44 protein-coding genes and 3 tRNA genes (1 of these 47 running past the window's edge) are annotated in these 57671 nt (G+C 32.8%); 30 read left to right on the forward strand and 17 right to left on the reverse strand.

Going from position 1 to position 57671, the window contains the following annotated elements:
• Positions 1 to 691 precede the first annotated feature (691 nt).
• Positions 692 to 859: a hypothetical protein gene (locus V1T75_RS15800; protein ID WP_330489463.1), complete on the forward strand. Its 168-nt coding sequence runs from the start codon at positions 692 to 694 to the stop codon at positions 857 to 859.
• Between the two features lie 49 nt (positions 860 to 908).
• On the opposite strand, the gene V1T75_RS15805 is transcribed toward V1T75_RS15800, so the two are convergent.
• The 11 genes from V1T75_RS15805 to V1T75_RS15855 all read right to left on the reverse strand — a co-directional run bounded on the left by V1T75_RS15805 (position 909) and on the right by V1T75_RS15855 (position 18437).
• Positions 909 to 1832: a PorP/SprF family type IX secretion system membrane protein gene (locus V1T75_RS15805; protein ID WP_330489464.1), complete on the reverse strand. Its 924-nt coding sequence runs from the start codon at positions 1830 to 1832 to the stop codon at positions 909 to 911.
• A gap of 4 nt (positions 1833 to 1836) precedes the next feature.
• On the reverse strand, positions 1837 to 3066 hold the full coding sequence (locus V1T75_RS15810; RefSeq protein WP_330489465.1) for a gliding motility-associated C-terminal domain-containing protein: 1230 nt from the start codon (positions 3064 to 3066) through the stop codon (positions 1837 to 1839).
• A gap of 30 nt (positions 3067 to 3096) precedes the next feature.
• Positions 3097 to 7365 (reverse strand): beta strand repeat-containing protein, encoded by a 4269-nt coding sequence (locus V1T75_RS15815; protein ID WP_330489466.1) that lies wholly within the window; start codon positions 7363 to 7365, stop codon positions 3097 to 3099.
• A 395-nt stretch (positions 7366 to 7760) separates the two neighbouring features.
• The gene (locus V1T75_RS15820) at positions 7761 to 8318 is read right to left on the reverse strand and encodes a hypothetical protein (protein WP_330489467.1); all 558 of its coding nucleotides are present in this window, start codon (positions 8316 to 8318) and stop codon (positions 7761 to 7763) included.
• 19 nt (positions 8319 to 8337) lie between these two features.
• A complete protein-coding gene (locus V1T75_RS15825; RefSeq protein ID WP_330489468.1) occupies positions 8338 to 14301 on the reverse strand; it encodes a hypothetical protein in 5964 nt (1987 codons plus the stop codon).
• Positions 14291 to 14917 carry a hypothetical protein gene (locus tag V1T75_RS15830; protein WP_330489469.1) on the reverse strand — a complete coding sequence of 209 codons (627 nt, stop codon included), beginning with the start codon at positions 14915 to 14917 and terminating at the stop codon, positions 14291 to 14293. The genes V1T75_RS15825 and V1T75_RS15830 overlap by 11 nt, the downstream gene beginning before the upstream one ends.
• Before the next feature lies 1 nt (position 14918).
• Positions 14919 to 15563 carry a hypothetical protein gene (locus tag V1T75_RS15835; protein WP_330489470.1) on the reverse strand — a complete coding sequence of 215 codons (645 nt, stop codon included), beginning with the start codon at positions 15561 to 15563 and terminating at the stop codon, positions 14919 to 14921.
• Positions 15564 to 15565: 2 nt separating this feature from the next.
• Complete coding sequence (locus V1T75_RS15840; RefSeq protein ID WP_330489471.1) at positions 15566 to 16693, reverse strand: hypothetical protein; 1128 nt, start codon at positions 16691 to 16693, stop codon at positions 15566 to 15568.
• A gap of 84 nt (positions 16694 to 16777) precedes the next feature.
• Entirely contained in the window at positions 16778 to 16993 is a 216-nt protein-coding gene (locus V1T75_RS15845) for a phage integrase SAM-like domain-containing protein (RefSeq protein WP_330489472.1), read from the reverse strand.
• Between the two features lie 54 nt (positions 16994 to 17047).
• Positions 17048 to 17386 (reverse strand): Arm DNA-binding domain-containing protein, encoded by a 339-nt coding sequence (locus V1T75_RS15850; protein ID WP_330489473.1) that lies wholly within the window; start codon positions 17384 to 17386, stop codon positions 17048 to 17050.
• 52 nt (positions 17387 to 17438) lie between these two features.
• Positions 17439 to 18437: a hypothetical protein gene (locus V1T75_RS15855; protein ID WP_330489474.1), complete on the reverse strand. Its 999-nt coding sequence runs from the start codon at positions 18435 to 18437 to the stop codon at positions 17439 to 17441.
• Positions 18438 to 19008: 571 nt separating this feature from the next.
• On the opposite strand from V1T75_RS15855, the gene V1T75_RS15860 reads away from it, so the two are divergent.
• The gene (locus V1T75_RS15860) at positions 19009 to 21708 is read left to right on the forward strand and encodes a COR domain-containing protein (RefSeq protein ID WP_330489475.1); all 2700 of its coding nucleotides are present in this window, start codon (positions 19009 to 19011) and stop codon (positions 21706 to 21708) included.
• Between the two features lie 785 nt (positions 21709 to 22493).
• On the opposite strand, the gene V1T75_RS15865 is transcribed toward V1T75_RS15860, so the two are convergent.
• The 4 genes from V1T75_RS15865 to V1T75_RS15880 form a co-directional block, all read right to left on the reverse strand.
• Positions 22494 to 22567: transfer RNA gene (locus V1T75_RS15865), tRNA-Arg, on the reverse strand.
• Between the two features lie 6 nt (positions 22568 to 22573).
• Positions 22574 to 22648 (reverse strand) — tRNA-Pro (locus V1T75_RS15870).
• Between the two features lie 25 nt (positions 22649 to 22673).
• A tRNA-Ser gene (locus V1T75_RS15875) sits at positions 22674 to 22755 on the reverse strand.
• Between the two features lie 91 nt (positions 22756 to 22846).
• Positions 22847 to 24889, reverse strand: coding sequence for an HD family phosphohydrolase (locus V1T75_RS15880; RefSeq protein ID WP_330489476.1), 2043 nt, complete (start codon positions 24887 to 24889; stop codon positions 22847 to 22849).
• A gap of 206 nt (positions 24890 to 25095) precedes the next feature.
• On the opposite strand from V1T75_RS15880, the gene V1T75_RS15885 reads away from it, so the two are divergent.
• Positions 25096 to 26271, forward strand: coding sequence for an acetyl-CoA C-acyltransferase (locus V1T75_RS15885; protein ID WP_330489477.1), 1176 nt, complete (start codon positions 25096 to 25098; stop codon positions 26269 to 26271).
• A gap of 25 nt (positions 26272 to 26296) precedes the next feature.
• Entirely contained in the window at positions 26297 to 27070 is a 774-nt protein-coding gene (locus tag V1T75_RS15890) for a C40 family peptidase (RefSeq protein ID WP_330489478.1), read from the forward strand.
• 76 nt (positions 27071 to 27146) lie between these two features.
• Here the strand turns inward: V1T75_RS15890 and V1T75_RS15895 are convergent, their stop codons facing one another.
• Positions 27147 to 28385 (reverse strand): tetratricopeptide repeat protein, encoded by a 1239-nt coding sequence (locus V1T75_RS15895; RefSeq protein WP_330489479.1) that lies wholly within the window; start codon positions 28383 to 28385, stop codon positions 27147 to 27149.
• A 16-nt stretch (positions 28386 to 28401) separates the two neighbouring features.
• Positions 28402 to 30903: a DNA gyrase subunit A gene (gyrA, locus tag V1T75_RS15900; RefSeq protein WP_330489480.1), complete on the reverse strand. Its 2502-nt coding sequence runs from the start codon at positions 30901 to 30903 to the stop codon at positions 28402 to 28404.
• Between the two features lie 309 nt (positions 30904 to 31212).
• Here gyrA and V1T75_RS15905 point away from each other — a divergent pair, with 309 nt between their 5' ends.
• From V1T75_RS15905 to V1T75_RS16030, 26 genes are all read left to right on the forward strand, one after another.
• Positions 31213 to 33774, forward strand: a complete 2562-nt coding sequence (locus V1T75_RS15905; RefSeq protein WP_330489481.1) for an ATP-dependent Clp protease ATP-binding subunit — start codon at positions 31213 to 31215, stop codon at positions 33772 to 33774.
• Positions 33775 to 33915: 141 nt separating this feature from the next.
• Complete coding sequence (locus V1T75_RS15910; protein ID WP_330489482.1) at positions 33916 to 34872, forward strand: MBL fold metallo-hydrolase; 957 nt, start codon at positions 33916 to 33918, stop codon at positions 34870 to 34872.
• Positions 34873 to 34924: 52 nt separating this feature from the next.
• Positions 34925 to 35485 carry a helix-turn-helix domain-containing protein gene (locus V1T75_RS15915; RefSeq protein WP_330489483.1) on the forward strand — a complete coding sequence of 187 codons (561 nt, stop codon included), beginning with the start codon at positions 34925 to 34927 and terminating at the stop codon, positions 35483 to 35485.
• Positions 35486 to 35571: 86 nt separating this feature from the next.
• A complete protein-coding gene (locus tag V1T75_RS15920; protein WP_330489484.1) occupies positions 35572 to 37989 on the forward strand; it encodes a heavy metal translocating P-type ATPase in 2418 nt (805 codons plus the stop codon).
• A gap of 156 nt (positions 37990 to 38145) precedes the next feature.
• On the forward strand, positions 38146 to 38367 hold the full coding sequence (locus V1T75_RS15925) for a heavy-metal-associated domain-containing protein (protein WP_330489485.1): 222 nt from the start codon (positions 38146 to 38148) through the stop codon (positions 38365 to 38367).
• A gap of 398 nt (positions 38368 to 38765) precedes the next feature.
• Complete coding sequence (locus V1T75_RS15930; RefSeq protein ID WP_330489486.1) at positions 38766 to 39098, forward strand: hypothetical protein; 333 nt, start codon at positions 38766 to 38768, stop codon at positions 39096 to 39098.
• 122 nt (positions 39099 to 39220) lie between these two features.
• Positions 39221 to 39661, forward strand: a complete 441-nt coding sequence (locus V1T75_RS15935) for a hypothetical protein (protein WP_330489487.1) — start codon at positions 39221 to 39223, stop codon at positions 39659 to 39661.
• A gap of 165 nt (positions 39662 to 39826) precedes the next feature.
• On the forward strand, positions 39827 to 40534 hold the full coding sequence (locus V1T75_RS15940) for a DUF3667 domain-containing protein (protein ID WP_330489488.1): 708 nt from the start codon (positions 39827 to 39829) through the stop codon (positions 40532 to 40534).
• 16 nt (positions 40535 to 40550) lie between these two features.
• Positions 40551 to 40901 (forward strand): hypothetical protein, encoded by a 351-nt coding sequence (locus tag V1T75_RS15945; RefSeq protein WP_330489489.1) that lies wholly within the window; start codon positions 40551 to 40553, stop codon positions 40899 to 40901.
• Positions 40902 to 40979: 78 nt separating this feature from the next.
• Positions 40980 to 41912 (forward strand): hypothetical protein, encoded by a 933-nt coding sequence (locus V1T75_RS15950; protein ID WP_330489490.1) that lies wholly within the window; start codon positions 40980 to 40982, stop codon positions 41910 to 41912.
• A 135-nt stretch (positions 41913 to 42047) separates the two neighbouring features.
• Complete coding sequence (locus V1T75_RS15955; RefSeq protein WP_330489491.1) at positions 42048 to 42632, forward strand: hypothetical protein; 585 nt, start codon at positions 42048 to 42050, stop codon at positions 42630 to 42632.
• A gap of 239 nt (positions 42633 to 42871) precedes the next feature.
• The gene (locus V1T75_RS15960) at positions 42872 to 43033 is read left to right on the forward strand and encodes a hypothetical protein (protein ID WP_330489492.1); all 162 of its coding nucleotides are present in this window, start codon (positions 42872 to 42874) and stop codon (positions 43031 to 43033) included.
• A 248-nt stretch (positions 43034 to 43281) separates the two neighbouring features.
• Positions 43282 to 43656, forward strand: coding sequence for a nuclear transport factor 2 family protein (locus tag V1T75_RS15965; protein WP_330489493.1), 375 nt, complete (start codon positions 43282 to 43284; stop codon positions 43654 to 43656).
• Positions 43657 to 43926: 270 nt separating this feature from the next.
• Positions 43927 to 46257 carry a discoidin domain-containing protein gene (locus V1T75_RS15970; protein WP_330489494.1) on the forward strand — a complete coding sequence of 777 codons (2331 nt, stop codon included), beginning with the start codon at positions 43927 to 43929 and terminating at the stop codon, positions 46255 to 46257.
• A 392-nt stretch (positions 46258 to 46649) separates the two neighbouring features.
• On the forward strand, positions 46650 to 48008 hold the full coding sequence (locus tag V1T75_RS15975; RefSeq protein ID WP_330489495.1) for a DNA cytosine methyltransferase: 1359 nt from the start codon (positions 46650 to 46652) through the stop codon (positions 48006 to 48008).
• On the forward strand, positions 47992 to 49554 hold the full coding sequence (locus V1T75_RS15980) for an ATP-binding protein (protein WP_330489496.1): 1563 nt from the start codon (positions 47992 to 47994) through the stop codon (positions 49552 to 49554). The genes V1T75_RS15975 and V1T75_RS15980 overlap by 17 nt, the downstream gene beginning before the upstream one ends.
• 3 nt (positions 49555 to 49557) lie before the next feature.
• Entirely contained in the window at positions 49558 to 51798 is a 2241-nt protein-coding gene (locus V1T75_RS15985; RefSeq protein ID WP_330489497.1) for a Z1 domain-containing protein, read from the forward strand.
• Positions 51791 to 52780 carry a PD-(D/E)XK motif protein gene (locus V1T75_RS15990; RefSeq protein ID WP_330489498.1) on the forward strand — a complete coding sequence of 330 codons (990 nt, stop codon included), beginning with the start codon at positions 51791 to 51793 and terminating at the stop codon, positions 52778 to 52780. The genes V1T75_RS15985 and V1T75_RS15990 overlap by 8 nt, the downstream gene beginning before the upstream one ends.
• 316 nt (positions 52781 to 53096) lie before the next feature.
• The gene (locus tag V1T75_RS15995; protein ID WP_330489499.1) at positions 53097 to 53489 is read left to right on the forward strand and encodes a hypothetical protein; all 393 of its coding nucleotides are present in this window, start codon (positions 53097 to 53099) and stop codon (positions 53487 to 53489) included.
• 19 nt (positions 53490 to 53508) lie between these two features.
• Positions 53509 to 54201 carry a hypothetical protein gene (locus V1T75_RS16000; protein ID WP_330489500.1) on the forward strand — a complete coding sequence of 231 codons (693 nt, stop codon included), beginning with the start codon at positions 53509 to 53511 and terminating at the stop codon, positions 54199 to 54201.
• A gap of 119 nt (positions 54202 to 54320) precedes the next feature.
• Positions 54321 to 54767 carry a MarR family winged helix-turn-helix transcriptional regulator gene (locus V1T75_RS16005; protein WP_330489501.1) on the forward strand — a complete coding sequence of 149 codons (447 nt, stop codon included), beginning with the start codon at positions 54321 to 54323 and terminating at the stop codon, positions 54765 to 54767.
• A complete protein-coding gene (locus V1T75_RS16010; protein ID WP_330489502.1) occupies positions 54751 to 55173 on the forward strand; it encodes an organic hydroperoxide resistance protein in 423 nt (140 codons plus the stop codon). The genes V1T75_RS16005 and V1T75_RS16010 overlap by 17 nt, the downstream gene beginning before the upstream one ends.
• 11 nt (positions 55174 to 55184) lie before the next feature.
• Positions 55185 to 55820: a nitroreductase family protein gene (locus tag V1T75_RS16015; RefSeq protein ID WP_330489503.1), complete on the forward strand. Its 636-nt coding sequence runs from the start codon at positions 55185 to 55187 to the stop codon at positions 55818 to 55820.
• A gap of 185 nt (positions 55821 to 56005) precedes the next feature.
• Positions 56006 to 56476, forward strand: coding sequence for a DinB family protein (locus V1T75_RS16020; RefSeq protein ID WP_330489504.1), 471 nt, complete (start codon positions 56006 to 56008; stop codon positions 56474 to 56476).
• Complete coding sequence (locus V1T75_RS16025) at positions 56467 to 57186, forward strand: ArsR/SmtB family transcription factor (protein ID WP_330489505.1); 720 nt, start codon at positions 56467 to 56469, stop codon at positions 57184 to 57186. Before V1T75_RS16020 ends, V1T75_RS16025 begins: the two co-directional genes overlap by 10 nt.
• Before the next feature lie 14 nt (positions 57187 to 57200).
• Positions 57201 to 57671: the 5' portion of an SGNH/GDSL hydrolase family protein gene (locus V1T75_RS16030; RefSeq protein WP_330489506.1), read on the forward strand. It continues 207 nt past the right edge of the window; only the first 471 of its 678 coding nucleotides appear in the window; it begins with the start codon at positions 57201 to 57203; its stop codon lies off the right edge, out of view.

The raw sequence follows: 57671 nt of genomic DNA on the forward strand, positions 1-57671 counted from the left end.
GTATCGAGAAGTATTTGGTAGTAACAAGGTTCTCGATACTATTTTGTTCCACTTGATTACACAAAATCACTCGAACTAACATCTCAACGTCATTATGAATTGAACACAGTATGGTGACGTAATCTCATAAATGGATATTAGTTACTCATAACCTTGAATTCTGGCAATATAAAAATAGGTCGGCGTTTATCCGTACTTTTCTCTACTCTCATCACAATAACGATGATAAAACGTCCTTAGAAAACAAGCTTAAAATTAACAACAAACTGTCACTTCGAGTGAAATTCTTGAAACATAGTGAAAGGAATTTTGTATCGAGAAGTATTTGGTAGTAACAAGGTTCTCGATACTATTTTGTTCCACTACGTTGCACAAAATCACTCGAACTGACATCTCAACGTCATTATGTCTACCTCCTCGCCAAGACGAAAACCAACAAATAACAACGTTATTACGAACTGAACAGTAACGAAGTGTGAGAAACCGTAAGGTTCAGCGGAGCTAAATCTCTTGAATAAGAATTCCTATAACTTTGAGACCTCTCATATCCATTCGAGGTAACAGTAGTCTAGAAACAGATTGCTCTCACCCACTCTTTTAATAAAGGTATGAGAACACCTTACTTTTTTTACGGTTATTTAAACAGTTTTCTATTAAGAACTTTTTATTTTTAAATTCTAAAACTAAAGTTATGATTAAAAACATTTTGAACTTAGGTTCTACCTTAAACAAAAATGAACAACAATTTATTAATGGAGGTGGTGATGATCCTGTTACAGGTTTATGCATTCCTGCTCCTAGAGAAGCTACTACTTGTCTTATGCCTATTAGTGGTGAATGTTGTGGCTTATGGGATTAAAACTAAAAAACATAAAAGCTGTTTTTAAACAGCTTTTATGTTTTTTAGTTTAGAAAAACCTCGGTTGTTTATAAGTACTTTCTCCTGTTTTAAAATCAAACAATAACAAGAACTCGTGCGATCCTGAACTAAATTCTCCTAAATTCGACACTGTGTGATCATAAGCGTAACCTATTTGTAGGTTTTTCTTTATTTTAAAATTAATTATTCCACTCCAGGAATCATCTAACCTATGAGATATTCCAAATTCCACCTTATTATTCCATAGTAAATTCAATGATAAATCTAAAGACAAAGGTGCTGAGTCTGCATATTTAACGAATGTTGATGGTTTTAACTGAAAATTATGTTTTAAATTCATCACATATCCTGCTGCCAGAAACCCATGTATTTTTTCAGATGCTTTGGTTATTTTTCCGTTCGACCTTTCAAAATGTAGTGTTTCTAATAAATTAGGAACAGAAATTCCCGCATAAAATTTTTCTTGATAATAAAATACGCCAACACCAAAATTGGGATATGTTTTATTGGTATTCTGGCTAAATTTAGGGTCATTTGACTCTACTTGATTTAAGATTAACAATCCAATTTGTTGAAAAGTTGCTCCTGCTTTTAATCCAAAAGCTAATTTCCCTCTTTCTGAAGTGTTAATCGTAAAAGAAAAATCGGCATAAGCATGTGTTTCACTTACAGGTCCTATTTTATCATGAATTAAAGAGCCCCCCAACCCTACTTTTCTACTTACTGAACTATGTATAAATCCACTAAAGGTTTTTGGAGCTCCACGAACACCTACCCATTGCAATCGCGACAATAGACCTAAATTTATTCCTTCTTTACTACCAGCATAAGCAGGATTAACAACTGCCATATTATAAATATATTGAGTGTACTGGGGATCTTGTTGAGCGAATCCTCTACTACTTATTTTCACTAATAAAAACAGTAGTATTACATATGTTTTCTTTTTCATATAACTACTTGTTTAAATACAACCAACCTTGATATGGTTTTGTCTTTCCGTCATTAAAATCTACTACATACCAATAAGTCGTTGCTGGCATTACTTTTGTCTTTCCTGTTAATGTTAACCTTCCGTCTGATTTACCATCCCACCAAATTGGATTCAACTGATTGTTATTACTGTACTTATATACTATATTTCCATACCTGTTATATATTTTTATTTTAAATGTAGGGTATGCTTCAGCCAAACCTGGTATTACAAATTCATCATTGATACCATCACCATCTGGGGAGAAAGAATTTGAAACAGAGAAGTCTATAACAGGATCAATTGTCCCTCTTTTCTTTTCACATGCTAATGTAAAAATACCATAACCAGAAACGTTTGCGGTTATGCTTTTACGAGAACTATCTATTTTAACTCCTTCTCTTTCTTTAATCCATTTTTCTCCATTCCACCGAACAATTATTATTTTACTTGGATCTGAATAAATATCTTCTGGAGTAGTTAGGTTACTCCATGTTAAAGTCAATGTAATCAACTCATCGTTTGATTTGTTTTGGACATCCCAAAACTCGTTCATATCTATTAAACCGATATCTTCTTCCTTCGTACTGAAGTCTATATTTGCCTTTTCCCAGTTAAAGCAGACATAAAAATTTGTGGTTGGATCTGAAGGGGCAGAAATAGTCACCGCTCTTGGTACAAATGTTTTTGAATGATAGTCTCCTACAGGAAAAACAAACCTTTCATTTCCTCTTTTTTGTACTTTGTTATTTACATAACTTTTATTGCTAACCCCTATATTAGTTGCTCCATTAAAATAAGTAACGATTCCTTGTTCACCAGCTTTTAAAATCCCTTTTTCAAAAAATGTAGTTCCTGCAATTTCTATTTCTTTATCTAAATTAAAAGCTAAGTCTGCGGACTGATTATCAAATTCTACAAGCATAAAGCTGGAAGTTCCTCTTCCTGAAATAGTTTGACTGTCACTCCCTACAAAACTGGTAAGTCCGGTTATTTTATCATTTGTAAACTTAAACTTTCCATCGTTAGTAAAGTTTTTAAACAGGTATAAATCACCATCATTTACAATTGCTCCATAATCTTTTATTAATATATCTTCATGAACACTTATCAATGTATTTTCAGAAATATAAAAAGACCCAATGTTTGTCATTTGAGCTTTTACAACTATAACAAAACACGTTATTACTAATAAGAATATCTTTTCTTTCATAATTATAAATTTTTAAAATAGTATTGATAATTATAAAGAAGTACTATCGATCTGATACCAATAGTAATTTGTTCCATCAAAACCGCATTGTATTGTTATAGAAGAGTTGATTCCTAACAAAGATAATCCTGTAATCAATCCTGATCCTTTTATAGTACTTCCCCCTGTAACATTCAAATTTAACGCTACGGAAAGGCCTATTAAAAGTCCATTGCCTGCTCTGTTTACAATTACTATCTTATTCCCTAAATTACTACTATTGGGCGTTGGTATAGTTATATCTGCTCCCAATCCAAGACTTATTAGTCCTGTTTGCTCTATTATTACAGTTCCATCTGTATTGTCTATGATTGTAGTTGTAGTTGGGTTTTTAACAACTCTTATATTATTTAACCTCGCTAAAGAAGTGTTGATGGTTGAAATATCAGTCTGGTTAGTTGTTGCTAAAACATTATTTCCAGCCACATTTCCAGCTAAGGAGGAAGCTCCTATATCCACAGCCCCCCCGTTAACTAAACTAATAGTATTACCACTCAAACTTAAATCTTGTGTATCTGAATCAACCGCAATCCACGTTGTTCCATCACTCGTGGAATATAATATCCCTGAAGCTGTATCTGTATAAACTTGACCTGCAATCCCCGTCACTACTCCATTAGGATTTCCTGTTCCTGATAAAGTAGCATCTTGACCTGCTGCTCCAGTATCTCCTTTTAAGGAGGTGATAAAGTCAGCCTCGGTTCCACTGTTTCCAGCATCTAACCAGACTTGGTAGGCAGATTTTCCATCTACTCCATCGGTTCCGTTAGTTCCTGCTGCTCCGGTATTTCCTTTTAAGGAAGTGATAAAATCGGCTTCGGTTCCACTATTTCCAGCATCTAACCAGACTTGATAAGCAGATTTTCCATCCACTCCATCGGTTCCGTTGGTTCCTGTTGCTCCGGTATTTCCTTTTAAGGAGGTGATAAAGTCAGCTTCGGTTCCACTGTTTCCAGCATCTAACCAGATTTGGTAGGCAGATTTTCCATCCGTTCCATTGGCTCCTGCTGCTCCGGTATTTCCTTTTAAGGAAGTGATAAAATCGGCTTCGGTTCCACTATTTCCAGCATCCAACCAAACTTGATAGGCAGATTTCCCATCCACTCCATCCGTTCCGTTGGTTCCCGTTGCTCCAGTAACTCCTTTTAAGGAGGTGATGAAGTCAGCCTCGGTTCCACTATTTCCAGCATCTAACCAGACTTGATAAGCAGATTTTCCATCCACTCCATCGGTTCCGTTGGTTCCTGTTGCTCCGGTATTTCCTTTTAAGGAGGTGATAAAGTCAGCTTCGGTTCCACTGTTTCCAGCATCTAACCAGATTTGGTAGGCAGATTTTCCATCCGTTCCATTGGCTCCTGCTGCTCCGGTATTTCCTTTTAAGGAAGTGATAAAATCGGCTTCGGTTCCACTATTTCCAGCATCCAACCAAACTTGATAGGCAGATTTTCCATCTACTCCATCGGTTCCGTTGGTTCCGTTGGTTCCCGTTACTCCGGTATCTCCTTTTAAGGAAGTGATAAAGTCAGCCTCGGTTCCACTATTTCCAGCATCCAACCAAACTTGATAGGCAGATTTCCCATCCGTCCCATTGGCACCTGCTGCTCCCGTATCTCCTTTTAAGGAAGTGATAAAGTCAGCTTCGGTTCCACTGTTTCCAGCATCCAACCAAACTTGATACGCAGATTTTCCATCGGCTCCATCCGTTCCATTGGTTCCCGTTGCTCCAGTATCTCCTTTTAAGGAGGTGATAAAGTCAGCTTCGGTTCCACTATTTCCAGCATCCAACCAAACTTGATAGGCAGATTTTCCGTCAGTTCCATCGGTTCCGTTGGTTCCTGTTGCTCCCGTATCTCCTTTTAAGGAGGTGATAAAGTCAGCTTCGGTTCCGCTGTTTCCAGCATCCAACCAGACTTGGTAGGCGGATTTTCCATCCACTCCATCCGTTCCGTTAGCTCCTATTGCTCCGGTATCTCCTTTTAAGGAGGTGATAAAATCAGCTTCGGTTCCACTGTTTCCAGCATCCAACCAGATTTGATAGGCAGATTTCCCATCCACTCCATCCGTTCCGTTAGTTCCTGCTGCTCCCGTATCTCCTTTTAAGGAAGTGATAAAATCAGCTTCGGTTCCACTATTTCCAGCATCTAACCAGACTTGATAAGCAGATTTTCCATCCACTCCATCGGTTCCGTTGGTTCCTGTTACTCCGGTATCTCCCTTTAGGGAAATGATAAAGTCAGCTTCGGTTCCACTGTTTCCAGCATCCAACCAAACTTGATAGGCAGATTTTCCATCTACTCCATCGGTTCCGTTAGTTCCCGTTGCTCCGGTATTTCCTTTTAAGGAAATGATAAAATCAGCTTCGGTTCCGCTGTTTCCAGCATCTAACCAGATTTGGTAGGCAGATTTTCCATCCGTTCCATTGGCTCCTGCTGCTCCGGTATTTCCTTTTAAGGAAGTGATAAAATCGGCTTCGGTTCCACTGTTTCCAGCATCCAACCAGACTTGGTAGGCGGATTTTCCATCCACTCCATCCGTTCCGTTAGCTCCTATTGCTCCGGTATCTCCTTTTAAGGAGGTGATAAAATCAGCTTCGGTTCCACTGTTTCCAGCATCCAACCAAACTTGATACGCAGATTTCCCATCCACTCCATCCGTTCCGTTAGTTCCTGCTGCTCCCGTATCTCCTTTTAGGGAAGTGATAAAATCAGCTTCGGTTCCACTGTTTCCAGCATCCAACCAAACTTGATAGGCAGGTTTTCCATCCGTTCCATTGGCACCTGCTGCTCCGGTATTTCCTTTTAAGGAGGTGATAAAATCAGCTTCGGTTCCACTATTTCCAGCATCCAACCAAACTTGATAGGCAGATTTTCCATCTACTCCATCGGTTCCGTTGGTTCCTGTTGCTCCCGTATCTCCTTTTAAGGAGGTGATAAAGTCAGCTTCGGTTCCACTGTTTCCAGCATCCAACCAAACTTGATAGACAGATTTTCCATCTACTCCATCGGTTCCGTTGGCACCTGCTGCTCCGGTATTTCCTTTTAAGGAAGTGATAAAGTCAGCTTCGGTTCCGCTGTTTCCAGCATCCAACCAGACTTGATAGGCGGATTTTCCATCCGTTCCGTTGGCTCCCGTTGCTCCCGTATCTCCTTTTAAGGAAGTGATAAAGTCAGCTTCGGTTCCACTGTTTCCAGCATCTAACCAGATTTGATAGGCAGATTTTCCATCTACTCCATCGGTTCCGTTGGTTCCTGTTGCTCCCGTATCTCCTTTTAAGGAAGTGATAAAGTCAGCTTCGGTTCCACTGTTTCCAGCATCCAACCAAACTTGATAGGCGGATTTCCCATCCACTCCATCCGTTCCGTTGGTTCCCGTTGCTCCAGTATCTCCTTTTAAGGAGGTGATGAAGTCAGCCTCGGTTCCACTGTTTCCAGCATCCAACCAAACTTGATAGGCAGATTTTCCATCGGCTCCATCCGTTCCATTGGCTCCCGTTGCTCCCGTATCTCCTTTTAAGGAAGTGATAAAATCAGCTTCGGTTCCACTATTTCCAGCATCTAACCAGATTTGGTAGGCGGATTTTCCATCCGTTCCATTGGTTCCCGTTGCTCCTGTATTTCCTTTTAAGGAAGTGATAAAGTCAGCTTCGGTTCCACTGTTTCCAGCATCTAACCAGATTTGGTAGGCGGATTTTCCATCGGCTCCAGACGACACAACTGAACTCCATAATCTACCATCTGAGCTATACACTTCTCCAGAATTGGTGTCTACATATAAAACTCCTCCTAAAGGATCTATAGAGTTGCTTATTGGTGATCCCTCACCTGTTAGTAATTCATTCTTTCCTAAAAGAGATGATAAATCAACTGATTTAGAGCTTGCATTCTCCAACTCTAGAGTAAGAATATTAGAGCTACTTAAGTAAAAATTTTTTATTTGTTGATCGTCTGCTTGTGAAGCAACAAGGTTTGAAACTGTTGTTATATCCGTTAACTTTTCCCATAACGATCCATTCCAATAATAAAATCCTTTTCCTGAAGTTTTATTGGTATTATAAACTAATAGACTTTCGTTAATCGTACTGCTACTTACTGGTGAAGCAGTTCTTAAATTGTCAATATTTAATCTGGGTATTAATAAGCCTTTGGTATTAGACTTAATATCTAACTGAGCAGATACATTAGGTGTTAAGGTTCCTATACCTACTTGTGCGGTAGTAATTACACTTAAAAATAAGAGTACGAGGGTAGCTAATTTTTTCATTATTCGCTTTGTTTGGGTGGGACTTCGTGGTAATCATGTGTTACATTTAATTAAATTTTATTAATAAATTTTGATGTTCTTTCGAGTAAGTAAAGGCGTTATATCAGCATTGTCTTCATAGCTTAAAGGCGATAATTTTGAAGAAACACCTAAACAAACTGATTTACAACATACTAACCAAATACAATTTACTAAAAAAAAATGATTTTTACGAATTCTTATTTTATTCCCTCAATAACACTTTCCTCTAAGCATCAATTTATATGTGTAAAATAATACATAAAATAGCCTTGAAAAAACACAAGATCCCAATAAACTTAATTATTTCGGTTTAGGTTTATTGGGATTTTGACAGTATGCGAACTGTTATATTTTAAAAGTTCACCTTCTTATTGCTAATAATTTCTTCCATACAGTAACACCTTGTCTTTATCATTAGACGAAAAAGCAAAAGACATTTTTTTACTAATGTATGACTTATCGGGTTTGTATATAAAAAATGAAGCTGAGTTGGGTACTTTTAAATTCCAACTAGACGATTGTGACAAGGTCCCTGGTAGTATTAAGGCAATGTGTCCATGTACGTTTCCTTTATAAACGGCTACAACTGCTTTTTTTATATTGGCATATCCTTGCGCACTGTTTAATGCGTTTTGGTCATTTGCTTTTCCCAACAACGTCCATTTTGAACTGCTTTTTAAATACTTGTAAATTTCATTTGCTACCATATGTCTGTTCTTCTCTGTGCTATAAAAGTCGTTAACGCCATATGCGGATTTTAATGCTTCTGAAACAAACTTATTACATGGCGATATATCGTCTATAGGCTCTTTACACTGAAGAAATTGATATAATATATTGGTTAAATCACTTTTCCAGTTAGTATTTAACTCCTGTGCTGCAACTGTATAAGTTGTTAGCAATAATACCAGTAATGTGTACATAGTTTTCATATCGTTATTTTTATGGTTGTTATTTTAATAGGCTTAATGAGTGTACAAAGTCGTTGTCTTTAGCAAACCAATCTTTCGTTGGCTCGTACCCTTTTTTAATAAATGTAAGAAGTTCTTGTAAGGTATACGATTTTGCTTGTATAGAGTTTACTAATTTTAATTCGGCTTTTGTATTATTTGCTCTTTTTAAAGCAGTATCTAAGTTGGTACGTCGTATCTTTTTACTTTTAATTTCAGTACTATCATACGGCGCTTCCCATATAATGTGGAAGTCTATTTCGTCTAAAATGTATGCAATTAACTGTGATTCATATGCTTCTACAACAAGTTGAATATCTTTCCCTGAGCTTACAATTGAAAATAGTGTATTGAAAAATGCTGCGTGTTTTTTAACGGTTTGTGGCTTGGTAAAAAGACTTCCGGTTTGTGCTTGATTATTTTCTTTAGTAAGTGTATGAATATTGACTGCTGTTTTGAGAGTCCATAACGAGTCTTTCGATTGGATTTTTAACTGGTTATCACTTTGAAAAAATAGATTATCTTGATTTTTCCCTAAATAGATATCATCGTTAAATATCTTTCCGTCAATAATATTTACAAAAGTGTTTGAAACCAATGCGTTATTTTTAAAAACATTTTCAAAACCTGTTGCAGTCGTATTTTCTATTCCTAAATCTTTGGTAAGGTCGTTATTAGTTATTCTTAAAATTGGTGGTTTATAATTAAAAAAAATCATGTTTTTACTAGGAGTTAAGTCTACCAAAGTTTTGTTTTTATCATTGTTGTTTGTTGTTAAAAGATACTCTTTAGTTCCTAATGGAATTACCCTTGTATTCGGAACAGTGTTTTCTTCTATTAAACTTTGTACTAACGCCTCAAAGCTCCTGTAGGCTTTTGTTTTTATAGTACCTTGATAGGTATTTGAATGCAATGTTTCTAAATTTTGATGGAATTTTTTAGCGCTATTAAACCAAGGCTCTTGTCCAAAAACAGCATTGATAGCACTCTGAGGAATTTCTATCCAAACATTTCCTAAGGTAGTAGCTGTTTTTTCTAGTTCTTTTTTAATTTCATCATCTTTCTTTATTTTAAAGGCAGTAACTTCACTCAGATTGTCCTGTTTTATTATTAATAAATCTCGTCCAGATATTACAATTGCTTTAATAGCGTCAAAAGAGGGGTACTGCCTTTTCAATTTTCGTAAGGTAGAAGCTTTGATAAGATTGGTACTTGTGATATTTTTTTCTGCTGAGTTCAAAAATTTATTTCTCTTTTTAAAGAACACATTATTGTATGGGGTAAATATGATTGAGTTTCCAAAGTTTATATACCCTCTATGTTTTATTAGAGGTATATTCTGTACAATAAATGTGTTGTCTTCATTAACAATTAATTGTTCTCTATTGGTAAGTTTACATCTTAAGAAATCATAATTAGCACTCCTTTCTTCTTTTAATTCGGGAAGTTTATATTCATTGGTTTGGAATGTGTTTATGTAAGGTTGTGACAAATAAATATAGGCTTTGTTATTCTTATCAAAACAAACATTCCAACATATTAATGGACGTTCTGAATATTTAAAAAGTTTTTTATTGAACTTATAAAACAGGGTGTCATTTTTTACCTTTAAAGGAGGTAACCTTTCCGTCATTATCCAATAATTGAAGTCTGGTTGTATATGCGAAACTGTTTCATTGGCTATATAATTAATCTTTGATTGTGCATTATTACCTGTGTTTACTAAAGCCAATGCTTTATTTATATTCTCTGGAAATCGCGTTTCTTGCCCTCTAGGAAAGTTTGCAATGCTTTGTAAGGGTAATAGTTTTACTTCAGCGCTATTACTTTTAAAAACTCCTGATTCTATATGCATGCCTTCACCATTATCTACCAATGTTACTGACGATTCATTTGAGGCTCCTACTTTTTTAGTAGGACTTCCTCCATTGGTAAATCTTCCTCCATCTTGTGTACCTCTTCCTTCATTTTTACCTCTTTTACTATCGTTGCCAATACCCATAGGAGCTATTTTAAATGAAATTTTTGTTGGGTCTTTTAAAATTTCTAAAATCATTTCTGGATCAAAATCTAACAGACTTAGTATTTTTTCTAAAATCATTTCTTCAGAAAAATCACCTATGGTAGGCACTTCAATTCCTAGGTTTACTCCCAGCACATTAAAATCTAAATAAGCATTGTTATAATTTGCTTCTAAACTTAGTCCTGATAATTTAAAACGATCAATTTTAACATTACCAGCTAAAGAAACGGTGGCATTTTTTGCAAGACTGGTTAAATCTCCTATTTCAAGTTTAGAAGCAACTGCTCCATGTAAATAGGCTGTTTCTAAAAAGTTATAATTGATTTCACCTGCTAGTTTGATTGCTGAGTTTGATGGTGTTTTTTGGGCACTCATATCAGAATCCACCTTAATTCCAAGTGTATTGATAGTCATTTGACTTCTAAATAAGTTATCATCACAATTAACTGTTACTTGATTGTCAAATTGTAGTATTTTACGTAATTGACCTTTGGTATTAGATGCCATTTTAAAGCAGCCTTTTGTGGTTTGCAACACTCCTTTTCCTTCCAACACATTCAATACCGTAATTAAATACAAATTGGCTTCTAAAGCTACGTTACCAAACTTACCATTTGCATAATAGGCACCTAAACTACCTTTTAAATTAATTAATCGGCTACTGGCTTCGGTATCTGCTGGTGTGCCTACGGTAATATTCGTATCAAAAGAAACACGTTTCTCTTCTAAGTCTAACGATACATAGGTCCCGTATAATGTAAGTGGCGGAGAGACAGAAAGTAAATAAGCACCTGGTAAAGGAAACGATAACGAAGGATGGAATCGAATGTTATTTTTAGTTACTTCAAACCTCATAGATGGAAAGGTTAAATTGTTTAGTTCAAGCTGTAAAAAACCTTCTATTCTAACTGGATTTATGTGAATCGTTATTTTTTCAATCCGTGCATGTAATCCTGGAACAATCTCTGTACCTAAATCGTTCATTAGGCTAGTATTTGCTAGTAATCCGTTAAGAATAGCTGTACTTGGTAAATCGATACGAATTGCCTTTAAAAGGTCTTCTTCAGAGAGGTTAATGGTAATTTTAAACCCTGGAACCACAATCCCTTTTAAATGAGCTTCAGCTTTAAATACTAGCTTTCTATCTAAACCAAATAGCTTCACTTCTTCAACATCTGTTATTGATAAACCATCGGCTTCTTTAGAAAATTCAAGGGTTAATTTTTTATCTTTTATACGTTTTTTTATTTTTTCTTTTACGTGGTTATTCAGCTTATTTTCAAAGGCTGTTTTTAAATCAAATCCGTTAAATTTGGCCTCTACAATGTTTTTTGTATCTGGAGCTATTTCAAAAGTTCCTGCTTGCTCATACAAACCAATGGCTTCTATTTGAACAAAGGCATCAATTTTTAAAACTCCTTTCTCAAATCGTGGATTTTTTACTTTTAAGTATTTAAAATCTGTATATTGAGTAAGGTTTTCTTGTATTTTAGCTATAATTTCTCGTTCAATGACAGGAGCGGCTAGCTCTACTATTGTAAGGTTTCCGGAAGTATTAAATGTAACCTTAGCAAAGTTTGCTGGATCTTTTTTATATACTGCTTTAAAAGAAGCGTTTGAGTTTTGAAGACTGCAATCTATGTCTTCAAATTTAAAATCGAAGGTAAATAGCGAAATTTCTTTGTTTGCTAACAGGTCATTACACTTTTTTTGAATGGTTCGTTCAAATTGAGATACCACATAGGTTTCGAATGTTGATTTGATAATTTCTTTAAATACCTCTTCTATATTTTCAACTCGCAATCCTCTTTTCGTAATAGATACTAACATTTTTTTATCGGCGAAACCTTTAACCCACATCTCTCCTGTTATTTCTCTATTGTTATAATTTAATGTAAACTTAGAAAACTGTACTTCTTGAGAAAGGTTTAACATTAAGTTTCCTATTTCTGACGTACTTAGTGTTCTGCTTACAGCTTGTAATAATGCCTCTTTCGTTGTAGTTAAATATTTTTTTACATAGGTTCTTATGATTCCTTCATAGGGCAAAAAGGTATTTGAAATGGTTATCGCAGATTTCCCGTTTTTTAAAGATGTTTTAAAAAGGATATCAACCGCAGCTGTTTGCTTGAACTTTTTATTTAACGCAGTAAACCCAATAGGCACATAGCTAATATTTCCTACAATTTGATCTTGGTTATACGCCACTTTAGTTTGAATAATACTGTCTGCCAATATTAAGTTTTGTATGCGTTTTTTGTTTTCTTTTTTATCCAGTATTTCTTGGAGTCTTGCCGTAATTTTTTTTCCAAACAATTCTCTTAACTTACTGGAAATAAACTCATTTTCTTTTTGAATTTCACTTAAAGTAAACTCAAAAGAATTGGTTTCTTTTTTAATATTAAGAAGGTCTCGAACAATACTACCAGACCCTACGTGAAATGAAAAAGTAGCGTCAAAGTTGTTAGGGTTTAGGGTTATATGGTTTAATTGTAATCCTAATTCTTTACTTATTTGAAGCCTATTAAATACTTCTTTTTGGTCTTTGAGTATTGTTTTAAAGTTTGTCCATGGACTGTCTTTTGGAATGGTAATTTGTAGGTTATTAACGGTTTCGTTTTTTCCATCGTAACCAGTGCAGGTCACTAAAGTATTTTGGGGGCTTTTTTTCGCTATTGCTAGGTTTGATATTTTAATTCCTAAGGGAATTTCTGAAACGATTTTTTTTAACGATGCTTTTAACGAATCTATTTGCACAGGGTTTAAATTTACACCTGGTATAAATGACTTGCCTTTTAATGATGTTTTATCATCAAATACTTTTGTTTTATACACTAAATAGAGGCTTCCGGTAATTCCTTTAATTTCTTTGTGCTCTTTTATATATTCTATTGAATTTTCTGGTAGTTTTAATCGCAACCAGCAATTGGGTTTCTTTTCTAAATAGTTAGGAATAATATCTATATAGTTTTTAGCTCCTATAACTTCGTTCAACTCTTGCTGTGCTTTAACAATTGTTTTTGTCGCTTTTTTATTAAGTAATGTTTGAAGTGATTCATATTCTTTGAGAAGGGCTTTTTCAAAATTTAGAATTTTGTTTGCTGCTTGGGTAATTTTTGCTTCTGTGCGTGCGTATTCTTCTAAGAGATAAGCATGCTTTTTCAACGTTTGTTCTTTTAATTGTATTTTGAGTTGTGCTGCAGATGCTCCTTCTTGATAGTTTTTTAAAATTTCTAAATTAGGGTTGACAATAGCTTCATACTTTGCAATTTCTGTTTGTATTTCTGAAATTTCTTTCATTGGTATTATTTCACCTAACAGTTCTTTTGGAACTTCTTTGAAAATATTTTTTATGATGGTTATTTTAAGTTTAGAAATTTTTGCTTCATAAAAGGCTGTAAGAAATTCTTCTTTTGTAATCTCTTTTTCCTGTGTTAATAGTTTTTTTAACTTGGGTAATAATTCATTAAATACATATATGTAGTTGTATGCTGTTGATGTAAGAACTACTTTAGTATTGGTGGAAGTAATTTTTTCTTTTGCTCCTTCAAAGTCTTCTTTTAAGTGTTTTGGTAACAGTACTATTGTTCCTTCAGAAATTACGGTTTCTAATAGCTCTGGGGTATTTTGTGTTCTTAGTGAATCTAGGTGTTTAATAAGGTCATTTAGTAATTGTTTTGTTTCGTCTAGTTCTAAATTTTCGCTAGAAAAAACACCTCCAAAACCACGAATACTATTCAACACTAGTTCTGGTTTGCTTTGGTTTTTTAATTGATCTATAAACTGAAAAAGACTCAAAATATCTGCGACGTCATGATTTTCAATTGCCTTTTTATTCGCTATAGAGAGTAAACGTTCATTAGAATTATTATCTACCACATACCCCACTAATACAAATACTGAAAGTATAATTAGCGATAGTTTTATTGTTTTAGTTTTCATTGTTTATTTCTATATTAAATAGTTGGGTTTCTCCTATGTTAAGTGATATTTTCTTCTCTACTACAGCGGTGCTGTTTTTATTTCTAACACGATAAGTCAAATGAATTTTAGGTAGTTTTTGGGTACTTATTATTTTATCGGGAGAAGCTGCCCCAGAATTCCAATCGAGTTGTATATCTGAAATATACGATGCACTAAATTCCCAGTTGGATTCGTTCTTCCCTTGTACTCCATAAATTCCAAAATAGCTTTTATCGGTACGATAACTATCTCTATCCTTCTTATAAAATGGTCCCCAAGCATAGTAACTATCTGTTTTATTTAGGGTATTATTGGTAAGGTTAATAAAACCATTATGGTATTTTATTTGTGCTTTTTTGCTTAGCTGTAGCCTTCTCCACACCCCTCCTTTGGGTCTTACTTGAAAGATTATATAGGCTTGGGGTTGTTGTAATTCAACTTCGCAATACATAAAATCTTTAGGAGCTCCTATACTTATTGTTTTTGCTGCATCTTCTTTAGACTTGGCAAAAACTAACATCAATAAAATAGAGGCTCCTAAGGCACATGCCAATAAATCAATAAAGCTAATAAGTGTTCTTGCTTTTTTAAACATCTTAGTAATTTTTTATTTCTATGAGCTTCTTAATATGCATCGTATCTTTCAACGCTCTTTGTTTAAATTCTACCGTTAGGTTTTTAAATCCTATTTCGGTTCCATAAACTTTAGGTACTGTTTCATAAAACCCTGAAAAAACCTTCTCTGAATTTAACTCTGAGGCTCCTTCGATTAGTTTTGCTTTTACGTTTACGCTTCTTGTTGCCATGGTTGGATTTTTTGCAAGAATTTGTTTGTTAAGCGTAAATTTTATCTGCTTCTTAATAAGGGTATCTGATAGAATGCCATACACAACCATTTGTTCTTCTGGAAGAAAATAAACTTGTTCATCAACACGTTTTAAGGCTTTTAATGCTTGGTCATAGCTCCAAACACCTACGTTCATGTTTTTCTTAAATAGTTTGAAGTCTTGAGTTGACTGAAACCTAAGAGCTACTTGTCTTATAAAAACCATTCTTCCTTGCGACATATCATCAGAAAACAACGAAAGTGAAGTACCGTTAAATTTATTGCCAGATTGTGTTCCATTTCCTGAACTGTTTCCAACATTAACTACAAAAACCAACATTAATACAATACAGGCTCCTAAGGCACATGCCAACATATCGACACTGCTTAAACTAACTCCTTTATTCTGAGCCATTGCTAGTCTAAATTTAATTTATTAGTAGGATCAATAAACAACTTTAACAAACCTAACAGTAGAGTTAGTATGAGTGCTATTAATGTAGTTGAAAATGCAACACCAAGCACTTGAGTAATGGATGAAATAGAAATCGCTTGGTCTAAACCAGCCCCTGATCTAAAAATAATATCAGCATCTGAAAGCGCATTACTCAATCCTCTTATAGTTCCTATAAACCCTATAGCTGTAAGCGATGAAAAAATCCAATTATAGTAGTTGTAGTAGCGCTGTGATATTTCATTATTTTTTTCATTTTCTTTAGAAATTTTACGTTTTACGACAAGAATTAACAGCGCTACAAAAAACAAACACATCATAACCAATTGTTCTGGTCCTTTGATCCACTCTTTTCTTTGCGTTGTATATTTTACTGCCTTATCGTCAGAAATGGAAAGTAATATTTGAAAACACAAATCTTTAATTTGTTTATATTCTTCTTGTGCTTCTAAGTTTGAATTGGGAATGCTATTTGGTACATCTGTAAACACTTGTTCTACTCTGTAATGGTAAAAAAGTCTGTTTAATACTGCATGAATTTCATCTGTAGAGGAACCCTCTATTTTTTTATATGTGTCTTGAGAAGTATTTTGAAGTAAAAATTCATCATAGGCATCTATTGCTCCTTTTTTTTCAGATAAACTTTGAACAATATGCTTTTTTATTTCACTTCTAGCTTGGGGTTCTGAACCGTTTTGACTTTTTCCGATAGACTGAAGTAAGTCTATCAACACATCTAAAGATGTTTTTGTTCTTAAATCGTTTGTGCTTGTAATTTCCCTTTGAAAGAACGTGGATAGAATGGTACTGACATTCGAAATTTGAAGATCGTTATTTATAACATTGGCGGCATTTAATATGCGCCAAGTCAATACAGGATTATCACCTCCTTTCATTGTTGATAATCGTTCTTCTGATTGTAGCGCACCGCTTAAGGACGGATCTTTTTCAAAGGTTTGAGCTAAAAAATTACTCTTCAACATGTTTTTCTCCATGGAGTTATAGGCTAGCCCCAAAATACAGTAGTAAGAAATAACCCCTACAATAATTCCTGTTAAAATTAAAAACACAGGATGCTTTAAGTTTTTCATTTTTAATTCTTTAAGTTTGGTTATGACTAAATTAATAATTTATAAAACAAAAAAACTACCTATTTATAAGTAGTTTTAACTTTCCTATGTCTTTGAATTTTCATCAATGTGTTTGGTCGTTTTTTTAGCTCTTATTTTCACTCTTTGCAAACACCTGTTTATTGTAGCTTGGCTTAATTTAAGTTCTGTTTTAAGATAATTTCCCAAATCCTCTACAAATTTTAAATCGAGTTTGTTCAGTTTTATATCATGTCTTTTGTATTTAAACTTTTCTACCTTTCTTTTATATACCTGCTTCAAGAAACTTCTTTAAAATCAATTCCTATACGTTTTTTGGTTTGCTCATTGTGAATATCATACAACTCCAACAAAGTCTTCTCTACTCTCGTATTTTTTTCCTTTATATTGACTGTATGTATCATCAACATTAAAATCGTTTTGTTGAAGTTGTAGTAATAAAAAAGCCTCATTAATCTTTTGACTAATAAGGCTTAATTGTGTATTCACAATTTCTGAGCTTTCTACTTTATCTAAAAGCTTTTGCTTCTTACTATTCCACAACTTTGGATCTATAAATATCCCTGTTGCAAACTGTTTTCTTTTCTTATTGTAAGTAATTCTACAATACAAAGAACTTGTTTTCTTAGAATTACCTTTATTTAATATTCCTATAAAACGTATATTTATTTTCATAATAAAAAGAGGCTCTAGAGCCTCAATTAATTTTTGTTAAACATTATAAATCTTACTCAGGTAACTTTGTAAGATCTTTTATTATTCCATCTATTGAAAACTTACCTCCGATAAAAACCCCTGATGAAGTTTTACCTTGTTTCCTAATCCAATCTACTCCAATACTGAATCCAGAATTAAACAGTGCTGAAAATGATTCGTTCCTAAGGCCAATATCTACAAAAGAAAAAGAAGCTCCCCAGTTAGAAATACTAGAGTCGCCAAAAGTATTTCTATAATAAGGAACAATAGCAACCCTTTCCACAACTTTACCAAAAAGATTTGAAGAATTTTTGAATTTAAAAGGAAAAAAAGGCGCGGAAACACCTATGTAATAATTATTGAGTGTTTTGAAGTCACCTATTTTACCATCTTCACTATCCTTAATAGAACTAATATTATTATCTGAATAATCTAGTGGCAAATCTTGAAAAGAATCTAAGTCATCATAATTATTTGTGTTTTTATATCCAGCAACAAAACCGATAGCTAAAAAATTAACTCTTTTAGGATAGATTTCAGCATTCAAATCTAATGAGAAAGAATATGGGTGCTTTATTGATTTCATTTTATTAATTGTATCATATAAGACCTTCTTATTATTGTATGTTATTTTTGTTGAAGCACCCCAAGAAATAGCTGGTTTTACAAATTCACTAGTATTCAAGCTATCAATGGTTTTAATAATACCTAACTTGAAACTTACTTCTGGGTTTACTAATCCTTTAGTGATGGATTGAGTATTGACTAAATCTAATTGAGTTAGGATGCTATGTGAAGTCTGAACTGTAAATATACTGTCCTTAGAATTTAGTTTATAATATTTTATTGATTTAAGAGGGGAATTTAATTGTAAACTTGCAGAAGAAGTCTTTTTTGAAAACTCTGTCTCAACACTCAATTGTTTTGCTTTTTCTGTAAAGAAAACTCCCTCTCCATTACTATTTTTAAAAATTTGCGAAAACAAAACAGAAGTATTTAGAAATACGATACATAAAAGTGCTTTTTTCATAAGTGATTAAATTTATGGTTAGTTAATGGAATAAATTTAAACCTTAACTTAAAAAGTTTCCTACCTAACAGTAGGTATTCACAAAGCATCTTTTTTACCCCTTTTTAACTTAATGTTGAAGCAATTTTAAAAAGGTATGATCTGAAAAAACATAGTAAATTGTAAGCACTATAAAACCTGCAAAAACAAAAAAGCCTTACTAAAATTAGTAAGGCTTATTGTGATTGCGACAGGATTCGAACCTGTGACCGTCTGCTTAGAAGGCTCTTTACATCCCAACATAACATGCTTAAAAACAAAAAAATTACAATAACACATAAAATAAAATTTGTGAAAAATTAGCCTTCTTAATTAAATTATGTTTCTCTATAAAAGCCTTAAATTATCTTATATAAATAAATTTAAAGATTAAAGATTAAAGATTACATAGATATTGTTTAAAAGATATAAATATTAAAATCATTGAATTTCCTATATAGTACTGTTTTTAAATAATGTAATTTGACGATAACAAACTTTTATTTTTTAACCAAAAAATCTATATTTTTGATTCCTTTCGAAAATTTTACCTATGAATAATATTCAAATTGCAATTGAAAGAATTGAAGAAGTAAGAAATAACAAAGAAAGATATTTAAATCTTAGTGGGCTTTTTTTAAGCAAATTACCTATTGATATATCAGACATGATATACCTCCTAGAGGTTGACTTAAGTTATAACCAGTTTGGGGAAGTTCCCAAAGAAATTTCAACTTTAGACAATCTTCAATATCTAGATTTAAGCAACAATTTTATTCAAAATTTTAACCTTTTAGATGGTAAATACTATTCTTTTAAAGAAATAAACATTTCAAACAATTACTTTAATTTTATTCCACTAGACTTAATAAATTTACGTGAAACTAAAATTATATTTAACAATAATCCTTTTACTAAAAACCTACCTCCAGAAATATCAGAAAGAGAGGATCTACTATATGTTGACTTTTACTTAGATTCCTTAAAAAATGGTGATAATAGGAAAAGATTATTTGAGACAAAACTTTTAATTGTAGGGAAAGGAGAAGTTGGTAAAACAACATTTATGAAGACTTTAATAGATCCTATGAGGGATTTTGTCCTTGGGCAGGAGAAAACTACTGAAGGCATCAACATAGAATCTATTAATTATCCTGTTTATTTACCAGCCGCTCAACCATATTATTCAATTAATGATTTCGAAAATATTCACATCAAAAGTGAAGTTCCTATCATTGAAACTAAATTCGACGAAGATGGAAACCCAGAAGAATATGAATCTATTGAATACTCATATGAACACATAAATGATTATTTAGCATCTAATTCAATATTTTATGATCAATTTGAGTTATTAAGACTGAAGATAACTGACACCCCTGAACTCATTATCCCTGATGCTTGCTTTTTAAGCAATATTAAAATAAATCTTTGGGATTTTGGGGGGCAAGAAATACTATATGGTACTCATCAGTTCTTTTTAACCCAAAGATCTATATATATATTTATGTGGGACTCAAGACCCGACAATGAATCAGAAGCCTTTGAGTACTGGTTAAATATTATTAAAAGATTAAGCAATAACAGTCCTGTAATAGTTGTTATGAATAAAGCTGACTCAGGAATTAAACATATAGATGAAACCTTTTACAGTGAAAATTTCGAAAACATATTAAGTTATCATAAAGTTTCATGTTACACAAAAGAAGGTATAACTGAATTAACCGATGAAATACTCAATGCTATTTGTGAATTGCCTCATATTTCTGACATATTTCCTTCTCAATGGAACAATATAAGAAGTAAAATAAAAAAATTAGATAACGATTTTATAAATTATAGTGAATTTAAAGAAATCTGTAATTTTAAAGATGAAGAGAAAACAAAATATTTAAGTCGATATATGAACGATTTAGGTGATATAGTTCATTTCATTGATGATTATACCCTAAAAGACTTGGTCATAACTAATCCTCACTGGTTAACTGACGCTATTTACGCATTAATACATTCTCTAAAAATTCAAAAAAACGATGGTCTTTTCGATGCAAATAATTTAGATCAATTTTTAGATCAAAAAAAATATCCATCAGAGAACTATCATAAGATTTTATTACTGATGGAAAAATTTGAAATTGCTTTCAAAATAATTGGTAGTACTAGTCAATATATAATACCAACTTTATTAAAAGCAACACCAAAGGATTCACATTTAAAAAACAATTTTATTATACCTGAATCATTAAAATATGAAATTCAATATAAATTCTTACCATCTGGTGTAATAGAAAGGTTATTATGTAGATTGAAAAGCTACATAGGGGATAATGATTTCTGGAAATATGGAGCTGTTTTTAGTACCGAACATAGTGATTCGTTAGTAATATTAAACAAATCTTATAAAACGATTAAACTATATGTTACTGGTGACTTTAAAGCAAAAATGTATTCAATTATAACACATCAAATTAAGCAAATCAATAATGATTTAAAATTGACTGATGATGATTATGTAGAAAAATGGGCTTGTAATTGTATTTTATGCTCCACATCTGACACCCCTTATATGATAGATAAAAAGGTACTAAACAAATTTATATCAAAAGGTAAAACTCATATAGATTGCACAAATAGCGCTGAAAGTGTATTAATTGAAGGAATATATATAGGGTACAGATCATCTTTAAATAACAGTAGCATTTTAAGAGCATTAATAAATACTAGCTCAGAACTACAATCAAACAAAAAGCTTATAGAAAATTACAAAGAGAACCAAATCAACTCATTTTTTCAGATAATTTTAAAAAATCACTTAGGCAAAGATTTTTTCACAAATGAACAAGCTTTGAAAGGAACTTCTGAATCTGGTAAAAATCAAGGAGAACTGGATATAATTATAGAAAATAACCAAGAAGGATTTATAAGTTTTTTTGAAGGAATGATTTTAAAATCTGTAGATTCAACAAACATAAGTAGACATATTCAAAAGTCCATTAAACAATATGACTCTAACGGTTTAAAAGAAAAGTTTTTAGGAGTTTATTCTACATCTCCAAATTTTGAGGTTTTTTGCGGAGGATATAGAGCTTTTCTAGAAAATCAACATCCTTATATTGAAAACATTACTTCTGTTGAGCATAAAGATCTTTCTAATATTTACATAAAGGGATCAGAAATAAAATTAATTAGAACGACATATTTAAGAAGTGAAAAAAAATTATCGCTTTATCATATTTTAATAAATATCCATTAATAAATCTCTAATCCAAACTTTTATGGATTTATCTTTTTAGTTATATTTTAAAAAATTCTTTTCCTAAGAAGACATTTGATTATAACAAACAATATAACTACTATATTAAACACAAGAATTGATTGAACTAATAGCTTTGAGTAATAGTTTATTAAAGTAATATTTGACATAATTCTATTTTTAGAACTAAATTACTTATTAAATAAATATACTTATAAAAATGTCAAAACTTAGAAGAATATTTATTAAATCGTTCTTTTGTTAAAACTTATTTAATATTAATTTTCAAATTTATCTCAAACCTTTATAATCAAAAAATTTGTAGAATCATTTTATTTCACTCAGCTTCGCTTTATTTCAAAAAGCAAAATTCAACAACTAAATTTAACAAGATTAATTTACCTGGACTTATAACTGAGTTAACTTATTAATAACCAAAACAAAAAAGCCCTACAACTTCTAATAAGGATTTTATGACCTTGCCTGTATTCAAACCTATGACCTACTGCCTAAAAATAATATTTCACTACAACTATTTAACCTCTGCTTTTCAAACACTTAGCAGAGTTAAAAATAAAAAGAGGTAAAAAATTTCATAAAATTCGTTTTATTTTATTTTTCAAAAAACAAAAACCTACTGATTATCAACAACTTAATAAAAATCAAAAAAATCAGAGGTTTTAGTTAAAAAGTAGTAAAAAAACACCAAATTATAAATTGAGAAAGACAACATAACTAACTGACACACAACAAAAAAGCCTTACTAAAACTAGTAAGGCTTATTGTGATCGCGACAGGATTCGAACCTGTGACCGTCTGCTTAGAAGGCAGATGCTCTATCCAGCTGAGCTACGCGACCATTGTGTCGGGGTGGCAGGATTCGAACCTGCGACCTCCTGCTCCCAAAGCAGGCGCGATGACCGGGCTACGCTACACCCCGATTAGTGTCATCTACAATTTTTTTGCGGAGAGACCGGGATTCGAACCCGGGCATCCCGAAGGATGACAGCTTAGCAGGCTGCTGCATTACCACTCTGCCACCTCTCCTTAATTCTTACCGAAGTGTGAATTAAAAATTGCGAGTGCAAATGTATAACTATATATACGTTTCTACAAACTTTTTTGCTAAAAAAATTACCTATTCTGGATACTCAACACGTAAGTGATAGATATTCATCAACTTATTCTTAATAATTTTTTTAATTTTTTCTATTTCTCTAAAAGTAATATCAGAATTTATGAACTGATTATCGTTTTTTTGCTTGTCTACAATTCTATCGATTAATACATCTATCGATTGTGCTGTCGGGTTTTTTAAACTTTTAGAAGCAGCTTCTGCTGCATCACACATCATTAAAATAGCAGTTTCTTTTGAAAACGGAATTGGCCCTTGGTATTGGAATTTCTGAATATCAACATCTGGATTGTTCTCTTGTTCTTGTTTATAAAAATAGTAAGTAACACTTGTTCCGTGGTGTGTTCGAATAAAGTCTATAATCCTATCTGGCAATTTATGTTTTTTCGCTATCTCAATTCCGTTAATTACATGATCTAAAATAATACGTGCACTGTCTACTGGTAATAAATCGTTATGGGGATTCACTCCTGTAGATTGATTTTCGGTAAAATACATAGGGTTTACCATTTTACCAATATCGTGATACAAAGCTCCTGTTCTTACTAGCATGGAGTTAGCTCCTATTTCATTAGCTGCTGCTTCGGCTAAATTAGCTACCTGCATGGAATGCTGAAATGTTCCGGGTGCTTTTTCATTTAAATCTCTCAATAGTTTTGAGTTTGTATTAGAAAGCTCTAATAACGTTACATCAGAAACCAGTCCGAAAAGTTTTTCATAAAAATAGATAAAAAACACAGCTAAGAACGATAACAGTCCATTCGCAGCAAATAACCCAAAGTACATCCAATTTATTTTATCTGCATTTCCTTCTTTTAAAATAGAAAAGGCAAAATAAGTTACCATATAAATTAGCGTAATTTGCCCGATAGACATAAATAAGCTCGCTCTTTTATACAGTTCAGACACCGTTAATATGGTTACAATTCCCGCAATAATGTGTAAGTAAATAAACTCAAAACTATTTGGTACAATAAACCCTAATAACAATACGGTAAGCACATGGGTAAACAACCCCAATCGGGCATCGAAAAAAGCTTTCAATACAATTGGTAAAATACTTAATGGAACTACATACAAATAATCAGAATTGTACTTTACCACCATCGTTTGCACAAAAATCATTAAAAAGATATTGAAGAAAATAAAGGTTACTTTATTATTGTCGTTAAACGTTTCAAATCTGTATCTTTCTAAAAACAACAGCAACATCAATAAAGCTAAGGCTACTAAAATTGTGTACCCAAACACAATCCAATTATAGTTAGATTTTGTCCAAATTCTAGAGCTAGATGCCACCTCATATGATTTTAAAACATTATACTTTCTTCCTTCAACAATGTCTCCTTTTAAAATAATTAATTCTCCTTTTGAAACCTTTCCCTTAGCATAAGAAATACCTTGTAAACGCTCATTTAACTCCTTCTCGCTATATTTAAAATCATATGTTACATTAGGACGCAAGCTACTCGATAGGTAATTTATAAGTAAGCGTTGTTTGTAATACTGAAGGTTTTCTGTATTGCTTCTTAAAAAATTTAAAATATCTTTAGATTGTATCAATTTAGAAAAAGGAATGTCGTCTATAGAATTTCCTTTACGTAGCACCACTACATCTCCTCTAGTTGCTTTATCGATACTTGCATCGTCTAAAAAACCATACAAGTATATTTTATGAATCAGCTTTTCTCCTTCTTTAATTAAGTCCCTAACTGCACTAGTTGATAACGAGTCTAGGGTTGTAATCTCATTGGTAAACGAACGTATTACCTCTGCTTTTACCGAAGCATCAACTACAAAATATTTTTTTGAACTATTTTCTACTTCTCCTTTCTCTTCAGCTATTTCTTCTGGAGTTTTTTGAATAGCAAAATCAAAAGGAGCATATAAGTTATCATACTGCCATGGTTTTCCTTGCGGAAAATCGTATTTAAACTGTCCTCCTTTAGGAAACAAATACACAATAGCAATTACTGTAATTAAGAATAACAATACTTTATAAATTATCGTGTTATTCTTGTACAGTCTGTTGATTAAATCGTTCATTTTTGATGTTTATAAAATGTAAATATAACCTTTCTCTATTATTTGAGTACTTATTATAAAATGGTTATTTTCGCAAAACAAATCTTAATACAATTCACCCAATACATGAAATCAATTGTAAAAAATAATTATTAAGCCCTTAACAGCTTTATTATTTTAATGGTTTTTGCTTATTGGAATAAATAAAAATTAACAAATAGTAGCACATGAAAGAAGTAGTCATAGTATCGGTTGCAAGAACTCCAATTGGTAGTTTTTTAGGAACATTATCAACTACACCTGCACCTAAGTTGGGGGCTGTAGCCATTAAAGGAGCTTTAGATAAAATTAACTTGAAACCAGCAATGGTTCAGGAAGTTTTTATGGGAAATGTTGTTTCAGCAGGTTTAGGGCAAGCACCAGCTCGTCAAGCTGCAATCTTTGCAGGAATTCCTGATACTGTACCTTGTACTACTGTTAACAAAGTTTGTTCATCAGGAATGAAGTCTATCATGTTAGCTGCACAAACTATTGCTTTGGGAGATGCTGAAATTGTAGTAGCCGGTGGTATGGAAAATATGAGCATGATTCCTCATTACCAACATGCCAGAACAGGGAGTAAGTTCGGTCCTATTAAAATGGAAGACGGAATGCAAAAAGATGGATTAGTTGATGCATACGAACAAGTAGCAATGGGGGTTTGTGCTGATGAATGTGCTGTTGAATATGAATTCTCAAGAGAAGACCAAGATGCTTTTGCTGTTGAATCATACAACCGTTCTGCTAAAGCTTGGAGCGAAGGTAAATTTACAGATGAAGTTGTTCCTGTTGAAATACCGCAACGCCGTGGAGAGCCTATTATCTTTTCTGAAGATGAAGAGTACAAGAATGTAAAAATGGAAAAGATTCCTGCTTTGCGTCCTGCGTTTACAAAAGAGGGTACGGTAACTGCTGCAAATGCATCTACTATTAATGATGGTGGAGCTGCTTTGGTATTAATGTCTGCTGAAAAAGCTGCTGAATTAGGGTTAACTCCTTTGGCAAAAATTAAAGGATATGCCGACGCTGCCCACGAACCAAAATGGTTTACAACAGCTCCTGCAAAAGCATTACCAAAAGCTTTAGCTAAAGCTGGAGTTTCAATTGATGATGTTGATTATTTTGAGTTGAACGAAGCTTTTTCTGTAGTTGGATTGGCAAACATGAAAATCTTAGGCTTATCTGCTGATAAAGTAAATGTGAATGGTGGAGCAGTTTCATTAGGACACCCATTAGGAGTTTCAGGAGCTAGAATTATTATTGCCTTAACTTCTATTTTAAAACAAAACAACGCTAAAATTGGTGCTGCTGGAATATGTAACGGTGGTGGTGGTGCTAGTGCAATGGTTATAGAAAGAGTTTAATTGTTTTAAAATACCTAACTAATAGATGTCTTTCGGAATTTGTAATTTAAGTATTGTTCCTCTTCGATTAGAGCCTTCTGATGCTTCAGAAATGGTAAATCAAGTTGTTTTTGGTGAACACTTTGAAGTCTTAGAAAAATCTAAAAAATGGAGTAAAATCCGTTTGGCTTTTGATGAGTATGAAGGATATATAGACAATAAACAATACGAAGAAATTTCAGAAGAGATACATGCTCTTTTATCTAAAGAGAAAAAGCACTATGCTGGCGAATTGATTGATTTTATTACCGATAACAATAGTAATTTAACCACGATTCCTATGGGAGCTCGTCTTCCGTTATTTAAGAATAATAAAATTAACATTAATCATACCTCATTTTTATACGAAGGTAAAGTATGCAACCGTAAGCTGGTAAAATCTGCGATTGTAGAAACTGCTTTTTTATTCTTAAACGTTCCCTATTTATGGGGTGGAAAATCACCTTTTGGAATTGATTGTTCTGGATTTACCCAAACGGTGTATAAATTGTGTGGGTACAATCTTTTACGTGATGCAAAACAACAAGCAACTCAAGGTGAAGTATTGAGTTTTATTGAAGAGAGCGAACCTGGTGATTTGGCTTTTTTTGATAATGAAGAAGGAACGATTACTCATGTCGGAATTATTATGAACGACTACAACATCATACATGCTCACGGAAAAGTTCGTATTGATAAGTTAGACCACAGTGGAATTTACAATGTTGATACACAACAACACACCCATAAACTTAGGGTTATTAAACGTTTGATTGAGTAATCAGCGTTTAATTTATAGCACATAAAAAAAACCGAAACTTTAAAGTTTCGGTTTTTTTTATGGTTGAAATAATTGCTTACTTCATTGATTTGTATAATTCTCTGTACTCAGAAGCCTTATCACTCATTTCTAAAACTTCGTATAAGTTCATTAACGTTTTAACAGTTTCTACATTTCTGTTTAAACTATCTGCTTTTTCTAAAAATGGAATAGCTTCTCGATACACTTCTTTTTGCTTTGCAGCTAGCTCATCATACTTTTTAAAGTTAGATAAGTTTTTATTCATCTCATCTACAATTGCTTTTTCTTTGTTTAAAACCACTACTGCTAAATTCATATAAGCATCAGCATAATCTGGTTTTAATTCTACAGCTTTTGTGTAGTACTTCTTAGCATCTTCTATTCTTCCTTCGTTAAAGTTTACAACACCTAAATTGTAGTATAAAGTTGGGTTTTCTGGATCTAAAGCTACAGCTTCACTCATTAATTCTCCAAACTTATCCATCTTTCCCATATCAACATATAGTTGAGCTTCATTTAAAATTAAGTTTAAATCTTTAGGGTTAGAAGCACGGGCATCTTTAAAAGCTGCGATAGCCTCATCTGTTTTCCCTTGTTCTTTTAAAATCAAAGCTATGTTCTTAACGATGGTAGCAGATTTTGATTCAGAAGATTTAGTCTCAGGCTTTACAAAACTTCCCGACTTTACCATTAAATCTCTTCTCGCTTTATCAGTTCCAAAACTTTCTACTTTCCCTGTAGCTTTATCGGTAGCTACATATTGTTCTTCAACGCCTGTATAACCTACTTTTTGTAATTCTCTATAATATTCAATTGCCTTATCATACTCTTTTGCTTGAGTTGCAGAAATCGCTGCATTGTACGCAAATGAAGTATCAGTAGGACTTAATACATATGTTAAATAGAAGTCTTCAGCAGCTTGCTGGTAATCTTTTTTATTATTGTATAAATCAACCGCTTTTTTTGAAACCTCTTGAATCATCTGATTTAAAATTGGCTTCGCTTCATCGCCATACTTATCGTCTTTCATGGCTATCAAAGCATTGAATGCTTCTCCTGCTGCTCTATATTCTTTTTTAGCAGCCAATGCTTTTCCTTTTAAGAAGTAAAATTTAGACTTATATTTATCTTCACCGTTCATCATTAAAGACCCTTCTATTGCGTTAAGGGTACTTAATGCTGTAGTAAAATCTTGTTTTTTTATAGCTTTCTCAGCAGCTTTAAGTTCTGATTTTTGAGCAATTGCCCCTAACGACATTAATCCTAAAGAAAGGGCTAAGATTTGTTTTTTCATTTTTGTTATGATTTATTTATTGTTGTTCTTGACTTTCATTCGTTTCATTTTCAATTTCCGTGCCATCTTCTTCTTCGTCTTTTTCATGCATCACTTTTGCTACTGCTGCAATATCGTCATTATCTTTAATATTAATCAATTTAACTCCTTGAGTTGCTCTACCCATAACTCGTAAATCTTCTACAGCCATTCTAATAGTTAACCCAGATTTGTTAATAATCATTAAGTCGTTAGAGTCGTCTACATTTTTAATTGCAACTAAATTACCAGTTTTTTCTGATATATTCAACGTTTTAACTCCTTTACCTCCACGGTTCGTTATACGGTAATCTTCTAAGTTAGAACGTTTTCCATATCCTTTTTCTGAAACTACTAAGATATTACTTTCCATATCATTAACAGCGACCATACCAATTACTTCATCATTTTCATGTGATAGGGTAATACCACGAACTCCTGAAGCGGTTCTTCCCATTGGACGAGTTTTAGCTTCTTCAAAACGAATTGCTTTTCCAGATTTAAGTGCTAACATTACTTGGCTATCTCCTGTAGTTAACTTCGCTTCTAATAATTCATCTCCATCTTTAATGGTAATTGCATTGATACCATTAGCTCTTGGACGAGAATATTGTTCTAAAGGAGTCTTCTTAACCTGACCACGTTTTGTTGCCATAATTACATAGTGATTGTTGATGTAATCTTCATCTTTTAAATCACCTGTTACTAAAAAGGCTTTTACTTTATCGTCTTGTTCTATATTTATTAAATTTTGAATCGCTCTTCCTTTTGTATTCTTTCCTCCTTCAGGAACTTCATACACGCGCATCCAGAATACCTTTCCTTTTTGAGTAAAGAACAACATATACTGGTGGTTCGTCCCTACAAATAAGTGTTCTAAGAAATCTTCGTTACGGGTCGTTGCCCCTTTTTGTCCGCGTCCCCCTCTATTCTGAACTTTATATTCATCTAAGTTTGTACGCTTTACATAACCTGCATGCGAAATGGTAACAACAACTTTAGAGTTAGGAATCATATCTTCGATTCGCATATCTCCTCCTGCATATTCAATTACAGAACGACGATCATCACCATACTTTTCTTTTACTTGAATTAATTCTTCTTTGATGATATCATAACGTCTAGGTTCATTCGCAAGAATATCTTTCAAATCTGCTATCGTTTTAATGATTTCGTCATATTCAGCACGTAACTTATCTTGCTCTAGTCCTGTTAACTGACGTAAACGCATTTCAACAATGGCACGTGCTTGAATTTCTGTCAGTTCAAAACGCTCCATTAATTTTTCACGAGCTTCATCAGCATTAGCAGAACCTCTAATAATTGCAATTACCTCATCAATATTATCAGAAGCAATAATTAATCCTTCTAAAATATGCGCACGTGCTTCGGCTTTCTTTAATTCGAATTCTGTTCTACGAACAATTACTTCATGCCTGTGTTCAACAAAATAGTGAATTAACTGCTTTAAGTTTAACTGCTCTGGACGTCCTTTTACTAAGGCAATATTGTTTACACTAAATGATGTTTGTAATTGTGTATATTTAAACAATTTGTTTAAAACAATATTAGGAATTGCATCGCGCTTTAGTATGTAAACAATACGCATTCCTTTACGGTCAGATTCATCACGAATACTTGCAATTCCTTCTAATTTCTTTTCATTGACCAAGTCGGCAGTTTTCTTAATCATTTCTGCCTTATTCACTTGGTAAGGAATTTCAGTTACTATGATACACTCACGTCCTTTTACTTCTTCAATCGTAGCTTTTGCACGCATTATAATACGCCCACGACCTGTATGGAAAGCATCTCTTACGCCATCGTAACCATAAATAATTCCTCCTGTTGGAAAATCGGGTGCTTTGATGTGTTGCATTAACTCATCAATCTCAATATCGCGATTATCAATATAAGCAACAGTACCGTTAATCACTTCTGTTAAGTTATGAGGTGCCATATTGGTTGCCATACCAACTGCAATACCCGATGCTCCATTAACTAACAAGTTAGGAATACGTGTTGGTAACACGGTTGGCTCTTGTAACGTATCATCAAAATTTAGCTTGTGATCTACAGTCTCTTTTTCTATATCAGATAACATTTCTTCTGATATTTTCTGCATACGTACCTCAGTATAACGCATTGCTGCTGGACTATCACCATCAACCGAACCAAAGTTCCCTTGTCCATCAACCATCATATAACGCACACTCCAATCTTGTGCCATACGTACCATAGAGTCGTAAACCGAAGTATCTCCATGTGGGTGGTACTTACCTAATACTTCCCCTACAACTCTTGCAGATTTTTTATATGCTCCAGTAGCTTTAATTCCTAACTCATGCATACCGAATAAAACCCTTCTGTGTACAGGTTTTAAACCATCTCTTACATCTGGTAATGCTCTGGATACTATCACCGACATTGAATAATCGATGTATGCGGACTTCATTTGCTCTTCAATGTTGATAGGGATCAACTTTTCGCCATCTGCCATATATTTTCTTTTAAAATATTAGTATTTATTTTCGTCAAAAAAGTGAATTTTACACTCGATAAAACTCACTTTTTGAAATGCTTTACAATTCTCTGCATTTTCTAAAACATTGCAAGATACTACAACCCTCAGTTTTACACAAAAAATATACCGACTGTTTTGTAGTAATTTATTAACAATTTTATAAGGATAACAAACTTTAAAATGCCTTATTTTACTCGTCAGAATGTCAGTTGAAAACTATTGGCATCTTTTTTGTAATTTTTAAGAAAAAAACTTACTAACTTTACAGAGATAGAAAATAAATTTATGGACGATAATTTTTCACCACAGGTTAGAGATGTGATTACTTTCAGTAAAGAGGAGGCCTTACGACTAGGACATGACTTTATTGGAACGGAACATCTTTTGTTGGGTTTGATTAGAAAAGGTGATGGAAAAGCCATTGAAATATTAACAACTTTTGATGTTGATTTAGATTTAGTACGTAATAAACTAGAAAAACTAAATCCGACAACTCCATCTTTTTCAAGCCCTCAAAGAAAGAGCTTACACCTTACCAGACAAGCAGAGAAAGCTATAAAAACAACGTTTTTAGAAGCTAAATTATATCAAAGTAACGCTATAGACACGGCACATTTATTACTGTGTATCTTACGCAACGAGAACGACCCTACGACCAAACTACTTCAAAAATATGATGTAGATTACGAGCAGGCTAAAAACTTGTATAAAGAATTACACGTAGATGACGACACGTTTATTTCTCCTATAGGAGAGTCTCCTTCAGATGACGAGTTTGCTGACGAAAAGTCTAATCCTTACGGACAACAACCTCAAAAAGGGAAACAAGTTAAAAAATCTAAAACTCCTGTTTTAGATAACTTCGGGCGTGATTTAACAGCCTTAGCAGTGGCAGGAAAATTAGACCCTGTTGTAGGTCGTTTAAAAGAAATTGAGCGTGTTTCACAAATTTTAAGCAGACGAAAAAAGAACAACCCAATGCTTATTGGTGAACCCGGTGTTGGTAAATCTGCCATCGCTGAAGGATTAGCTTTACGCATCGTAGATAGAAAAGTATCTCGAATTTTATTCGATAAGCGCATTGTTTCTCTTGACTTAGCTAGCTTAGTTGCCGGTACAAAATATAGAGGTCAGTTTGAAGAACGTATGAAAGCGTTAATGAATGAGCTTGAGAAGAATGATGACATCATTTTATTTATTGATGAGATTCATACCATTGTGGGTGCCGGAGGAGCTACAGGTTCGTTAGACGCTTCTAACATGTTAAAACCTGCCTTAGCAAGAGGAGAAATTCAATGTATTGGTGCAACTACTTTAGATGAATACAGAACAAATATTGAAAAAGACGGTGCATTAGAACGTCGTTTTCAAAAAGTAATCGTCGACCCTACTTCTGTTGAAGAAACAATACAGATTTTACACAACATTAAAAGCAAATACGAATCACATCATCATGTTTCCTTTACTGATGAAGCTATTGAAGCTTGTGTAAAATTAACCAACCGTTATATGACTGATCGCTTTTTACCAGACAAAGCTATTGATGCTTTAGATGAAGCTGGATCGAGAATTCATATTACAAATATTGTAGTTCCGCAACAGATTTTAGAATTAGAAGCAAAACTAGAAGAAATTAGAGGTCGCAAAACCAAAGCAGTAAGCGGACAAAAGTACGAAGAGGCTGCAAAGCTTCGCGATGACGAAAAAAATATAGAAACAGCCTTAGAATCAGCTCAACACCAATGGGAAGAAGATTCTAAACTACATAGAGAAACTGTAACTGAAGATAATGTAGCTGAAGTTGTATCGATGATGACAGGAATTCCTGTAAATCGTGTTGCAGAAGCAGAAAGTAACCGTTTAGCAGAGCTTCCTCAATTAATAAAAGGTAAAGTAATTGGTCAAGATGAAGCCGTTACCAAAGTAGTAAAAGCTATACAACGTAACCGTGTTGGATTAAAAGACCCTAATAAACCTATTGGTTCTTTTATTTTCTTAGGTTCAACCGGTGTTGGTAAAACACAGTTGGCTAAAGTATTAGCACGAGAGCTATTTGACTCTGACGATTCTTTAATTAGAATTGACATGAGTGAGTACATGGAGAAATTCGCCATTTCTCGTTTAATAGGAGCACCTCCAGGATATGTTGGTTACGAAGAAGGAGGACAATTAACCGAGAAGGTACGTCGTAAGCCTTATTCTGTAATCTTATTAGATGAGATTGAAAAAGCGCACCCCGATGTATTTAACATGCTCTTGCAAGTACTTGACGACGGACATATAACAGATAGTTTAGGTCGTAAAATAGATTTTAGAAACACCATTATTATTATGACTTCAAATATTGGAGTTCGTAAGTTAAAAGATTTTGGTGGCGGTGTTGGTTTCGGAACGTCTTCTAAAAAAGAGCAAGAAGATGCACATGCAAAGAGTATTATTGAAGGTGCTTTAAAGAAATCGTTTGCTCCTGAATTTTTAAATCGTATTGATGATGTGGTAATCTTTAATTCTCTTGAACGTGAAGACATTCATAAGATTATTGATATAGAATTAGATAAATTACTAAAACGTATTGATGACCTAGGGTACAAACTTACGCTAAGTGACAAGGCCAAAGATTATATTGCCGACAAAGGTTTTGATAAACAATACGGAGCTCGTCCTTTAAAAAGAGCTATTCAGAAATATATTGAAGATGCATTAGCGGAAGAAATTGTTAACTCTAAACTAAACGAAGGCGATGCTATTTTTATGGACTTAGATGAGAAAGACAAAAAGCTCATTATCAAAATAGAAAAAGGTGAAAAACCAACAGAGTCTCGCACTGAAGTAGACGAAGATCAATAAAACAAAAATCCCGAGCAAAATACTCGGGATTTTTTTGCTCTATACTTAAACACATACGCAAACACCTCTCTCTGTTTACCTGTATTAAAATTTGTACTTTTAACTAATAATTCAAGTACAGCCTCGTTAACAAACTATCGCATGAACAAATATTGCATTCTTATTTTTACTCTTTTTATCCTTTCTTGTTCTGAGAATAAACCTTCAAAAACAACATTTCAAATAAACACAAGCAATACCGCTATTGTCATTTTAGGAACTATTCAAGATGCAGGTTCTCCACAAATTGCGTGTAAAAAAGACTGCTGTGCTACGCTTTTTAAGAATCCTGATAAAAAAAGACAGGTAACTTCATTAGGAGTAATTGACAAGCAGTACCAAAAATCGTATTTGTTTGAAGCAACTCCCGATATTGCAACCCAAATGAAGACACTTACTAAACTAGAAGGTAAAAGTGATAAAGAAATTGCAAATGGAATCTTTTTAACACATGCTCATATAGGGCACTACACTGGTTTAATGTATTTAGGTAAAGAAGCTATGGATGCTGACAATACACCTGTATATACGATGCCTAGAATGAAAGAGTTCTTATCTGAAAATGGACCTTGGAATCAATTAATCACACGAAAAAACATAGCACTTCATCCTATAGAAAATGAAAAGCCAATTGAATTAACCCAAAACCTTAAGGTTACTCCGCTTATTATTCCTCATAGAGACGAGTATTCTGAAACTGTTGGCTACCGAATAACTGGACCTAATAAAAGTGCTTTGTTTATTCCTGATATTGACAAATGGGAAAAATGGGACAAAAACATTATTGATGAAATTAAAAAAGTAGACTACGCTTTTTTAGATGCTACATTTTATAGTGGAAAGGAACTAAACAGTAGAGATATTAGCCAAATACCCCACCCTTTTATTATTGAAAGCTTAGAAAAATTTAAAGGCTTAAATAAACAAGAAAAAAACAAAATTATCTTTATTCACTTCAACCATACAAATCCTGTAATCAATCCTACCAGCGAAGAACGTGAGTTTGTAATTTCACAAGGGTATAGAATTGCAGAAATTGAAACTGTTTTTGATTTATAGCAAGCACTTATTTCTATCTTTGTAAACCTAACAAACTATAATAAAAAACACTATGACGCTCACTATTAAAAACATGGTTTGCAATCGCTGTATCCTAGTCATTCAAAATGAATTAGACAAATTAGGTGTGGGTGTAAAAAGCATTAAATTAGGTGAGGTCATACTCGAAAAAGAACTTACTTCAGATGAAAAAGAACGTCTAGACAAAATTTTACTTGATTTAGGCTTCGAGATTATTGATGATAAAAAAAGGCGCATTATTGAAAAGATTAAAAACTTAATCATCAATTTGGTACACCATCAAGATAATGCGACAAAAGTTAACTTATCTGATTTGTTAAGCAACGAACTTCATCACGATTACAATTACTTATCCAATCTTTTTTCTGAAGTAGAAGGTACTACTATTGAAAAGTATTTTATTGCTCAAAAAATAGAAAAGGTAAAAGAGTTACTCGTTTACGATGAATTATCCTTAAGTGAAATTGCGTTCCGTTTGCACTATTCAAGCGTAGCATATTTAAGCAACCAGTTTAAAAAAGTTACAGGATTAACGCCGAGTCACTTTAAAAAAATCCGTAAAGACAGAAGAAAACCATTAGACGAGGTGTAAATCTTATAAATCAATTCCAAAATTCCACAATAAATTTTCTCTAACTTAATGCCAACTTTGTATTGTACAATTAATACAGTAAAAAAATGGCAACAAATAACAATAAAGATATCATTTACCTACCCTTAGAAGGTGTAGAAAGTGAACACTGTGCTTTAATCGTTGAAAAAGGACTAGCACATGTTGAGGGAGTTGAAACCCATAAAGTAGAACTAAACAACCAAAGAGCTGCTATTACGGTTACTAACGAAAAAGTTCTTACAAACGCCGTTACTGCTATAAAAGATTTAGGTTACGGTGTAACCACTGTTAAAAAAGTATTTCCAGTATTGGGTATGACTTGTGCCTCTTGTGCAGGAGGTGCTGAAAGTATTGTTAGCTACGAACCTGGTGTAGTAAATGCTTCGGTAAATTTTGCTAGCGGGGACTTAACGGTAGAATACCTACCCAACATGACCAATGCTACAAAATTGCAAAAAGCAGTACAAGGTGCAGGGTATGATTTGCTTATTGAAGACGAAACCAAACAACAAGAAACCCTCGAAGCTATTCATGAAAAGAAGTTCAAGCAACTAAAAACCAAAACCATGTGGTCGGTACTCCTTTCGTTACCTGTAGTTGTTATTGGTATGTTTTTTATGAACATGCCTTACGCCAACCCTATTATGTGGGCCTTCTCTACCCCTGTGTTATTATGGTTTGGTAAAGACTTCTTCATCAATGCATGGAAGCAAGCCAAACATCGTTCTGCAAACATGGACACTTTGGTCGCTTTAAGTACAGGTATAGCGTATATTTTTAGTGTATTCAACATGTTGTTTCCTAAGTTTTGGGAATCTAGAGGATTAGAAGCACATGTATATTTTGAGGCTGCTTCGGTTATTATTGCATTTATTCTTTTAGGAAAACTATTAGAAGAAAAAGCCAAAGGAAACACCTCATCTGCCATTAAAAAATTGATGGGGCTACAGCCTAAAACTGTGGTTGTAATACAAGCTGACGGAACGGAAAAGCAAACCCCTATTGAAAATGTGAATGTAGGTGATACTATTCTTGTTAAACCAGGAGAAAAAATTGCGGTAGATGGTATGGTTACTACAGGAAGCTCGTATGTAGATGAAAGTATGTTAAGTGGTGAACCTGTTCCAGTACTAAAAGAAGAAAATGAAAAAGTATTTGCAGGAACCATCAATCAGAAAGGAAGTTTCCAATTCAAAGCTGTTAAGATTGGAAAAGAAACCATGTTGGCTCAAATTATTAAAATGGTACAAGATGCACAAGGTAGTAAAGCTCCAGTACAGAAATTGGTTGACAAAATCGCCAGTATTTTTGTACCTGTAGTTATGAGTATTGCTGTGATTACCTTTATTATATGGTTTGCTTTAGGGGGTGATAACGGAGTGGTTCAAGGATTGCTAGCTGCTATCACCGTATTGGTTATTGCATGTCCTTGTGCTTTAGGACTGGCTACTCCTACCGCTATTATGGTGGGGGTGGGTAAAGGTGCCGAAAACGGTATTTTAATTAAAGATGCTGAAAGCCTTGAATTGGCTAAAAAAGTAAACGCCATTATTTTAGACAAAACAGGAACTATTACCGAAGGAAAACCAGAAGTTACTGGTATATCTTGGTTACAGAATAATGATACTGCTAAGAACATTCTTTTAAGTATTGAGAAAAAATCTGAACACCCATTAGCAGAAGCTGTTGTAACGTTTTTAGGAGATACTGCCACTACCCCACTAACAAATTTCGACAGTATTACGGGTAAGGGTGCTAAGGCTGATTATGACGGTGAAACCTTTTTTGTGGGTAATAAGAAACTATTGGCTGAAAATAAGGTCACCATAGCAGACGAACTTTTAAAACAGGCAGACGAATGGAGCAAACAGGCTAAAACCGTTATTTGGTTTGCTAATAGTAAAGAAGCATTTTCTGTGCTTGCTATTTCAGACAAAATAAAAGAAACCTCGGTACAAGCTATTAAAGAGTTACAGGCTATGGATATCGAACTATACATGCTTACGGGTGACAACGAAGCTACTGCAAAATCAATCGCTGAAGAAACAGGTATTCAACATTACAAAGCTGAAGTGTTACCACAACACAAAGCTGATTTTGTAAAAGAGTTACAGCAACAAGGAAAAACTGTTGCTATGGTGGGTGATGGTATTAACGACAGTACTGCCCTAGCTACTGCCGACGTAAGTATTGCCATGGGAAAAGGTAGTGATATTGCGATGGATGTTGCTAAAATGACCATTATATCATCTGACCTAAGTAAAATACCACAAGCCATAAAACTATCAAAACAAACGGTAGCTACCATTAAACAAAACCTTTTTTGGGCATTTATTTACAACCTTATTGGTATTCCTATTGCTGCTGGTATTTTATATCCATTTAATGGTTTCTTATTAAACCCTATGATTGCTGGTGCAGCTATGGCTATGAGTAGTGTTAGTGTCGTTACCAATAGCTTACGATTAAAGTGGAAAAAGTAACAAGTATTTCGGCACTAGCAAGTGTCGAAACGTTTTAAATCTGACTTAGAAGGTAAATCTGTAAATCTCACAAATCAATCTTAAAATTGTACAACAACAAACAACGGTGTTGTGCTGAAATTTGCCGCATTCAATAACAAATAAATTTTTAATATAATGGAAAATAATAAAGAGTTAAAATTCAAAACAACCCTTAACTGCGGAGGATGTGTATCAAAAGTACAAGCTGATTTAGACAATGCTGAAGGTATTTACCATTGGAATGTAGATACTAATTTAGAGGATAAAATTCTTACCGTAAGTTCTAAAGGAATTACAGCCGACGAAGTAATTGCTATCGTAAAAAGTAAAGGTTTTAAAGCAGAGCCTTTAGTATAAAAAGCAAGTACACAATTCTCACTTACGGTACAAATTGAAACAAACGAGAACACCTGTGCTTTTGTTAGTTGTTAAGTTAACTGTTTATAAAACCTTACACTTAAATACACTCCTCTTTGGGGTGTATTTGTTTTTTAAAAAGACTTCTTTATACTTCACGGCACCTAACAAACATTTTTCTACAAAATACAAATATTTTACCTTTTTTATTGTTTGAAATTACCCCCCTTAGGCTTGAGGTGTCGACCCGATAAAAAGTTGCACTTTTTTATCTTACTTTTTTTATATTTGAGAGTATTAATAAAATTGCTATATCTTCCATTTTTTCTACTGTGTAAAATGCGTATTGGTAATTTTATTACGTATATAAACTAGTTGGCATTAATTTAAATTAACAAATGACTTTAATACAAATCTCACTAATAATAACATTAATTTCCGGTTTTTTAATAACAACTTACCCTGTTTATGCAATGAAAAGAGGTTGGCCTGTAGGAGAAATATTGTCAAATGAAAGTGGAATTATAAGGTCACTTGGAGGACTTTTTATGCTTGCCTCCATCGTTGCTATATTCTTTTACTTTAAATGGACAATTTCTTCAGCAATTTTAGTAGGATTCAGCTTTATAGGTTTTTTCTTGACTTCAATTTTTAAAACATACACTCAAATAATAAGTATAATTGGACTTTTCATAGGTATAGCTATTGGTCTTTATTATTATCTATCCTAACATGACTAGTTTGAATATTAAATAATAATAAAAGAATTGTGAAAAACTTAAAACGAATTTCGACATATTTTATCTTTGGCTTAATCGTTTTCATAGCTTTAAAAGGTTGCTATGGAAAAGTAATGATATTTGATAAACCGAATGTATACGAAATGACAGACCAAAACGGTCAAGTAGATAGAGTGTTTTTAATTCCGAGTAGTAAAGTAATATTCTCTAAAAATTATAAAGGCAAATATGATATAGGTGCATTTACGACAAAAAGCACAAATGCACATCATTATTTAGGTCCTATATATAATACTGGAAATTCTCTTTTTAGCTTAAAATGGTTAAGTGGTGCAAAAGACCTTTGGAAAGTTGATTTTAAACTAATGGATAAAATTTCATCTTTAGATAATTCTACCTTTGACGAAATAGGTTCAAGCTTTAGCTGTAATTTAATTGAGTACGAAAACTCAATAGAATTATGTGGACAAGAATACCTTAAAATTGATATATCTGATTCCGAAATAGATAAATTAGTAAAACTATTTGACTGGAAAAAAAATGAAAAAAACTAATGGCAACACCGTATAAAAAGAATGTTTAGTTTAGTATAAAACCTAAAGTTAGTGCGTATTTGGTCACTCTGATTTTCCTACGGAAAATCCTCGGACACAAAACCGCACTATTCTTATACAAACCGTTAGCAACAATAAAATCAGAACACTTAATTAAAGAATTAAATGAATTGCATTTCCTGTAATTTTGAACACAATGAAAAATATTGTCCAAATTGTGGTGAAAGAAATGGAACTAAAAAAATAACTTTAAGTTCAATAGTTGAAGATTCATTTTCATCTATTACAAATATGGACAAAGGTCTTTTATTTAATATAAAAGCACTATTACTACATCCAAGAAAAATTACAATTGACTATGTTTTAGGAAAAAGAAAAGGGATTCTTAACCCTATTTCATTTCTAATTCTTGCTATTACCATATATATAATTGTCATAACCTTTTTTAAGGTACCAAAAGAATTAGTCGAAGAAAATAGTATAACAAAATCTAAACTTAAAGAGACAGGTAATTACGTTGGACTTTTCATTAGAACTTACTTGAAGTATTTTTGGGTATTATGCATAATTCCACTAGGAATATCATTAAAACTATTTTTTAGAAAATATAATTTAATAGAACATCTAGCTATCAGTTCATTTATAATTGGACAAGCTACCTTAATAGGAATTTTAAGCTACTTAATTTTCAGATTTCCATTAATTTTAGATCCAGTAGTTTATCTAGTCATTCTATGGTTAGTTTATAGAATATTTAAAAATAATAACGACAGAATTGAAGCAATTCTAATATCAATAACCGTTTTAATATTATTCATAATTCAATTAATTATAATTATTGGAATAATCGGAGGAATAAAATACTTTTGCTAACAATAGCTATAATTCAATGAAAAACAACTCCACAATATCATCCAACAAATTCTTTCTCGGAGAAGGAGAAGATGGAATTTATTCTAACATAACTATTGAGATAAAAAAATCAGAACAAGCAATTATAAATCGTGGAGCTAATATTCAATTACAAGATGAAGAGATCTTAAGAGCAATTGAAAAAGAATTTAAAACGAATTGGATTGAGAGATATAAAAAGGATGAAATTTATCTGGAAATTATAATTCTAAATGTTGGAATCGATCCGACCGGACGAAAGTATAAAGTGGATAATTCTGTTGGAGGAGTGATGCATGATGCACTGCCAAAAATTGGTATCCAACCGCCTCAGATATTTGGATTGTAAAACACAAAAAAAGTAGCTAACAAAACCTAAACTGCATTAAAACACAGTTTATCTAAACCGCTCTACACAATTTAGAAAATGAAAAAACTTACAATCATTTTAATTCTAGCTTTTATTGTACTTGCTTCCTGTAAACAGAGCAAACAAAAGAAACAACAAGTAACTCCTGAAAAGTTTGAGTTTACCGAGCTTATAAAAGAAGATTACGAACTTTATAAACCAACTAAAGAAATTAAAGCAGTTTTAATTTTGTTTGGAGGTTACCCAGAAGTTGCTAAAGACATTAAAAGAGAGTTTAAAATTCTTGATATTGCTAGAAAAAATAATATTGCGGTTATACTTTCTAATCTTAATCAGAAATTATGGCTTGAAGAAAACGAACAACAACAACTTGCTAAAAGTTTACAAACTATAATTACAGAAAATCAATTACCAACCGATAATATCTTTATTGGAGGCTTTTCTAGTGGTGGTGTTGTAAGTCTTTTAATAAGTAATTATATTGTTGGTAAGAAACAATTTTATATCGACCCAAAAGGAGTATTTATAGTAGATTCTCCAATAGACTTAGTTGCTTTGTATAAATCTTCAGAGAAAAATATAGAACGAAATTTTTCAGAACCAGCAATTCTAGAAAGTACTTGGCTATTAGAAACATTAGGTAATAACTTTGGCAACCCTAAAGACAGTATTAAAAAATACGAGGAAAAAGCTGTATTTACCTCCAGTACAGACAATATTTCTAATATAGAGAAACTAAAAAACACTAAGATTAGACTTTATACAGAACCTGATACTCTATGGTGGAAAAAGAATAGAATGGCTGATTATGACCAAATGAATGCTTTCTATATCAAAAAACTATATGAGAGTTTAAAAACTAATGGTTTTAATAATATTGAGTATATACCAACAACAAACAAAGGATATAGAGCAAATGGTGAACGACACCCTCACAGTTGGGCTATTGTTGACAAAAACGACTTGATAAACTGGATATTGACAAAATAAATACTGACCACCAACATTGGCTATAAATAGTTAGTCGTACTCGCCTACTTCTGAATATATTCAGTTTACATTTACTAAATTAGGCTCCCAAAACAAGTAACCATCCTTATACTTTATAAAAAACAATAAAGATTAATGAAAATTAAATTAATAAGAATCAGTAAAAACGAATGGATTTCATTTATTCTAACTTTAATAGCAACCCTATCGGGTGTTTTAATTGCTATTTGGCTAACTAATTCAGGGATTAGGAATAAAGAAAAAGAAGACACTATAAAACTTTTACACACTGCTAAATTAATTTTAGCTAATACAAGTGAATATTCTAATAATCTAAATAAAACAATACTTGAATTTGAACAGGATACTGTTAACTATACAAAAGAACAATTAGAATCTGTGAAAGCAAACAATCCTATTCCATATCCTGATTTATTAGAAACAATAATATCAAATGAATTAATAGCTAAAAACGTATCAGAATACTCTCATAATGCTATTTATAACAATTTAATTAATCTTAGAAAATTATCCCAATATGAAACCGCTGAATACTATCTTAAATTATTGGAAGAAATGATGCTTAATTTAGACCTAGAAATAGAGTTCCAAAAAGATGAAATAGATGTCAATGAATTAGAATCCAAATTTGAACTAGAAAAAAAATTAATTGAAAATAAGTATTCTACTAAAAATATATCAGTGATTAAAACTGATTAAAAAGCGTAGTGCGCAATAAACCAAATCACATAACCATTCATAATTGAGATTGTATAATAGCTCATTGGAGTTTATAAATTGAAAATCATAGGATTTTTTTAAGCTCGTTTATCTTTTTTAAAATTCTAAACAGTTACTAACTACTGTTAAATAAGGAATTACCGTACTTTTATTACGGTTTATTTTGTTATTCCATTATATTTTATTACTAAGTTTAGTAAATTTTAAAACTCAAAATTATGTTAAAGAACATTTCAAACTTAGGTGCTGTTTTAAACAAACAGGAACAACAAACTATTAATGGAAAAGGAGGAATATCTTGTCCTCCAGGCTATTGCTTAAATTGGAGTGGTGGTTGCACACATTTAGCTAGTGCTATTTTTGATGATTGTGCTAGTTAAATTATCAGTCCTCGCTTATCGGGGACTTTTTTAATTTGCTACTTTTCCACCTCTGTTCCCTTAATAATAGCACAAACACGTATAGGCTACTTTTAGTAAGATAAGACTCTACCATAATTTTATAAGCGTTTCCACATCTAATTGCTTCTAACTTTGATAAAAATTGTAAATGTGCCTCTAAAGCAATATCTTTAGTTCTTTTATCAATATAACGTTAGTGCGCATAAACTTTACTTAAAAATGAATCTATGAATAAAAATGAAATTGCAAAAAAGTACTTGGAGCACCTCGAAAAAGGAAATATAGAAAAGGTTATTGATTTGTTTAGTAATAACGGATTTGTTGAGTCTCCTATCTATGGCATTAAAAAAGCTGACGAATTTTATCGTACATTAAATAATGACACTTCTAATTCGGAACTTTTCCTAAAAGGAATTTTTGAACAAAATGAATCTAATACCCTAGCACTTTATTTCACCTATAAATGGACGTTAAAAAACAATGAAAAAGTAGAATTTGATGTTGTTGATATTATTGAGTTTAACTCTGAAAACAAAATAACCAAGCTAAAAATAATTTACGATACAGTTATTTCTAGAAGACTCGTAAGTGAATTAAATTAGTATATAATTCTCCTAAAGAAAAGAGCTATAGAAATTGAACTCAGAAAAGAATACCCCACCTCTAACCGCTACTCTCCTCCTCTGTTATTTTAATTAAGCATCCTTAAAAATTAGTGCTGGAACTACAAATATAACAATGACTTAACAGACTATTTACACTCCCTTCACTTATAAAAAATACTAGTTTATACATTTGAAAACTAATCAATTAACTATTTCTGTAGACTAGATTCTATACGAGTTTTTTCAACATCAAACTAATTTACCCCCATGAGAAAAACTATTCTTTTTGTCTGCTTCTTAGTAGTAGGAAGCCTTATCAAATTACACGCACAAAGTGTAAATCCTTCAAAAACCACTTATGCTACCAACGAAGTTATTACTATCAATTTTTCTGACGGTTCTGGCAATGCAAAAGACTGGATTGGCATCTACAAGCAAGGAGATACTCCCGGTCTTGTAAGCTCTATTGATTGGTTGTATGTAAACGGAAAACAATCGGCTACCAAAAAACTCAAAAATGGTACGGTTATCTTTTCAGCTGGTTTACCAAATACTGGAACTTATAAAGTGTATTTTTTTAAAAATGACGGATACACAGTATTAGCTTCTTCAAGCTTTACGGTTGATACAGAAACTCCTACCTGTGCTCCTATTTCACAATCTGGATGGAGTTTACAGTATGTAGACAGTCAAGAAACATCAGGTGAAAACGGAGTAGCTACCAATGCCTTTGATGGCGATACGTCAACTATTTGGCATACTGAATGGAGTGCTAGTCAACCTATGCACCCGCATGAAATTCAAATTAACTTAAATGGTATCTACGATGTTTGTGAGCTAAAATACTTACCTCGCCAAACAGGAACCAACGGTACCATTGCCGATTATCAAATTTATGTAAGTGATACTCCTTCTAATTGGGGAACTGCTGTTGCTACGGGAACCTTCGCTTCCAATCAAACAGAAAAAACGGTTAGTTTTCCTAAAAAACAAGGACAATATGTGCGCTTAGTAGCCACTTCTGATATCAACGGTGGAAATTACACCTCTGCTGCGGAGATTCATATTGGAGGAACTTTAATTCAACCAGGAGCTCCCGTAGCTAATTTCACTTCAAACACCACTTCCATTATTTTAGGACAACAAATTTCTTTTACAGATAGTTCTACGAACAATCCTACCTCTTGGAACTGGACATTTGAAGGTGGAACTCCTAGTACGAGTACTGATCAAAATCCAGCAGTAACCTACAACACCGAAGGCACTTATAATGTTACTTTAACTGCAAGCAATACCACAGGTAATAATACCATTACCAAAACAGGCTATGTTACTGTTCGTAACACCAACAGTCTTAAAGTATTGCAGTTTAATATTTGGCAAGAAGGAACTTCGGTACCAAACGGAATGACCTATATCAGAGATGTCATTGCCAACGTAAATCCGGATATTGTGTGTTTTAGTGAAGTAAGAAACTATACGGGTGATTGGACTACTAAAATTGTAAACAACCTTGCTGCTATTGGCTTAAACTATCACAGAGGATATGCTTATGGTGATGTTTCTATCATTAGTAAATACCCTATTACCTCATCGGGTACCAACCTTGGTGCAATTTCGGTTTTTGAGGTGGATGTTAACGGACAAAGTGTGGTGGTAGCAACCGCACACTTAGATTATACGTATTACGCTACCTACCTTCCAAGAGGATACAACTGTGGAGGTTCTTCCCCTTATAGTGGATGGAGTAAAATAGGTGCCGCCAACCAAGATCCGAAACCAGTAACCGATCCTGCTATCATTACGGAGCAAAATTTAGGTTCACGAAGAGATGAGCAAATTGCTACCTTTATCAATCATATAAAAAATGAAACTCGTCCAGTAATTTTAGTAGGGGATTTTAACGAACCTTCGCACTTAGACTGGACAGCAAGACAAGCGAATATGTTTGACCACCACGGAGTGGTATTCCCTTGGCACACGACCAAAACTTTAGAAAACAATGGTTTTGTAGATGCTTTTAGAGAAGTATATCCTGATGAAGTTGCCAACCCTGGTATTACCTGGCCTTCTGTTGCTACAGGAGTTGGAAGCACTAGCTGGACACCAGAAGCTGACGAGAGAGATCGTATTGACTATATTTTTTACCGAGGTGCTACCCTTTCTGCAACCAGTGCTACTCTTGTAGGTCCAAAAGCATCCTATGTTAACAATGCATCGAGTACCGCAAATACTGAAAATGATATGTTTGAGGCAGACCAACTACCTTGGCCTTCCGACCATAAAGGAGTGAGTGCTGTGATTAATTTATCTGCGAATACTACTGCTAGCATGTTTGAAACAACTGATACCACTTCACTAACCGAAGATACTTTTAGCGTATATCCTAACCCGACAAAAGGTATGGTGAATATCAAATGTGAAGATTGTACGCCGTTTACCTATACCGTACGAAACTTTTTAGGACAAACAATTTTACAGCAAACCACCACACAAAACAATGTGAACATCAATTTAAAATCAGCTCCTAAAGGAATGTATTCTGTTGATATTAAAACCAAGAACAAAACGCTTACCTATAAAATTATAAAGGAGTAAAACGCTCCCAAGAAGCTACTACAGAAAAAGATAATTATTGATACCATAAAATCCCAAGCTAGAAACTTGGGATTTTTTAGTATATTTAGTTCGCAAAAAATGAAAAGAAATAAAATTGCTAAAAGTTCTGCTTATCCTACCAAAAAAGGAGTGTACTAGTAAATTTATTCTGTATATAAATTAGTTGGGTATAAGTTCTGAAAAACCAACAGCAAAAACAACACAATTGGTTTTTCCTATACTTAAGCCAATTCTTAAAAAACAAAAGAGTTGTTTTTCGCCATCGAAAGGAATGAAATATGGAAAACAGTAACAGTTTTAAAAATGAAGTCTTTAATTTTGTAACTGAGTCAAAAGAAATAAAACATTAATGAAAAAACTATATCCATAAAATGAAATTTATTGATTTATTCGCAGGAATTGGTGGATTTCATATTGCCCTAGAAAAACTCGGACACGAGTGTGTATTTGCAAGTGAAAAAAGAATAAACCTAGCTGAACTTTATGAGAAAAATTTTGAAATTGAAGTAAATAGGGATATAACTAAAATAGAGGTTTCAGATATTCCCACTTTTGATATTTTATGTGCAGGATTTCCTTGTCAACCATTCTCAAAAGCTGGAAAACAAGATGGATTACTAGACGAAAGGAATGGTTCTCTTTTTGATAAAATTGTAGATATTTTAGAATTTCACAAACCAAAGTATTTTATACTTGAGAATGTGAGAAACCTTATAAGCCACGATAATGAAAATACTTGGTTTTATATTAAGGAACAACTCGAAAATAAACTAGGGTACAAAATTGACAAGAAAATTTATTCACCACATAATTTTGGAATTCCTCAACATAGAGAAAGGCTTTTTATCATTGGCTCAATTGATGGATTAGATCATTTTGAATGGCTAGAAACCACCAATAAAACAACTAGTATTTTTGAATATCTCGATAAAAATCCTGCCAATGCCAGGAAATTAGAAAATGAAAAAATTCAAGTAATTGATATTTGGCAAGAATTCATTTCTAAAATTCCAAAAGAGCATAAACTTCCAAGCTTCCCAATATGGAGTATGGAGTTTGGAGCAACATACCCATTTGAGGAAAAAACACCATTTGCTTCTTCAACAAAAGCACTTGCAAATAAAAAAGGAATTTTTGGAGTAGATTTAAAAGGGTTATCTCGACAAGATAAATTTGCAAAATTACCAAGTTATGCTCGGACAGAACAAGCAGAATTCCCCTCTTGGAAAAAGAATTATATACGACAGAACAGAGCATTTTATGAAAAGTATAAAGACATTTTAGAACCAATTGTTAAAAAAATTGAAAAACTAAAAATTGCTAGTTGGCAAAAACTTGAATGGAATGTTCAAGGTGGTGAAAGAGATTTATATAAATATATTATTCAATTTAGAGGTTCTGGAGTAAGAATAAAAAAAACAGATTTTTTTCCTTCACTTGTAACTGTTAGTACACAAATCCCCATAATTAGTTGGGAAAAGAGATATATCACTCCATCTGAAGGAGCTCGCATTCAATCTTTAAATGGAATTGAATTACCCGAAAATATTGGCACTTGTTTTTCGGCATTAGGAAATGCTGTAAACGGCACTATTGTTAGATTGATTGCAGAAAAACTGATTAAAAAAGAACCTAATACCATTAAATTTAATGGCAATTCAAAAGTAATGAACGGGCATAAAGCTAAGTCAAATACACCAAACGAGTTAGATTATGAAAGAATTGAATAATATAAACATTCGCCCAGGTGTTACAATTCTTTCAGTCTTAAAACACCTAAACTACAAGCCTTACTATGCTTTGGCAGAATTTGTTGACAATGCAATAGACAGTTACTTAAAAAACGAAAATGAGTTAAAAAAAATTGAAGGAGATGATTACAAGTTGAGAATTGATATTGAATTTGATACAAACAATCAGAAAATAACAATCAAAGATAACGCAGCTGGCATTCATTCAAATGATTACCAAAGAGCTTTTAGGACAGCGGAATTACCACCTGACAATACCCGTTTGTCCGAATTTGGAATGGGGATGAAATCCGCTGCTTGTTGGTTTTCTAATAAATGGCAAGCAAAAACAACAGCTCTCAATGAAAATGTAGAGCGTAAAGTATCTTTTGACATCTCAAAAATAGTAGAAGATAAAATTCAAGAACTACAAATTGAAACTAAAGATGCAAAGCCAAACTCCCACTATACTTTAATTACCTTATTCGGCATAGAAGAAAAAATGCCAATTCGCAGAGGACTCGGCAAAGTCAAAAGACATTTAGCGAGTATTTATAGAGATTTTTTAAGAAAGGACATTTTAGACTTATATATAAATGGTGAAAAACTAAGCTACAAAACACCAAAGATTTTAAATACTGCATATTTTGAAACTCCCAACGAAGAAAATGTGACTTGGAAGCAAGAAGTTGATTTTGATTTTGGAGACGACCACAATGGTGGAAGGTTAAGAGCGAAAGGTTTTGTTGCCATTATGGAAACAATGTCAGTCAGAGATAGTGGATTTGCACTATTTAGGAGAGGAAGAGTAATCGAAGGAAGTGCGGATAATGACGAAGGCTTTAGACCTCCTGCCTTATCTGGCTCATTAGGTAGTCATAGATACAAAAGACTTTTTGGAGAACTACATCTTGAAGGTTTTAACGTAAGTCACACAAAAGATGGTTTTCAGTGGGACGATAATATGGAAGCCTTTTTAGAATTATTAAAAGGAGAACTTGATGGCGAAAATTCAATACCAATTCTAAAGCAAGCTGATAAGTATAGAGTTCGTGAAAGTGCTAAGAACTATCAAAAAGTATCTCAAAAAGTAGTTGATAATACAACTGATAAAATTCAAAATGGAATTGCAAAAGATGTTCAAGCTGTTGTTGCAAAACTTACAACAAACATTGTTGAGGAACCTCAATTAGAGGAAGTTGAAAAATCCTATCATAAGAAATTCCCATTAAATATTTCCAATATTGATTATATGGTTCATATTGAGTTGTCATATGACGAGACAATTGATGAATTAATTCAGGTCGGTGACCATTTAATCCCTGAGAAAGATAAAAATTATAAAAACATCGGTGTTAGATTATCGCTTATTCATCCTTTTATGGTTGAATTTGCAGGTGATGACCACAAAGTAATCGAGCCAATATTACGTTTAGTTGTTGCATTAGGTCTATCCGAAATTATAGTGAAAAAGTCAGGTGCTCCAGTAACAGAACTGAGAAATAATATCAATGATCTTTTACTTGGCTCTCTTTCAAAAATATAACTTATGTCAAAAACTGAAAATATAAATATTATGTCTAGTTCCTCAAATGATGAAAGTTGGACACCTGAATATGGTGAAGAATCAGAAAAATTATTGAATAAGATTTTCGGTGATGATACAGATGCCAAAGAAAAAGTAAAAGAGGAAACATATCACATTATGAAATTATGTGGTAATCCAAATGAAGAAACTAATAACGACACAGGCTTAGTTTTTGGATATGTTCAAAGTGGTAAAACATTATCTTTTACTACACTAACAGCTTTAGCAAGAGACAATAATTATCAAATAGTAATAGTTCTAGCAGGCATTTCAACAAATCTTGTGAATCAGTCTTTCAATAGATTACAAAATGATTTAGACATAAATCAAGGTTTTCATAGAAAATGGGTGATGCTTAACAATCCAAAAGACCCTATTAAAAATCCGCAAGATAAAAATACTATTCTAAGAGAACTTCAAAATTGGAAAAAGCCCAATACTCCTGATGATTTCAAAAAAACATTACTGATTACTGTAATGAAAAACACGAGTCACCTAAAAAACTTACTTGCGGTATTAAAAAAACTTGATTTATCAAATGTTCCTACTTTAATCATTGATGATGAAGGAGATCAAGCGAGTATGAATACACGAGCTAGTTCAAATGCTAGACGAGAACGTAATGGTGAGGTTCTTACTGAAATCCAAATGAGTACTATTTATCGTAGAATTAGAGATTTAAAAAACACTCTACCACATCACACATTTATACAATATACAGCTACACCACAGGCTCCGTTATTTATTAATATTTTAGACAACCTTTCCCCTAATTTTATTCAACTTTTAACTCCAGGGGAAAAATATACTGGTGGACGTGCTTTTTGTCAAGAAAATCATTTTATCATAAGAGAAATACCTTATTCTGAGATTTATGGTGATGATAATGTATTTCAAGAAGCACCTGAGACACTTCAAGAAGCAATGCGTATTTTCTTTTTAAGTGTTACATCAGGCTATCTATTAGGTAATAAAAAAGGTAATCCAAAAAACCGTTCAATGATGGTACATCCATCAAGATTAGTTGAAGAACACGATATATATTATGATTGGGTTACACACATCAAAAGTCTCTGGGAAAAAGTTTTGTTAGAAAGAGATGATAATGATGAGACTAAACAGCAAATAATTTCAGAATTTAAAGAATCCTATAAAGACTTAAAGACAAATGCTCCTGAAATACAACCTTTTGAAATTCTTTTAAAAACTTTAGGGCATAATATTAGTAACACGGCTGTTGAACAGCTAAATTCAAGAGCAGGAAGTTCAGTTGATTGGAATAGTAACTATTCGTTTATACTAGTAGGTGGTCAAGCAATGGATAGAGGTTTTACTGTTGAAGGATTGACAATAACATATATGCCAAGAAATATGGGGGTTGGAAATGCTGATACTATTCAACAACGAGCTCGTTTCTTTGGTTATAAAAAAGATTTTTTAGGTCATTGTCGTGTATATCTTGACGCAGAAAATATTCATCTGTTTAGTGAGTATGTAAATCACGAAGAAGATATACGTAAAAAGTTATTTGAACATAAACTTTCAGGTCAGCACCTAAACGAAATGGAAAGAAGATTTGTGCTAAATGAAATGTTCAGGTTAACTAGAGTTAATGTGCTTTCTGAGGATTTGACAAGAACTACTTTTGGAAATAAATGGGTTAGAATTAGGGCTCCTCACGATAGCGAAATTATTATCGAAAGTAATAGAACTATAGTTGACAAATTCGTTAGTAAATATGAACAGCAATTTTTAGAAGATAATGGCCATAAAGATAGAACGGATGAGCAAAAACATCTAGTTGCTAAAATCCCATTAAAGGACTTATTCACAGACTTGTTAAATGAATTGAAATTTACTAGACAAACAGATTCTACAACTTATACCAATTTAAAATCTGTGATTGATTTATACACAGATGAATTTCCACCAGAAGATAGTTTTGTTTACTTAATAGCTAAAGGCACCCCTAGAACAAGACGCTTAAAGAAAGATGAAATTCAACAATTATTCCAAGGTAAAAACCCTAGAACCGGAGAAGTTATTTATCCAGGGGATGAAAAAATAAAATCTGAAGATTCCGTATCTGTTCAAATACATAATCTCAATTTTAGAGATACGGATTACGAAAATGTTGCCACAATTGCTGTATGGGTACCTGCTCGATTATCACAATCATTAATATCAAAAATTAATGACTGATTTAAAAGAGATATATGAAAAATTGCCTTTGCCGAAAAATCAGAGTTCGAATTCTTATTCAGCGAAAGCAATTAAGGGCTATGAAAATCATAGAATAGCAAAAAACTTTACTGATAACCCAAGTCTTTTAATATTAATTTCAGAACAAAATCAAAATTTTTTTATTGCAAATCAAAATCTCTTTAACATTAAAGTTTCTCATAATCTTAAATGCGAAATAGAGTCGGGAGAAAAAGTAACTCACAACAATTTTTCGGTAGTATCGTATATCGGTCAGAATAATGATGTTAAAGAACTGTTTTTGAGTACTTGCCAAATATTGATAAAATCACTTGGTCAAAGTCCATCAAATAAGCAAATAAAAAATACTGTTGGAAAATTTATTGAACTTTTCAAAGCAGTAAAAGAAACTCCGAGAAATTCTATACAAGGTCTTTGGTGCGAGCTATTTTTAATCGAACAATCTTCATTTCCTGAAAAATTGATAGCTGGCTGGCATAGCATTCCCGAAGAAAAATTTGATTTTAGTTTTGATAAATTACGTATTGAAGTTAAAAGTTCCGCATCAGAATCAAGAATACATCATTTTAGTTCAAGACAACTAAATCCGATAAATGGTACAGAAATAATTATTGCATCTGTCTTAGTTAATTCAAATGTAGGAGGTTTTGGTATAAATGATTTGCTAATCAAGATAAACGGAAAGCTAAATGACTTCTCTAAGCAAAAAGAGAAACTCCATCTTCTAGTCTATTCGACTCTGGGTATTGATATTGAAAAAGTTAATCAAATTAAATTTGACTACGAATTAGCTAAAAGTTCATTGCACTTTTATAAATCGACCAGTATCCCAAAAATTGAAGATATCAATATTCCTAAAGAAGTTTCTAATGTAAAATTTGTTAGTAATTTAGTGAATTCAACTCCGATTGACTTAAGCTTTGACGAATTGATAAAACCTCACATTACTGATAAAAATTAAATATTATAAAGAATAAAACACCAACGCTAAAATCATACACATTTACAGAGGTTACGCTAAATTCAATCGTGAAAATCACTGACAAAAATATGATTCCTAAAGCGAACGAACTGCATAAAGAGGCAAACAAAATGTGTTTTATTGCTAATTCTTGTAACTTCAAAATAGGGCATAACCCAAACACATTGGCAGAATAAAAACCTTACTATCAATAATGTATTATTGTAACTCTAGCACAAAACAGAAAATTAAAGTATCTTTAATCCGATAACTAGGTTATACGAAATCGCTATCATAAAAAAGAAAAAATAACTCTATGAACACACCTATTTTAATAGCTAATATCTTAACCTTATTAGCCTTCTTTATCCATACTTTTATGGGCGACAAAGAATTCAAAATAATTGAGCCCGAAGACGACCCTAAACATTTAAAACGAGAAAAATGGACCATGGCAAGAAGTGGTTGGCATTGGATTTCTTTTGATTTATTGTTTGCTTCAATTGGACTTGGATTGATCAATTTTACCGACTATTTGGAAAGTGAAACACTACTACTTCAATTATTAGCCATCTACTTTTTTGGATACGGAGTTGCTTGGTTGATTGGAATAACTATTTCTAAAAAGTTTCCAAAAAACTATTTAAAATTAGGACAATGGATGTTGTTGTGGTTAATAAGCGGACTTATTTATTGGGGAATATACTAGATAAAAAACTCTCAATGTTATGAAAAACAACAGGTCAACTCAACTAGATTCTGCTTTTTTAACCGAGCACAAATTATCAACCGCTCCCCCACCAGCAGATTCGTTATTTTGGAATATGTGGAATGCTTGTGAAGACATTGCTAATAAAGCATTGAACACTCAATTTATTCAAGAGATTAAATCAGGAACACTTAATCCAATAGATTACGGAGGTTTTAATATTAATGATGCCTATTATTGTTTTAAGGGAGCGCAAGATTATTTAACTGCTATGAACAGGACTTCAAATGCCACTCTTAAAGCACTTTTATTCAAAAAATATCATAGCTATCAAAAATACAATGAAACATTTCCTAAAACATGGCATATAAAAGATACCACGGGAATTGTACCCAATGAGATTTGTAAACAATATTCTCAATTTGAGTCTATGGTAGCCTCTCATCAAGATCCTATTTACGCGCTTATAGTAATGATACCTTGTGAATATTTATGGGCTTGGTTAGCGGAACAGCTATCTCCTCCTTCATCAAAAAACCTTTATGCTCCTTGGATAACTGGAAACAATGATCCTAGCGGTGCTTATGCGATGGGTAATTTTTTAGAGGAGTACCAGAAAGAAAATCCTATAGATGAAAAGCTAGCAACACAGCTCTATACCCAAGCAATCACCTACGAATATCAAAATTTTAATACAACTTTAAGCAGTTAATCATTCAGTAAAATAAATGAATTAACATTCTTAAAATAATTTTCACATAATTTTATAACAATTAAATTGCACACAATTTAATTGTGTAATATATTTGTATCGTTATTTATAAGTCAATCATGTCAGAACAATTAAAATTAACCAATCAAGTATGTTTTCCTGTATATACACTTGCGAAAGAAGTAATTAGTTTATACCGTCCCATACTAAAAGAGTTAGACTTAACCTACCCTCAATATTTAGTAATGTTAGTATTATGGGAAGAAGGTGGTCAAAATGTCTCAGAAATAGGTACTAAACTTAATTTAGATAGCGGTACTCTTACTCCTTTACTTAAAAGACTTGAACAAAAAAAACTTATTGAGAGGAAAAGAGAAGTTACCGACGAGCGTGTTGTAAAAATTAATTTAACAGAACTAGGAAAGAATATCCAAGAAAAAGCAGAATGCGTTCCTGGTCAAATTATGACTTCTCTAAATATTTCTGTTGACAAATTAACAGAACTCAAAAATATAATAGAACATATCTTACATCAAATTAATAAAAAAAATGAAGCCAATTTATAATATCAGCGCCAAAGCAACTGGCGGAAGAAACGGACATGTAAAAAGTGAAAACGGAGTTCTAGAACTTGATGTTAGACATCCGAAAGCGTTGGGAGGAGCTAATGACGATTACCCAAACCCTGAAATGCTTTTTGCAGCAGGGTATTCAGCTTGTTTTGATAGTGCTTTGAACCTAGTCATCAAAAAATCTAAAATCAACACAGGTACAACTACTGTTCAAGCAACAGTAAGTATTGGTCAAATAGAAAATGGTGGTTTTGGACTTGCTGTAGCATTGGATGTAAATATTCCTGATGTTTCTTTAGAAGAAGCAAAAACCTTAACCGAAAAAGCACATCAAGTATGTCCTTATTCAAATGCTACAAGAGGAAATATTGAAGTAAAATTAAATACAACAAATAATTAAATATTAATACAATGTCATTAATAGAAAATCTTAACTGGAGACATGCTGTAAAAGCTTTTGACCCAAATAAAAAAGTAAGCGAAGAACATATAGAAAAAATTATTGAAGCTGCTAGATTAGCACCAACCTCATCGGGCTTACAGCAATTTAGAGTTATATCAATATCTAATCAGGAAGTGAAAGAAAAGTTAGTACAAGGGGCTTTAAACCCTGATTCTATGAAGGACTGCTCACATGTACTAGTTTTTGCCGCTTGGGATAATTATACCGCAGAAAGAATAGATAAAGTGTATGATTTTACCACAGATGAAAGAGGTTTACCAAGAGGTAGGTTTAGCAGCTATACAGATATGCTTAAAAAAGCCTATTTAAAGCTTCCTGATGAAGTTAACTTTGCACACACCTCAAGACAAACTTATATTGCTTTAGGATTAGCTTTAGCACAAGCAGCAGAGTTAAAAGTAGACACTTGTCCTGCTGAGGGATTTGACAATAATATAGTTGATGAAGTTTTAGAATTGAACAAATTGGGCTTAAAGAGTGTATCATTAATGTACATTGGGTATGCCGATGATGAAAAGGACTGGATTAAACCAATGAAAAAAGTTAGAATTCCTAGAGATGAATTCGTTATTGATGTAAAATAGCACCGTAATAAACATCGTTTTATTAAAAAAGTAAAACATTTAACTAAATGCTTTTCTTACAGCTTTGTCTGTTTATAGAAAAGCATTTGTTTTTTAATTGATGTAAATTCCATACTTCATTTTAAAATGAAATAGAATATAAAAGCGTCATGTACTTTTACACTCAAATAAACACGTAATTTACTATGAACGCTATAGAAAACATACTATTAAACTTTTCAGAAACAAGAAGACGAAGCCTCAAACTATGGAAAGACATTCCTGATGAATTTTTAAACTGGAAACCTGACTCAGAAGCTTTTTCGATTATCGAAATGATAAGACACATTCTGGAAGGTGAACATTTATTTCATACAATTATTAAAAACAGCGGTGATTTAGGAAATTATAAATCCCCTTGGGAAAATTTAGCTTTTTCTGATTTAAAAAATGAGCTTAGCTTTGCTGAAAGATATCGTAACAGTTTTATAGAGATGATAAAAACACTTAATAAAACTGATTTAGAAAACATACGTATTGAACGAAAAGAGGTGAGGCAAAGTAAAACATTAGGAGATTATTTAAACAGAATGGTGTATCACGAAGCCGTTCATACTGGTCAACTATTAGGGTATTTAAGAACACTTGGTGTTAAACGACCTAAAATATGGGATTAAACAATCATAAAAGCACAACTATCGAAGAGTTAGAACATCAGTTTAGTAAAATTGCTGCTATTTTAGGAGATAAGTCTCGCGCTATCATGTTGTGGAATTTACTGGATGGCAGAGCTTATACTGCTACAGAATTGGCTACAAGTGCAAATATATCGTTGCAATCGGCAAGCAATCATTTGAAAAAACTAGTTTCTGCAAACATCTTATCTGTTGAAAAACAAGGAAGGCATCGCTACTTTAAATTTGCTAACGATGAAGTTGCACAGGTTATAGAATCAATGGCTAGTTTAATTTCTATAGCTAATGATTACAAGAAAATTAAAACTCCTAAACTGAATGATTTTACTTACGCCAGAACTTGCTACGATCATTTAGCAGGCAGCCTTGGTGTAGAAATAACAACTTCTTTATTAAACAATAAAATCATTACAATTTCTGATAAAAATTATGTTGTTACTCCCTATGGAAAAGAATGGTTTAATGAAATTGGAATAGATATTAACCTTATTCAACTTAAAAAACGCTCTTTTGCTCATCAATGTTTAGATTGGAGTGAAAGAAAGCATCATATTGCAGGAGCATTGGGAGCTTCTCTTCTCGAAGCAATGATTAAAAAAGATTGGTTACGTAAAAAACCAAACTCTAGAGAAGTTATTATTACCACTATTGGAAGAATCCAATTAAAAAATAAGTTAAATTTAGAGGTGTAAAAATATCATTACCTTTGAAGAAGCTACTCTACATACTCCTCTTTTTTCAACTTTCTGTTCAAGCGCAACAAATATTATTTGTTGGAAATAGTTTAACTTATACAAACAACATGCCTAAAATGTTAGCGTATATCGGAAACCAACAAGGAGTTCCTATCAATACCAAAAGCTTGTGTTTTCCTAACTATGCTATTATTGACCATATTAACGACGGAAAACTTCAAAAACTGTTAGCAAAAAAACAATTCGATTATTTAGTTATTCAACAAGGTCCTTCCTCACAAGCAGAAGGAAAAAGAATGCTAATACAAGACGGAGCGACAATAAGAGCTCTTTGCAAACAATACAATACTAAACTAGGTTACTTTATGGTATGGCCATCCGTTAGCTATTATCATACTTTTGATAAAGTAATTGAAAATCACAAATCTGCCGCCCAACAAAATAATGCTTTGTTATTTCCTGTGGGAATTATATGGAAAGAA

This window comes from Tenacibaculum sp. FZY0031 (assembly GCF_036350695.1).
Taxonomy (GTDB): Bacteria; Bacteroidota; Bacteroidia; order Flavobacteriales; family Flavobacteriaceae; genus Polaribacter.

Excerpts from the sequence above, each read along its gene's own strand:
- V1T75_RS15800 (WP_330489463.1), top strand. The coding sequence starts at position 692 with ATGATTAAAAACATTTTGAACTTAGGTTCTACCTTAAACAAAAATGAA.
- V1T75_RS15805 (WP_330489464.1), bottom strand. The coding sequence starts at position 1,832 with ATGAAAAAGAAAACATATGTAATACTACTGTTTTTATTAGTGAAAATA.
- V1T75_RS15810 (WP_330489465.1), bottom strand. The coding sequence starts at position 3,066 with ATGAAAGAAAAGATATTCTTATTAGTAATAACGTGTTTTGTTATAGTT.
- V1T75_RS15815 (WP_330489466.1), bottom strand. The coding sequence starts at position 7,365 with ATGAAAAAATTAGCTACCCTCGTACTCTTATTTTTAAGTGTAATTACT.
- V1T75_RS15820 (WP_330489467.1), bottom strand. The coding sequence starts at position 8,318 with ATGAAAACTATGTACACATTACTGGTATTATTGCTAACAACTTATACA.
- V1T75_RS15825 (WP_330489468.1), bottom strand. The coding sequence starts at position 14,301 with ATGAAAACTAAAACAATAAAACTATCGCTAATTATACTTTCAGTATTT.
- V1T75_RS15830 (WP_330489469.1), bottom strand. The coding sequence starts at position 14,917 with ATGTTTAAAAAAGCAAGAACACTTATTAGCTTTATTGATTTATTGGCA.
- V1T75_RS15835 (WP_330489470.1), bottom strand. The coding sequence starts at position 15,563 with ATGGCTCAGAATAAAGGAGTTAGTTTAAGCAGTGTCGATATGTTGGCA.
- V1T75_RS15840 (WP_330489471.1), bottom strand. The coding sequence starts at position 16,693 with ATGAAAAACTTAAAGCATCCTGTGTTTTTAATTTTAACAGGAATTATT.
- V1T75_RS15850 (WP_330489473.1), bottom strand. The coding sequence starts at position 17,386 with ATGAAAATAAATATACGTTTTATAGGAATATTAAATAAAGGTAATTCT.
- V1T75_RS15855 (WP_330489474.1), bottom strand. The coding sequence starts at position 18,437 with ATGAAAAAAGCACTTTTATGTATCGTATTTCTAAATACTTCTGTTTTG.
- V1T75_RS15860 (WP_330489475.1), top strand. The coding sequence starts at position 19,009 with ATGAATAATATTCAAATTGCAATTGAAAGAATTGAAGAAGTAAGAAAT.
- V1T75_RS15880 (WP_330489476.1), bottom strand. The coding sequence starts at position 24,889 with ATGAACGATTTAATCAACAGACTGTACAAGAATAACACGATAATTTAT.
- V1T75_RS15885 (WP_330489477.1), top strand. The coding sequence starts at position 25,096 with ATGAAAGAAGTAGTCATAGTATCGGTTGCAAGAACTCCAATTGGTAGT.
- V1T75_RS15890 (WP_330489478.1), top strand. The coding sequence starts at position 26,297 with ATGTCTTTCGGAATTTGTAATTTAAGTATTGTTCCTCTTCGATTAGAG.
- V1T75_RS15895 (WP_330489479.1), bottom strand. The coding sequence starts at position 28,385 with ATGAAAAAACAAATCTTAGCCCTTTCTTTAGGATTAATGTCGTTAGGG.
- gyrA (WP_330489480.1), bottom strand. The coding sequence starts at position 30,903 with ATGGCAGATGGCGAAAAGTTGATCCCTATCAACATTGAAGAGCAAATG.
- V1T75_RS15905 (WP_330489481.1), top strand. The coding sequence starts at position 31,213 with ATGGACGATAATTTTTCACCACAGGTTAGAGATGTGATTACTTTCAGT.
- V1T75_RS15910 (WP_330489482.1), top strand. The coding sequence starts at position 33,916 with ATGAACAAATATTGCATTCTTATTTTTACTCTTTTTATCCTTTCTTGT.
- V1T75_RS15915 (WP_330489483.1), top strand. The coding sequence starts at position 34,925 with ATGACGCTCACTATTAAAAACATGGTTTGCAATCGCTGTATCCTAGTC.
- V1T75_RS15920 (WP_330489484.1), top strand. The coding sequence starts at position 35,572 with ATGGCAACAAATAACAATAAAGATATCATTTACCTACCCTTAGAAGGT.
- V1T75_RS15925 (WP_330489485.1), top strand. The coding sequence starts at position 38,146 with ATGGAAAATAATAAAGAGTTAAAATTCAAAACAACCCTTAACTGCGGA.
- V1T75_RS15930 (WP_330489486.1), top strand. The coding sequence starts at position 38,766 with ATGACTTTAATACAAATCTCACTAATAATAACATTAATTTCCGGTTTT.
- V1T75_RS15935 (WP_330489487.1), top strand. The coding sequence starts at position 39,221 with ATGATATTTGATAAACCGAATGTATACGAAATGACAGACCAAAACGGT.
- V1T75_RS15940 (WP_330489488.1), top strand. The coding sequence starts at position 39,827 with ATGAATTGCATTTCCTGTAATTTTGAACACAATGAAAAATATTGTCCA.
- V1T75_RS15945 (WP_330489489.1), top strand. The coding sequence starts at position 40,551 with ATGAAAAACAACTCCACAATATCATCCAACAAATTCTTTCTCGGAGAA.
- V1T75_RS15950 (WP_330489490.1), top strand. The coding sequence starts at position 40,980 with ATGAAAAAACTTACAATCATTTTAATTCTAGCTTTTATTGTACTTGCT.
- V1T75_RS15955 (WP_330489491.1), top strand. The coding sequence starts at position 42,048 with ATGAAAATTAAATTAATAAGAATCAGTAAAAACGAATGGATTTCATTT.
- V1T75_RS15960 (WP_330489492.1), top strand. The coding sequence starts at position 42,872 with ATGTTAAAGAACATTTCAAACTTAGGTGCTGTTTTAAACAAACAGGAA.
- V1T75_RS15965 (WP_330489493.1), top strand. The coding sequence starts at position 43,282 with ATGAATAAAAATGAAATTGCAAAAAAGTACTTGGAGCACCTCGAAAAA.
- V1T75_RS15970 (WP_330489494.1), top strand. The coding sequence starts at position 43,927 with ATGAGAAAAACTATTCTTTTTGTCTGCTTCTTAGTAGTAGGAAGCCTT.
- V1T75_RS15975 (WP_330489495.1), top strand. The coding sequence starts at position 46,650 with ATGAAATTTATTGATTTATTCGCAGGAATTGGTGGATTTCATATTGCC.
- V1T75_RS15980 (WP_330489496.1), top strand. The coding sequence starts at position 47,992 with ATGAAAGAATTGAATAATATAAACATTCGCCCAGGTGTTACAATTCTT.
- V1T75_RS15985 (WP_330489497.1), top strand. The coding sequence starts at position 49,558 with ATGTCAAAAACTGAAAATATAAATATTATGTCTAGTTCCTCAAATGAT.
- V1T75_RS15990 (WP_330489498.1), top strand. The coding sequence starts at position 51,791 with ATGACTGATTTAAAAGAGATATATGAAAAATTGCCTTTGCCGAAAAAT.
- V1T75_RS15995 (WP_330489499.1), top strand. The coding sequence starts at position 53,097 with ATGAACACACCTATTTTAATAGCTAATATCTTAACCTTATTAGCCTTC.
- V1T75_RS16000 (WP_330489500.1), top strand. The coding sequence starts at position 53,509 with ATGAAAAACAACAGGTCAACTCAACTAGATTCTGCTTTTTTAACCGAG.
- V1T75_RS16005 (WP_330489501.1), top strand. The coding sequence starts at position 54,321 with ATGTCAGAACAATTAAAATTAACCAATCAAGTATGTTTTCCTGTATAT.
- V1T75_RS16010 (WP_330489502.1), top strand. The coding sequence starts at position 54,751 with ATGAAGCCAATTTATAATATCAGCGCCAAAGCAACTGGCGGAAGAAAC.
- V1T75_RS16015 (WP_330489503.1), top strand. The coding sequence starts at position 55,185 with ATGTCATTAATAGAAAATCTTAACTGGAGACATGCTGTAAAAGCTTTT.
- V1T75_RS16020 (WP_330489504.1), top strand. The coding sequence starts at position 56,006 with ATGAACGCTATAGAAAACATACTATTAAACTTTTCAGAAACAAGAAGA.
- V1T75_RS16025 (WP_330489505.1), top strand. The coding sequence starts at position 56,467 with ATGGGATTAAACAATCATAAAAGCACAACTATCGAAGAGTTAGAACAT.